Below are 54,623 nucleotides of genomic sequence, written 5' to 3' on the forward strand. Positions count from 1 at the left end.
GTTAAGTCTTCCCTGCGGTTTTGATGGGCAAGGTTTGCCAATTGGTTTACAATTAGTGGGTAATGTGCTGCGCGAAGATCAATTATTTCACGTCGCCCACGCCTACGAACAGGCCACCGATTGGCACAAACGTCAACCATCTTTTACAAATTGATACAATTGCCGGTGGCTATTTCTTAATTGGGGACAATTTACCGAAAAAGCTGTTACTTCGTCAACCCAATTGCTCAAAAATAGGAGCTTACGGAAGAACACAATAAAAAACTTCTGCTAAACTAGGGGCCTCTTTTTGAGTTTAATTGCGTGAAAACTGACAGTATTTTCTATCAACTCTTACAAAGATTTCCCGCTTGTTTCTTTGATTTGTTGAACCTCCCCCCCGAAACCGCCAATTCTTATCAATTCTCCTCGGTGGAAGTTAAACAATTGTCCTTTCGTCTCGATGGAGTCTTTTTGCCTGATACAGCCAATCAGCCTATTTATTTCCTAGAAGTACAATTTCAGAAAGATAATAGGTTTTATTCCCGTTTCTTCAGTGAAATCTTCCTCTATCTCCACCAAACGGACTTAAGCAACAACTGGCAGGGAGTGGTTATTTATCCTCGGCGTTCAGTGGAAAGCGTAGAGACGGCTCGTTATGGGGAGTTAATCAACTCAGGCAGGATTTTACGTTTTTATCTCGAGGAATTAAGGGAAGTGGAATCCCTGGGAATATCGATGTTACAATTAATTATAGCACCAACCACAAGAGCGATCGAGCAGGGAAAACAATTAATTCCACGGATTAGACAAGAATTACCTAAGGTCAAACAACAGCAAGAACTTTTAGAATTGATAGAGACAATCTTGGTTTATAAGTTACCCCAAGTCAGTAGAAAGGAGATAGAAGCGATGTTTAGTTTAAGTGATTTAAAACAAACTAAAGTTTATCAGGAAGCTTTAGAGGAAGGTAGAGAGGAAGGAGAATTAGCGGCAAAATTAGCCTCTATTCCTCGTTTATTGGCATTAGGATTAAACTTTGAACAGATAGCACAAGCTTTAGAATTAGATATCGAACAGGTTAGACAAGCAACTCAAGGGGAATAGGAAAAGTTCAACGTGATCGCACTAAGGTTCGATAGCGTATCATGCTAAACGACTTTTATACTATAGCAGACAGACTAGCTGTGTCATCATTAGACATCTCCTAAAAAGTAGAGACAATTCATGAATTGTCCTACCGAAAATCTCAAAAAAAAATCGCCCCGCCTAGCGGCGGGAGACAAAGGGCAAAAAGGCAAAAGAGCAAAGGGTTAAAGTCCTGGGGAGACACACGCAACCCGAAAACCGAGGTCGTCGTTGTGGAAGCCGGGGCTGCTCCCGTTGCGGTCGGCAGAACGACAGTAATTAGGGTTGTCGTACCAAGAACCGCCGCGCAGACATTTTCGAGACTGAGAACGATTATCATTATCAATCCACGCCGTGCCATCATCCGGCGCTCCAGCATAGCTATCATGCCAATCGTCTTCGCACCACTCCCAAACATTGCCACTCATGTCATACAGTCCCCAAGCATTGGGCTTTTTCTGTCCCACAGGATGAGTTTTGTTACCAGAATTTCCCTCATACCAAGCGTAATTTCCTAACTGATTATCATTATCACCAAAATAATAGCGAGTGGTTGTCCCCGCACGACAGGCATATTCCCATTCCGCTTCTGTGGGTAGGCGATAGGTTTTCCCTGTTATTTGACTCAATTTCTGACAAAAGGCTTGAGCGTTGTGCCAACTAACATTTTCTACTGGATTTTGGGGATTATTTTTAAAGTAAGAGGGATTGTTTCCCATTACCGCTTGATATTGTGCTTGAGTAATGGGATATTTGCCAATGGCAAAACTGTTGACTTTAACTTGGTGTGGAGGCTTTTCATCATCACTTTCAGAAGAACCCATGAGAAATTTACCTGCTGGTAAGCTTACCATCTCTAGTCTTATCCCATTGGCTAGTTTTTCGGTAAATGGAGTAGGTGAAGCAATTGGGGGTATTGGTGACACAGGCATCCTGACTGCTGCTTGTTGAACAGGTTGTAAAGCATTTAAAACCTGTTGTGCCGTCCATCTTTGTTTTCTATCTTTTTGCAAACAACCTTCAATAATTGGTTTAAACTCTTTCGGTAAACTAGGGATTTGTAGCTCACAATTCATCACCTTTGCCATTAATTGGTTAATATCATTATTAAACTTATAGGGAAGTTGCTTAGTCGTCATTTCGATTAACATAATACCCAATGACCACAGATCCCAAGCTGGTGAAATATCCCCCCTAAAGGCTTCGGGAGGCATATAAATAATTGTCCCGCTATTATGTACTGTTTGAGTGTGGCTTTTGTTATTTAAAGTTCTAATTAAGCCAAAATCTGCTAACTTGTATTGTTGATTAACCTTGAGGATATTACCCGGTTTTAAATCTCGATGGACTTTATTTTGTCCATGAAGATAATTTAAGCCTTGGGCGACTTGAACAGTAATATTTTTAATCTCCCCCGCTGACAAACCGCCTTTTTGAATGTGATTTTCTAGGCTACCCTGTGCCAGTTCCATCACTAAATAAAGCATCTCCGTATTGAGAAAACGAAATTCCCCGACGGAATAAGCTTTAATTAAATTAGAATGTTCTAATTTTCTGGCATTTTGTAACTCAATTAATTTATCATCGCTACTTTCGGGAATAACTTTAATTGCCACTTCTTGAACCGATGTATTTCTGACTATTTCACTGGCATGAAATACACCTCCAAAACCCCCCGCACCGATAAACTTATTCAGACGATAAGAGTTTATTTGTTGTCCTTCTAACATCTTCATCATTTGGTCTAGCATGATAATAACTCCTGAATTAGTCAATTTTTCCGTTGTGTAACTATCCTATTAAGTGAGTGGTTTTAACGAAGGCAAAAGGCAAGAGGCAAAAGCTTTATCGAAATGTGTAATTAATTTTGCTGAGGTACTTATTAAATTATAAGACAATTTGGCTGGAAATTCGATCGGTAAAAAATCAACAATTGGTTACTAATACTAAATCTGGCTATTAAATACTGATTATTTATTCCCCTTTTTGCCTCTTGCCGTTCGTCTGTCCTCCTAAGTAGCCTATACTCAAAGGATTTAGTATTAGTATGACATTGGGTGTCGGTCATCTCATTATATTAAAAAAGGTGGGCGATAAACCCACCAGAAAAATAACCCAAAAACCTTAACGATAATTAGGACTTTGGATATCTCTAAGACGCGCTTCGGGGCGTTTAAATCTGTCCATTTGTGCCTCAAAGAATTGACGATTTTTGAGTAAATGTTTGGGATTAGGATCGTCGAGGGGATAGAGTAAAGCCGTGCGTAGAGCTTGAATAACTGCCGAAGTAACATTATACATCGAGCGCTGGAAACTAATCCCCAATTGAATCAAAATATCGTCTTCCCCCCGGCAGTTTTGCTGATAGTAATCAATCAGATATTGGGGTAAAAAATGATACATATCATCCATTAACAACGTCGGCGGAATTCCCGCAGTACCCACGGGGAAAACATCCGCATAAAGAATGCCATAGTGAAAGTCTTTTTGTTCGTCAGGAACCTGTTTTGCTTGGGCATTATAGGACTTTGTACCCCGGAAGGGAGCAGTACGATAAAAGACCGCTTCCACATAGGGTAAAGCCGCTTCATAAAGCCAAGTAAAAGCCTTTGATTTGGGGATAATTTCGTAGCATTGACCATCAATATAAACGTGATGATAAATCGGCCGGCCAGCGATGGCAAAAATACCATTAACGAGGAAATTCATGGCATCAGGAACACCTTTAAACCCTCCTTCATCGTAGATATCAGACATCTCGAAAAATACCGGGGCCATCACTTCCCAGAATAGTCCTAAATTGGAGTAGTAGGACATCATCCGCACCTGTTCCAAAAACATATCGGGGAACAGGTCATAAAGTTTCATCATCACCGGGTTTTTCTTGAAATAGGCCTTAATAGCGCGGTCGGCATTTTGGCGATATTCTTCTGAATCAAGATAGGCATCAAATAAACCCCAACCCATATCGCGGCCATGCCATAACATGGCTTGCATACAAGCTTCAGCAAATTCCATATTAACGCGGTCATGCCAAAGATGATGGATTAATCTGGGCATTTTTCTGGTTTTACCTTTATCCATGAATTCTAACAATTCAGGGTGAGCGGAACCCGTACCGCGCCAGATGCGTAAATCGGCATTATCGCCAGCGTAATGATTTTGTAGGTCTAGGTATTCTTGGGGCAGAAAATATTTAAAAAAGGGCAAAGGATCGAGGAAAACTCGTTCGGCAATATAGAGCAGATCTCGCCAATAAAAATCCATCGGCACGGCATAAGCTTTATAAATGCCGATAATTTGCATCAGGTTTTCGGGAGTATCCGGCAACATGGATCCACCCGCTTCTAAACGATAGATAATGTCGGCGAATTCGTGATTAGAAGGGGGAATTTTGGCTTTGATTAATGTCCCAGTCATAGTTTTAGGTAAAGTAATTAGCAGCGGTTACAATAATTCGGAAACAGCAAGGGATAACTAACTATTACTCAAAAATTTACCCCGATTCAACCAGTTGGTTTTTGAGGACTTTTGCGGAGATTTTTTGAAGACAAAACTAGGTTTTGCTTCTCCCGATAAGCTGGCAACCATCGAGTTAGTGGTGGGTTCAATCCAACGGACTAAATAATTGGGTTGAATGCCTAAAAAGACGATTAATACCATTAGGACAAAAGCGGGGATAGTTTCCGATTTCAGGACTTTGGGATAGTAGGCAAGTTTATTATCCAATTTACCAAAACAGGTGCGATTAAGCAGGATAACAAAGTAAACCGCCGTTAAACCGGAAGCGATGATACAGAGAACCGTCTGCACGGGAAAACGGGAGAAACTACCCTGAAAAACGATAAATTCCGCCACAAATCCCACTAATCCGGGAATCCCGGCGCTGGCCATACCGGCGAGAATTAATAGGGCGCTAACCAAGGGTAAACCGCGAATTGGGTTCATTAAACCGTTTAAAACGTCTAAATCTCTAGTTCCGGCTTTGCGTTCGACGATGCCCACCAGATAGAATAAGAGGGCGAGAATAAGACCGTGGCTAATCATTTGCGCGACGGCACCAAGGACGCTTAAACCCGTGCCGGCGGCGGCTGCTACCAGTATATAGCCCATGTGACCGATCGAACTGTAGGCCACCATGCGTTTAATGTCTTTTTGGGCAATAGCGCTCAAAGCACCGTAAATAACGCTAATAACGCCGACAATTGCCAGTCCGGGGGCGATTAAAGACCAAGTTTCCGGGAATAATTGCAGACCAAAGCGAACTAAGCCATAAGTACCGAGTTTAGCGAGGATACCACCTAATAAAATGGCTGTAGCGGGGGAAGCTTCCGTGTAGGCATCCGGTAGCCAAGTATGGAGAGGTACGAGGGGGATTTTGATGCCAAATCCCACTAACAGCAGAGTTAAGAGCAGTAATTGGGTTTTTTGGGAGAAATCGGCGGTGGAGAGGGAGGAATAGTCAAAAGTACCACCGTTGAGGAAACCTATGCCTAAAAATGCCGCTAGGACTAATAACCCAGAGACAGCAGTGTAGAGAAGAAATTTAATCGAAGCATAGCCACGTTTTTCGCCTCCCCAGATAGCAATCATCAGATAAAAGGGGATTAATTCTAGTTCATAGAAAACGATGAACAGCAGCAGGTTTTTGGCCATTAATGCCCCAGAAACCCCGGCGTTAATCAGGAGGATTAGGATGTAATAAAGTCGGGGACGCTCTATTTTTTCTTCGCTACTATAGATAGCTATTCCTGTCAAGAAACAGCTTAAAATAATTAACGGTAAGGACAAACCATCGACTCCGAGGTTATAACTTAAACCGATTGGTTTTGCCCATTCGCGGTATTCAGAAAATTGAAAGCCATTGCTGGTTAAGTTATATTGGGTCAGCAGATATAAAGACCAAAGGAGGACGGCGGCAACAAAAAAGAGGGTAATTTGACGTAATTTTGCTGGGGCAAATTTATCGGGGAAAAGACCGACGATAATTGCTCCAATTATTGGCAACCAAAGCAGGGTACTGAGCATATTGGTATCGATAGAATTTATAATGACTGGGATGAGAAAAGGATTAGCCAACCAACACGATGACTAATCTAGAATTGACTAAATTAAACTCACTTTGCCGGTATCGAGATCGTAGTAGGCTCCAACAATTTTTAATTGTTTTTTATCTACTAAATCACCCATGACTGGGGACTTGCCTAATTTCTCTACTTGATAGATAACATTGGATTTAATGGCTCGCTCAAGTTTGTTAGAACCGGGTTGTTTTTCGGCCCGATCAACTCCCACCTGTAGGCCATCGATTAAACGACCGATTTGACCGGGGAAACGACCCCCTTCAATGGTGGCTTTTACCGCTCCACAACGAGAATGGCCAAGGACAACAATTACCTTGGCTCCTAACACCAACGTGCCGAATTCGAGGCTACCAATTTCTTCGGAAGTGGCTAAATTTCCCGCTACCCGACAAACAAATAGATCTCCTAATCCTTGATCAAAAACAATTTCTGCCGGCACGCGAGAATCGGCACAGCCCAAAATTGCCGCAAAAGGGGCTTGACTTTCGGCCACTTCTGTGAGTCGAGCTTGATCGCGGTTAGGACTTTTTTTTCTTCGTTCCCAGAAACGTTGATTGCCTTCCATGAGCATAGTTAAGGCCTGGTCTGGGTTCAATCCTTGATTTTGAGCCGTTAGCCATGGCTGGGAATTAACGGCGGTTTGGGCGTTAGTTTTGGACAACTGAGAACCCAAAACAGTGGCGGCTAGACTGGTTCCCAAAAAACCACCACCATAACGGATTAATTGGCGACGAGAGGTGTTGAACATAGGTAGTTGTTTCCATTAATCAGGACAAATCCTATTGTCAGGGCCGGGGATGCTAAAGAAAAGCCTAAGTTATCAAATCTTTAACTGAAAACTAGAGAAATCTGTGATAACAACGGCCAACAGATGATAATACCAATCAAAGCCACCCCCAAAATAATCGACAGAAAGTAAAATTGGGTCTGGCCCGAGACGTTATATTTCAAACTCTGACCACCAAAAACCGTGGCTAATCCCACCAGATTAACGATGCCATCCACCAGAAAGGTATCGATCCAGTTAATAATTTGCGAGATTAGTCCGACGACAAAAACGATGGTAACTTTATACAATTGGGCTGTATAAAGGTCGTTGGCAAAGAAATCTTGAACAGCTTTCGGTTGAAAAACGATCGGTTTGGCGATATTTTCATTCAGGTAAATATAGGCTGCCGGAATTACGCCCCCAGCAGTGGAAAGCACCAAGAGAAAAGCCACTCCCAGATTTAAGTTACTTGGTAATAAATGCCATTGCGCCAATAAAATCGGCAGATGAAGGGCGAAACCCATGGTCACAGTCATGGGGATAACTAGGGGCCAAAGAGCTTCTGGAGAGCGCAGGGTCATCGGTTTGATTTTACCGCCAAAGAAAACGCAAAATTCTCTAGTGACACTAAAAGCAGTTAAAGCATTGACCAACAATAGCACTAATAACAGTAAACCACTGATTTCTGCTAGGCGATCGCCCATGCGGGCTAAGGACCAAAAACCACCAAAGGGAGGCAGTGCAACTAAACTAGCGGCACCGACGAGATAACAAATGCCAGAAACGGGACGACGGGACCATAAACCGCCGTATTGGCTTAAATCTTGGCTGATATTATTCCAAATGATGTTACCCACCACCATGACTAACAGGGACATAGCGATCGCATAAGTAAAGAGTAACACTAAAGCGGTTTCCGTTTGTCCGGTGGCCACAGCGATAAAAATCAGTCCCATGTAGGCACTGACGGAATAGGAAAGGGAGCGCTTGACATCGATCTGTGCGATCGCAATTAACCCCGCACCGATAGCAGTAACAGAGCCAACAATGATCATCACCTGTAAGGTTAAGGGCGATAATTGTAGCACCGGCTCTAATTTCACCAATAACCAAGCGCCAGTGGAAACGACGACGGTATTCCGCAGAATTGTCGCCGGCATCGGTCCTTCCATGGCCTCATCTAGCCATAAATGCAGGGGAAATTGAGCGCATTTACCCATCGGACCGGCAATCAGGGCTAAACAGAGTAAATTAGCCACATTGGGGTTTAAATTGGCTGTGGCCGCCCATTGTGCTAATTCGTCAAAGTTCCAGGTTCCCGCCAGGGGTAAAAGGGCCACCACTCCCATCAACAGGATTAAATCGCCAATCCGTTTGGTTAGAAAAGCATCCCGCGCCCCCGTTACCACCAGAGATTGATTGAACCAGAAACCAATCAGTAGATAAGTGCCGAGGGTGAGAACTTCTAGCACACAATAGCTGAAAAATAGCGAATTACAGATAACTAGGGCGCACATACCCCCTTCAAAGAGAGCCACGAGAGAATAAAACCTTGCCCAACCCCAATCCATTTCTAGATAGGCGATCGCATATACCTGCGCGGCGAGGTTTAAGCCGGTAATTAGCAGTAACGCCCCGATATTAACGACCGAAATCTGCACATCTAAAGATATGCTTAAATTTGCGGCATTTAGCCAATTAAATGCTATGGATTGAGGGGGACGACCCCAAACGGCGAGCAAAGCAAAAAGGCTATGCAAAAAAGCCCAGCAGGTCATGATCAAGTTCAGATAACCGGCCGGTCGCGGGCCGGTTTGCCGGATAATGCCGGGAGACCAGGGTAGAGCCAGAAGTGCGCCCGCAAAGGCATAAAGAGGTACCAACCAGATAGTCTGGCTGAAGGACTCGAACATATAACCACCTCAAGAAGAAAAACGATCCTGAATTAAAGTTTAAGGTTTAATGGCTCACTAATAAATAAGCTGTCACCATTTTTTAAGGGGGCATGAATGGGGATGGTTTGACTAGCTTCCAGCAGGTATTTTAAAAAAGCATCGGCAATCACGGAAAGTTGTTTTCCAGCCAGATAACAAACGTACCAATTGCGCTGAATTGGAAACTGTTCCACGTCGAGGATGGCTAATTCGCCGTTTTCCCCTTCCGAGATGAGAGTATGCTTAGATAGTACCGATAGCCCCAAACCGCCAGAAATAGCCTGTTTAATCGCCTCGTTACTGCCTAATTCCAAGCGCACCTTTACCTTAATATCGTGGAGATTAAATAATTTTTGTACCGCTTGGCGGGTTCCAGATCCCGATTCGCGCATAATAAAAGGTTGATGGTTGAGGCACTCAAGGGGGAGATTTTTCTGTCCCACCAATGGATGATCTCGTCGCGCCACCACCACTAGAGGATTTTCGAGAAAAGACTGAGAACAAAGTTCCACTTCTTCCGGCGGTTGACTGAGAATATAGAGGTCATCCTCGTTGTTTAACATTCGCTCTTGCAGTTTCTGATGATTAGTCACTTGCAGGGCGATGTCAATACCGGGATACTGTTGACAGAATGCCCCCAGTAATCGCGGTACAAAGTATTTAGCGGTAGTAATTACGCCTAAAGTTAGCTTTCCCTGTCTAGTTCCCTTAATATCGGCCACTTTCATTTGAAAGTTGTCCAATTTCTTAAAAATCTCTTGACAGGTGAACAGTAATTCCTGACCCGCTTCGGTTAAAAATAAACGTTTGCCAATTTGCTCGAATAGCGGTAAACCCACGGCTTTTGTGAGTTGTTTGACTTGGGTTGAGACGGTAGGTTGAGTGATAAATAACTCCTCGGCCGCCTTGGTAAAGCTACTGTGTCGAGCGGTAGCCTCGAAAACCCTTAACTGGTGCAGGGTTGCCTGTATCAAGTTCTTATCCTCTTCTCAATAACAACTATTTGTCACCATCAATCCTAACGCCTTTATAGATTCTAGTCAATTAACTTTTTGATAAATATAGACTCTACTAGATATAACCGCAGCTTAAGACCATTTTTCAGCTTTTTCTCCCCACACCCCACACCCCACACCCCACACCCCACACCCCACACCCCACACCCCATCTCCCCAATTCATAATTCATCATTCATCATTCATAATTATCTTGCTACAATCAGAAAACAACCATCTATTAAAATTAAAAGACAATGGTTAGTTATCTTGATATTGACGACGATCTTCTTTTCCCAGATAGTGATGGTCAACCGATGGCAGATAATACCGAACAATATGAGTGGATTGTTAAAATTAAGGAGAATTTAGAAATTATCTTTGCTGATGACCCTAGGGTGTTTATTGCCGGAGATTTACTCTGGTATCCTCTGCGTTCTACTTTGGTTTCACCGGTTGCTCCCGATGTCATGGTAGCTTTTGGCCGTCCCAAAGGACGAAGGGGTTCCTATCGTCAATGGCAGGAGGAAAATATCGCTCCTCAAGTGGTTTTTGAAATTCTATCACCGAAGAATACAAAAGCAGAAATGAGTCGAAAATTAGAGTTTTATGACACATATAATGTAGAAGAATACTATTTATATAACCCGATGCGCTGTCGTTTACAAGGTTGGCAAAGACAGGGAGAAAATTTAAGAGAAATTATCCCCATCAATGACTGGATAAGTCCCCGCTTAGGTATGCGTTTTATCTGGGATAAATCTAGTTTAGAATTGTATCGTCCCGATGGAGAGAAATTTTTAACAACTGTTGAGTTAGAGTCTCAAATGCGTCAAGAAAAGAAACGCGCTGATAAAGAAAAGAAACGCGCTGATAAAGAAAAGAAACGTGCCGATAAAGAAAAAAAACGTGCGGATCGACTAGCGGAACGCTTACAGGCGTTAGGATTAACCTTAGAAGAAGAATAATACCATGCCATTACTTTGGAAAAATGGTATTTAGATCAAGTTTTTTCATAGGTTATTAGTAAACAATAATCAGTGAACTGATAACTGATAAGTAGGTAGGCGTTAAAAATTATCAGATGCCCCCCTTATTAAGGGGGGACTAAGGGGGGATCGGCACCCCCCTTATCAAGGGGGGCAGGGGGGATCGAACCTAAAATCCATTTTTAATTTAATTATAACCAGCTACTTAACTGATAACTGATAACTGATAACTGTTTACTGATAGCTAAAAAAATCTTTAAACTTCTAATAAATTTTCTAGGCGATCGAGAACGATATCGGTGATACACTTAATCCGGTATAAACAGGCTTTAGTATCTGTGGAGTTGAAAGTGCCATTTTCCCAATATTTGTTACTACCGGCACCACCCCCACAAACCCCAAAATAATCGCAGTTTTGCCGACATAAATCGACTCCACCGCGCATATCAGCGTAAATTTGTTTAAATTTCTCGGTTTCACAGATAGATTCCAGAGAATCGGTCAAAACATTACCAAAGATAAAATCGCCGTAGGGTTGAGTTTTAATCGATAGTAATTCCGGATCAAAGGTGGAAAAATTACCTTGATTATCAAAATTGACAATCATAAAAGGTCGATTCATATCGGTATTTTCTAAGCGTTCATCCGTATAAATCAAACTACAGATCGATTCAAATTCTCGCAGCTTAAATTCTCCTTGTTTGGCCGTGACTAACTCCCAAAATCTGGCAATAAACTGGCGATAACGTTGTTCAATACCTAATTTATCTAAGGAAGATTGTGAATGAATACCCTCAGTTTCTTCCATATTAAAAGCCACATCGGTAAGACCATGATCCCAAAAAAAGTTAAAAATTTCGTCGGGATAGTCGAGAGAATCTTCTGTTAAAACAGCGATGATACTCACATCAATTTCATGTTTTTGCAAGAAAGAAATCCCCCGCATTGTAGCAGCATGACTGCCAGTTCCCTTGCGGTTTTGCCGGTGGATATCGTGAATAAAAGCTGGTCCATCAAGACTGACTCCCACATAAACATCATGCTTTTTAAATAATTGACACCAAGCATCGTTAATATAAGTGGCGTTAGTTTGTACTGAATGACGAAAACAGTAACCCTGCTGATTATATTTCTCGCTAACTTCCGCAATTTTAGCAAAGGCACTTTCATAAAAACTGATGGGAACTGCTAAGGGTTCGCCGGCGTGCCAGCAAATGGTAAAATCATTTTGGAGAAAACGACTACTAAAAACCCTCTGAAAAATCGGCTCGATTAAATCTAAGGATAGGGTATTTTTTAAATGGCGATCAGGTAAATAACAGTAATCACAATTGAGATTGCAAAAAGAGGTGGGTTGCACGACTACTAAAGTAATTGGGCCACAATCCGACCAATCTATATTTGTATTTTTTTCCATCATTCTATTTTTAAAATTCTCACTTAAGTTATGATAACTGATTCTGGGAAGTGTATCTTAATTCTACCTATACTATTTCCTATTCCCTCAATAATAAATAATATAATTGACCCGGAGTATTAATTAAACCGGCTCGCTCGCCAGCATTTTTTCCTGTTCCCATAAAAATATCTACCCTCCCAGTACCTTTAATCGCACTGCCAGTATCTTGATCGAGAACATAGCGACTAACTAATTTTTTATTAAGATTTCCCTCGGGAATTTCTGTCTCAATTACTGCTAAAGCACCGGGGGGAAAAATACTTTTATCTGTAGCGATCGATCTTTCCGGTAAAACCGGAACTCCAATACTACCAGTGGGAGGCGCACCGTGGGTTTCTCGAAAGAAAATAAACCGATTATTGCGGGGGATATAATTCTTTAATTGCTCAGGATTACTTCTGAGAAAATCCAAAACCATTGGTAAGGTTAAACCCTCGGCGGGAAAAATACCATCGGCAATCATTTCTTTTCCCAGACTTGTGTAGGGATGCTCGGTATTGCCATCAAAACCAATGCTCATAATTTGACCATTAGGTAAACGTAATTTCGCCGAACCTTGCACATGAACTAAATAAGCTTCTAAGCGATCTTTTAACCAGACTAATTCGTATCCCGCTAGACGGCTATTTTCCCCCAGTAAACCATCTTTTCCCTCTAATTCTACCCTAGCTGGATGGGGTTTTGACCAGCGAGAAAAGTTAGCAGGTCGGCGATAAAGAGGATATTTATATTCGGCGTTTTTTTGCTGGCTTGCTTGATAAATTGGCTCAAAATAACCAGTAAATTTAACATTTCCCTGGCTATCATTACCTAAAGAACGATACCAAATAAATTCTTTTTTAACTGCCTTTTGTAGAGCTGCGGGAGTGGGAGAATTCTGCACTAATTGACGAAAACGTACTAAGGAACGATAGACTCGCTGACGAGTTATTTCAGGAATAGGATAATTTTGATAGGCGCGGATCGCCGCCGAGCTATTCAGATAACGTAAACTATGATCGAGCGCTTGTAGTAGGGTTTTTTTGTCCGTTAGCAGTCGTTCATCGTATCCCGTAGATGTTCCTAATTCTGAGATTTCAAAACGTTCTAGGGGCAAATTTGCGGGGGTGAGGGCAATTAATCCCAAGCTGAGGGGGAGGAGTGTCAAAAGGTGTTTCATGGTGACAGGAGTGGGCAGCTATTGACTCGATTAACCATCAAGAAGGATAAATGAGAAAAGTTGTTTCTTATTTATATCATGAGGATAGTTGTTGCCGATAAATCTTAATTTGTTCCAAGCGAGGGCCGACCTTAGAAATGATGGTAAATTCTAAATTTTGGTAATATAATTGTTCTCCCACCTTCGGTATTTTTTGCCAATGATGGAGGACAAAACCAGCTAGGGTTTGGTATTCATCGGCCAAGGGTAAACTTAAATTTAATGCTTTGTTCACGTCCTCTAAATTCATTTGTGCTTGTACGAGAAAAGTCGATTCATCGAGGAGTTGATATTCCACTGTTCCTGATTGATCACTGGGGGGAAAAGTTCCCAGAATCTCGCCGATTAAATCTTTTAGGGTTAATAAACCGGCTGTTCTGCCAAATTCATCCACAATGATAACCATCTTTAAGGATGATTCCTGCATCACTGTCAGTAATTCATTTAAAGCAGTGGTTTCGGGGAAAAAACGCACAGGTTTTAACCAAGGTTTAATCGGGGTTGTTAAATTTAACTGACCTTCGGCAAGGGGTAAAGCTAAATCTTTAAAATCGATCAAACCACGGATATCATCACCGGAATCTCCTGCCACAGGATAACAAGAATAGCCGCTGTTAACTACTTGGAGCAGTAATTCCTCAAAAGTTGCGGTCGAGGAAATAGCTATTAAACGGTTATGGGGAACCATGATTTCTGCGGCAGTGATTTCGCTAAACTGGAAAACATTATTTAAAATTTTCCTTTCCGCTGCTTCTAATCCCGTTAATTCCCCTTCCATGCTGATAATTAATTGTAATTCCTCGGAAGTTACCCGACTAGAACGCTGTAGATCCACTTCGGGGATACGGGTTAAAACCAATAAAAAACGAGTTGATTGATTAAGAATACCGATAAAAGGCTTAAAAATCCGGGAAATAACGCCAATAGGTGCCGCTAATAATCGCGCCATCGGTTCGGCATAAATTAAAGCTAGGGATTTGGGATAAAGTTCCCCAAAAACTATCTGGAGATAGGCCACGATTAAAAAAGCTAGACAAAGAGAAAAACCATGGGAGAGAAGATTTTGCCAGTTTAAAGAAAAGGGTAAAAAACTTAGTAATTTCTTCACAAAAACGGTCATGGTACTCTCCCCGATCCAACCTAAAGCTAAACTAGAAAGGGTGATACCTAATTGGGTAGTGGAAAGTAAGCGATCGAGACTTCTTTGTAGAGATTGGACCGTCTGCGCTGGCACATCTCCCGCAGCCACTAGCTGACTGATGCGGGTACGACGGACAGACACAAGCGAAAATTCGGCCGCTACGAAAAAAGCATTGAGCGCGATTAGTAAAAAGACTAAAATTAAACGAGTCAATAAATCCTGATTATCCATAGCGAAAAGGCAAAACTCGCCTTTTTTAAAGCCTATCCTTTGGTTTCGTTCTTTGATTGCGGTTTGTTTTTCTGTTGTTGCATATAAACTCTCACTCTTTTCAGCACCTCTTCTTCCTTCACGGGGATAAAAGTTTGATTGCGACCATAACTGGTGCGATCGTTGGTAAACTTTTTAGCAGGGTTGATATCCGGTTGACTGACTCCCTTCAGGGAGGCGAGTCCCAATTGATAGGCTACCCAACCGCTACCGAAGCCGGCGGCTAACATGGCTACCATCAAAAGGAGTCCTAACTGCAAGGAGGTGCTGATTGAAAATTTTTTCATCTTGGTGGGGCTGAATTTTCACGTTCAGAGTAATTACCGATCTATAATGAGTTAATAGTATAACCCAGGGTTGGCCGAGCGGTTGAGGCAACGAACTCATAATTCGTGCTAGGCAGGTTCAACTCCTGCACCCTGGATAGTTTTGATGGCTTCAGGCGATCGGGTTTGACTGCACTAGAGATAAGTTAATCTTGTCTTTGTTGGTGCAGAACACAATCTTTTTAAGCCGCTGCATACTAAGGCGATCATGTCAAGAACTCCAGAGTCTCTTTTTCTAAGGCTCTGTCTTAAAGCGGTATTCAGAGTGTAGGGTGCGTTAGGCGGTTACTAATTTGGTCAAAAAACCAAATCAACAATCCGCCGTAACGCACCAAAATCAGCAAGATACCTACATTAAAAAGAGTTAATTTTCGCCATTTTTTGTGAGGGATTCCCAAGGACTAAAAACTTTGGTTGAGGTGAAATTAAAATCTTTAATATTACGGGTGACAATAACCAAATTATATTGGTAAGCTGTGGCTGCTATTAAGCTATCGATAATCGGTAATTTTCTACCGGTTGCTTCAGATTCACCACAATGTTTTGCCCAAATATCAAGTATATTGTTGCTCAATGGTAAAATTCTGTCAGCAAATCTTTGTTTTATTTGATTTAACCAATGTTCTAGCTTACGATAACGAGATGGTTGAGATTGTTTTATTTTGATGATTCCTTTTTTGAGTTCAGCTAAAGTTAAAACACTAATAAATAAACTCGCTTCACTTTGTTCATCTACCCACTGAATAACCTGTATATTTGGGGTTTTCTTAATATATTCTGAAAGAACACAGGTATCTAATAAATAATTCATCAAAAAATCTCTCTACCTGTATCTTTATCCCGTTCAAACAAAATCTCATCTTCTTCTAATTCTGGTAGTAAAAGAAATTCTGAGAGTTTGCTTTTCATTTTTTCCGTGTCATTTTGTTTCTTTTCTTCACCATCTTCTGTAAGAAGAATAACCCGAACATCTTGATCTTTTTCTAAATATCTAAGATAATCTGATGGAATTTCTACAATTCCTTTATTGATCGTTGTTTGAAATTCATAAGCTTTCATTTTTTCCTCCTTAATTTAATTATTAATTAGATCGCCGACGAGTGTAGGGTGCGTTAGGCGGTTACCAATTCGGATAATAAAACAAAATCAACAATCCGCCGTAACGCACCAATTATATTATCTCTTGTTTCAAGGCTCTGCCTTGAAACACAATATTTAAGGCTCTGCCATATATCTAACCAACAGAAGCTAGGAGATTGATACCAATTCAGCAGTGGTGTCTTCTGAAATAAATTGTCGGAAGTCTAAGACTTCGATAAGAACTAGCATATCGTCATTAGAATAGTGTAAGATAACCTGTCCATCTTCTTCTGCATAACTGATAGGTTTATCCGATAACTCAATTAACAGGGTATCAACATCTTTACTGTATTTAATCTTTTTCATATCTACTTGTCTTTCCAGGGTATAAAGTAATGATCAGGATAAAAGCACTGAATTCTCGACAAATAACTCGTAGAACTAAGTTTTCATTTAATCTCCTTTGAAAGATTATCTTTGGTTCTGGCAATATTTCTATTTTATCAGAATTACAAATCGTATCAATAATAAATTCTGGAGAAATATTTAGCCCGTGATTAGCAAGGATGTCGATTTTAAATTTCCCATGATCGCTAAATCGAATCTCTTTCATAATTCATCATTCATCATTCATCTCAGGTATCGAGTTCCGCAAAATGCGATGTTTACGTAATCAAAACCCCTAAAATTACCCTTGACAAAAGACCTGAGATTGTTATATCCTACAGGTTACAAGTCTTTGCGCGAGAGAAGAGAAAACCCCCACCTCACCCCATTCATCCCAATGAAATAAAAAACTAAAAATCCCCAAATCCTCCTCGCAACCACAATAGGGGAGGTGAGCGGGGGATGCTTCCCGCAAATTAAAAGTTAAGTCAGAATACTCCAACCATTTACCTCTTTTTCTCCAGCCGACGCGATCGCAGAATTTATTCCACACTCGTTCATTATACACTCTCGTGCCACCGAGACTCTCATAGATTTCTTTCTGGACGCTGAAGCCAAATTTGCCGTTACTGTAGTGTAGCCAGAGTTGGTTAATAGTTCGTAAATCTTCGCAGGGGAAATTATCAATATCCTCCTCTATTCTCAACCATCCTTCCGTTTGCCTTCCGGCGACCTGAAGCATAACTTTACTTGTTTCTTGGTCTGCTTCTTTCCACTTTCCTGCTGCTAGGAGTTGCTGTAATCGAGAATAGTTAACACCCCGAGCACTTTTAAGCACAATATTAGCAGCAACTTTAGGCGGTGCTGGTATTTGAATAACAGGAGTTGCTGGTGATTGTATCGAAGTTGCTGGTGATTGTCCGGTCAAATCTTGTAAAATCTCCCTCGCTGACTGATAACGCTTTCTTGTCCCAAATTCGATCATTTTATCAAGAATGCGCCCTAAATCATCCCGAACATTATTATTGACTAAAAACTGTCTCCAGACCCATTCATGGTCACTGGTATCAAATAAATCAAAAGGTGAAACCTGAGTTAACAAATAAATACAAGTGACTCCTAAACTATACAAATCACTAGGATTGTTCGCCTTACCATTAGCTTGTTCTGGTGCGACATATTCCGCTGAACCGATTACCGTACCAGTAACAGAACGGTTAAGAGGTGTAACAACTCTAGATGCGCCAAAATCCACTAAAACCGCTTTCTTGTCTGAGTTACGTCTAATAATATTTTCTGGTTTAATGTCTCGGTGAACTACTCCCTGACTATGGATAAAATCTAAAACTGGCAAAATATCCGTTAATAAAGCTTTAATCTTCGCTTCATTAAATACACTTTGGCTTTTCAATTCTTGCTCTAAGTTTTGTCCTTCAATATATTCTTGTACTAAATATTGACGGTTATCATCATGATTGAGATAGGCGAAAAGTTCAGGAATTTGGGGATGTTTTCCTAATTTTTCTAATTGGATTGCTTCTTTTTCAAATAATTCTGAGGCTTTCTCAATTGTATCAGTTCCCTGAGCCGAGGGAAAAAACTGTTTAATCACACAATAAGGTCGAGAAGGCTTACTGTAATCTATCGCCTTAAAAGTTCGACCAAATCCTCCTTGACCAATTAATTGAATTGCTTGATAACGCTCTTGTAAGAACAATTTAGAGCGGCACTTTTCACAGAATTTATGGCCATCTTGGTTAGCGGCGGAACAATTGGGATTGAGACAAAGACTCATAGTTTTTACTCCTTTAAGTAGTTGGGTTGACGTTAAAAAAGTAACTGTTGGTTATGTTGGGTTTCGTGTTTTAACTGTTGGTTATGTTGGGTTTCGTGCCTTAGCAGTTGGTTGTGTTGGGTTTCGTGTTTTAACTGTTGGTTATGTTGGGTTTCGTGCCTCAACCCAACCTACGGTACTTCTTCCTACTTTACATTTTTACATGAACTAACCCTAAAGCCTAAACTAGGTTGACCTATAACCACAAAAAAACCCGCTGGCGCGGGCTTTTTTCACAAAACCAAAGTTTTAATTAACCTAACAACGCTTTTGCCTTCGCTACCACGTTATCCACGGTAAAACCGAACTTCTCTAGAATCACACCCCCCGGAGCAGAAGCGCCGAAGGTATCAACCCCCAACACATCCCCCTCATCGGTGATGTAGCGATGCCAACCCATGGTTGAACCCGCTTCCACTGCGAGACGTTTTTTCGCTGCTTTAGGAAGTACCGATTCTTTGTATTCTGCCGATTGTTCCTCGAATAGCTCCCAACAGGGCATAGAAACGACGCGAGCTTTAATTCCTGCTTCTTTCAACACCGCAGCCGCTTTATCGCAGAGATACAACTCGCCACCCGTACCGATGAGAATGACATCGGGAGTACCTTCACAATCGGTGATAATATAAGCACCTTTAGCCACACCCTCAAGGGAAGTTCCCGCTAAATTAGGCAGATTTTGACGGGATAATGCTAGTAACGTCGGGCGCTTAGTTTCGCTCACCGCTACTTTATAAGCACCGGAAGTTTCCGTACCATCCCCCGGACGCATGACTAAGAGGTTAGGAATAGCTCGCAGAGAAGCAACGTGTTCCACGGGTTGGTGAGTCGGTCCATCTTCCCCTAGGGCAATGGAATCGTGAGTCATTACCCAGATGACGCGGGTTTCTGACAATGCCGATAAACGGATAGAATTCCGCATATAGTCGGTGAAAATCAGGAAAGTCGCCCCGTAGGGAATCAATCCCGTGTTATGGAGAGCAATACCGTTACAAATCGCCCCCATCGCGTGTTCCCTTACGCCAAAATGGACGTTACGCTCATGATAACTGCCTTTTTGGAAATTACCAAAATGCTCTAATTCCGTGTAGTTAGAGTGGGTTAAATCCGCCGAACCACCGATTAAACCGGGTAAAACCCCCGCAAGCGCATTTAAGCAGATTTCCGAGTGTTTACGACTAGCGAGCGCCTTATCTTCGGGTTTATAAACAGGTAAAGCTTGCTCCCAACCTTCCGGCAGTTGACCAGTGGTTAACTGTTCAAATAAAGCCGCTTCTGCGGGATATTTGTCCTGATATTCGTTAAATAACTTATTCCAGTCCGTTTCTGCCGTTGCTCCCTTGTCCACTGCTTGCCGGAAACGATTTAACACCTCATCGGGAACCACAAACGGCTCGTATTGCCAACCTAACGCTTTCCGGGTTAACTCGATTTCTGTTGCTCCTAAAGCTGCCCCGTGAACATCGGCGGTATTAGACTTATTGGGGGAACCATAACCGATGGTGGTGGTGATTTTAATCATCGAGGGTTTATCGGTGACAGCTTTGGCAGCAGCGATCGCATTGGCAATGGCATCTAAATCGGTGTTACCATTCTCGACGTGCTGAACGTGCCAACCGTAGGCTTCAAAACGCTTGCTCACGTCTTCGGTGAAAGCGATATCGGTGGAACCATCGATCGAGATATGGTTATCATCATAGAGAGCGATTAACTTGCCTAAACCCCAGTGACCGGCTAAAGAACAAGCTTCCCCGGAAATTCCCTCCATATTGCAACCATCACCCAAAATGACATAGGTGTAATGGTCGATAATTTTGGCATCCGGTTTGTTAAAACGGGCCGCTAAATGGGCTTCTGCTAAGGCCAAACCGACACCATTGGCAATCCCTTGACCCAGCGGACCGGTGGTCACTTCCACCCCTTCCGTGACGAAATTTTCGGGGTGGCCGGGGGTTTTCGATTTCCACTGCCGGAATTGTTTAATTTCCTCTAGGGGAACGCTATCGTATCCGGTCAGGTACATCAAAGCGTACTGCAGCATACAACCGTGACCGGCGGAGAGAACAAAACGATCGCGATTGACCCATTGGGGGTTTTTCGGGTTAAAACGCAGGAATTGATCCCAGAGGACAAAGGCCATGGGTGCGGCTCCCATGGGCAGTCCGGGGTGTCCCGATTTAGCTTTTTCCACGGCATCCACCGCTAAAAAACGCACCGCATTAATACAAAGTTCTTCGAGGGATTGGGAGGCGACAACCATAATGTTTTTTAGAATGAACTACAAAAATAAGACCAGGTTAAAGAGGGAGCCACTCACAGATTACTCTTTCAGGGGCATCGACTCAAGCATATTTTCTAAAAGCTAAGGTGACGTTATGGCCACCAAATCCAAAGGAGTTGGAAAGGGCAGCGTTAACTATCTGCTGACGACTTTCGTAGGGGACGTAATCGAGATCACAATCGGGGTCAGGATTGTCCAGGTTGAGAGTCGGGGGAATCCGATCATTAGCGATCGCCATTACCGTGGCCACGGCTTCAATACCACCAGAACCGCCTAAAAGGTGGCCTGTCATCGATTTGGTGGAACTGACGGGGATTTTGTAGGCCGATTCTCCTAAAGCTTTTTTAATCGCCTTGGTTTCCGTGGGATCATTGGCCCCTGTACTGGTGCCGTGGGCGTTGATATAGCTAATTTCCGCCGGAGTCAAACCGGCATCTTTGAGCGCTAATTCGATCGCTCTGGTGGCCCCACGACCATCGGGAACCGGTGCCGTCATGTGATAGGCATCGCAAGTCAGACCATAACCGATCATTTCGGCGTAAATCCGCGCCCCACGGGCTAAGGCCGTTTCTAATTCCTCTATAATCAAGATTCCTGCCCCTTCCCCCATAACAAAACCATCCCGATCCTTGTCAAAGGGACGACTGGCCCGGGTGGGGTCATCGTTGCGGGTGGACAGGGCCTTAGCGGAGGCAAAACCAGCCAATCCTAGGGGGGTAACGGCGGCTTCCGTCCCACCGCAGATCATTCCTTTGGCCAAACCCCTTTGTACTAGACGAAAAGCATCGCCGATGGCATTGGAACCAGCAGCACAAGCGGTCACGGTGCAGTTACTCGGTCCCTTGGCCCCCGTATGGATAGCGGTTAAACCGGCGGCCATATTGGCAATCATCATCGGGATCATGAAAGGACTACACCGGCTCGGACCTTTTGTCAAGTAAATTTCCTGTTGATCCTCCAGCACTTTTATGCCGCCTACGCCCGTACCGATTAGTACACCTATATCATCGGCATTGAGAGCGTCGATAACTAATCGAGAATCTTGCAGTGCTTGTAAACTGGCGGCGACGGCAAATTGAGCGAAACGGTCCATGCGCTTTGCCTCTTTGCGATCCACATAGTCGTGGGGGTCAAAACCCCGCACTTCCCCAGCAATGCGACAAGCGTGACGGGAGGCATCAAAGTGGGTGATTAAACCAATGCCACTTTTGCCGTTGATTAAGCCTGTCCAATAGTCTGCTAGATTATTGCCGAGGGGAGTGATTGCACCCATCCCCGTGATGACAACCCTTTTTAATGGCAATTCTGTCATGTTTGTTCAAAAATAAGGGCAGATTTTGCCCCAGATATTTAATCCTAATTGTCAATTTTCCCGCAATAATTAGGCGGTTGCTCCTACTTTCTCGTTAATATACTCGACAGCTTTGCCCACAGTGTCAATTTGTTCGGCCGCTTCGTCGGGAATTTCAATATCAAATTCTTCCTCTAAAGCCATCACTAACTCGACCACATCAAGGGAATCCGCTTTCAGATCATTGGCAAAGCTTGCTTCAGGGATAACTGTATCCGGATCCTCTACTTCTAATTGTTCCACAACAACTTTTTTAACTCGATCGAAAATGTCTGCACTCATGGATGTCAATTTTTATCCGCTGGTTTACCGGACTCTAGCCTCTAGGGTCTGGGGAAATGGGGCGGTGTTACCATTTCCGACAATAAATTTCGGTTAGCTTTTTCACTGACCATTTTTCATCTTACTGGAAGTTGTTCCCCTCTTGATGAAGTTTTTTCTCGATCATCGGGGAAGTGGGGAAGTGGGGTAGTGGGGAAGTGGGGTGTGGGGTGTAGGGAGAATAAATAAAAATAATCTCCTGAATCCTGACGACCGAATAAAAAGCAAAAATATAACGGATAACTCTGAAATTAAGATAATAATCATGGCTGACCATTACCCCAATTCCAGAATTATCCGTTTTTTTTAGGTTTTCTTGACTACTGTTCGGCGGTGGCCAATCCAGTTTCGGTGCTGCCGCTGCTGCGACGACGGGTGAGAGTATTAAAGAGCATAATTCCGATCGCTTTGATCAGATTACCTTCCAACTCTTGGAACATTTTCATGTTCATGCCAAAAGCGGCGTTAGCTTCGGCGACAATGCGATCAGCCATGGCTTGATCTACCGGTAACTCGTCGAGGGTTTGACGATAGTGGTTTTTGTAGGCTTTTTCGTCGGTAATATCTTTGAAATCATAGAAAGCCGTGCCACCAGTTTCCAGATTCATCGCTTTTTCGGCGATTTTTTTCAAGATTTGCCCCCCGGACAGATCGCCGAGATAACGGGTATAGGAATGAGCGACTAATAATTCGGGTTCTGTTGTGGCGATTTCCCGAATCCGGTTAACGTAGGCCTGACCTGCGGGAGATAAAGCGATCTCGTTGCGCCAATTGGGACCGTAATAAAAATATAAATCCTGTTCCAGCGCATTTTTGCGATTGAGTTCAGGAAAACAGATTTTAGAAACGACCGGATGACTAGGAAGTTTTTCCATCTCCTCCTCCATGGCCGAATAGACGAAGTAGAGGTTAGCCACCAGTTTGCGATAGGAAGTTTTTTCTACCACACCCTTGAGAAAACACTTGACAAAACCGACGTTTTCTGCCATGGTGTGGGATTTTTTCGTGCCTTCCCGCAGTTGAGTTGATAAATTAACGCTCATATTATGATCACCTGTTGGGATGAGTAGAATGGATCGGGTTCGTTACAGATGCTTACTAAAACCGCCTATTTGGGTAGATTAAACTGAATTGATCGGTAATTTTATTAAGAATTTTTACAGTGCCGCCGGGGGAGCTTAGGGGAGAAATTTAGCTCTAGCAGGACTTGACCGCCAGTTAAAACCGGTATCGATCGAGATGGCGCAATTGTAAAGATTAGTGAAAAACTGCTCCCTAGTTGATCTCGGGGAGAGAGAGGGTATAATTTAGCACCAATATCAATTCTTGCTCGACATTCTTCACACTTCTTGGCAATTCTTAACATTCACGAGACTTATATCAGCAAAATTTCACAAATTAAAACCGAATTTAGCAATCATGCTTATAATCAGTACAGGATTCTTTATGTTGTGCTAAACTCAAGCCCTTGAGAGACAAAGCCCTAGTTGCGATGTCAGCGAGAACACATTTAGCAACCCCCTACCCAAACCCTTAGTCATAACACTCTGGTAATGCCCCGAATACTTGTAATCGATGATGATCCTGCAATCGCGGAATTAGTCTCCATCAACTTGGAGATGGCGGGTTATGACGTTAATCCCGCAGAGGACGGGATTAAAGGCCAGGCCTTGGCCGTCCAGTTACAACCCGATTTAATCATGCTGGATTTAATGCTGCCCAAAGTCGATGGTTTTACTGTCTGTCAGCGTTTGCGACGAGATGAACGCACGTCCGACATCCCGATTTTGATGCTCACAGCCTTAGGACAAACCCAAGATAAAGTGGAAGGTTTTAATGCGGGTGCTGATGATTACCTGACCAAACCTTTCGAGGTGGAGGAAATGTTAGCTAGGGTACGCGCTCTCCTCAGACGCACCGATCGCATTCCCCAAGCCGCTAAACACTCAGAAATACTCAGTTTTGGACCTTTAACCCTGGTTCCCGAACGTTTTGAGGCAGTCTGGTTTGAAAGTGTGGTCAAGTTAACCCATCTAGAATTTGAGTTACTCCACTGTCTTCTCCAACGTCACGGTCAAACCGTTTCCCCTAGTGATATTCTCAAGGAGGTCTGGGGATACGATCCCGATGATGATATCGAGACTATTCGCGTTCATATTCGCCATCTGAGAACGAAACTAGAACCCGATCCCCGTCACCCTCGCTATATTAAAACCGTTTACGGTGCGGGTTATTGTCTGGAGTTACCCACCAATGAACAGGTGGTGCTTGATTCATCGGCGGCAACGGTTTAAACAGGGAGCAATTGTCTAGATAGGCAATAGGGACAATTGTTTCCTCGCTCCTCCTCCTCTTCAGATTGAGAAGGTTTGACCGGCGGTTGGGTTTTGATGGCTATGGCTGAGGCCTCTTTTTAGCCCTGACTATAACGAGGGGAAAACACCCCCAGCAAGTCAGGACAATGGCGAGAGTAACTAGGGCTGGCTGAATAAATCTAAAAACCTTGTTGGGTAAGACTTTTAGACCTTTTAGAAATCAAAAAGTACCGGATCCCGGAGTGATCGGGGGGAAAATTCAGGTACTTTTTCCCTGAAAATTAGGTAATTGACCCCCTCAAAATCGGTAAAACCCTACACCCCACACCCCACACCCCACACCCTGCCCCCACAAAAAACTTTTTCAGCAAGCCCTAACTACTGGTTCACGGTAAATCCGTCGCCCCCATCAAAAAGCGATCGCATTCCCTGGCAGCCCCGCGGCCTTCATTAATCGCCCAAACCACCAAACTTTGACCACGACGACAATCCCCCGCTGCAAAGACTTTAGGTAAGCTAGTGGCAAATTGACCGTGTTCGGCCTTGATATTGCTGCGAGCATCCTTTTCTAAGCCTAAATCATCGAGTAAAGGCTGTTCTGGTCCCAAAAATCCCATGGCTAATAGAACTAATTGTGTCGGGATGAATTTTTCGGTTCCTGCTACCGGTTGGGGGATAAACTGCCCTTTTTCGTTGCGTTGCCATTCCACCCGTACCGTGTGAATCCCTGTGACGTTGCCCTCGCTATCCCCCTCGAATTTAGTCGCCGTGGTGGTATAAACCCGGGGGTCATCGCCAAAACGCGCGGCCGCTTCCTCTTGTCCATAGTCCAGACGGTAGATTTTCGGCCATTCGGGCCAGGGATTATCGGCGGCCCGTTCTCGGGGCGGTTGCGGCATGATCTCTAATTGGGTGACGCTACGGCAGTTATGACGCAGAGAAGTCCCCACACAGTCGGTTCCCGTGTCGCCACCGCCGATAATTACCACGTCTTTACCCGCGGCCGAGATAAAATCCTCCCCCGGTTGTCCATCTAATAGTGCTTTTGTATTAGCGGTGAGAAACTCCATGGCGAAGTGAATGCCCTTTAATTGGCGACCTTCGATGTTTAAATCCCGGGGTTTGGTGGCCCCGGTACAGATAACCACGGCATCGTATTCGTTTAATAGGTCTTGGGCGCTGATATCCTTGCCCACTTCCGTGTTACAGACCATTTTTACCCCTTCCTGTTCGAGCATCTGGAGACGACGCAGAACGACTTCTTCCTTATCTAACTTCATGTTGGGGATACCGTACATTAATAGCCCCCCGGGGCGATCGGCCCGTTCATAAACTGTCACCCAGTGACCGGCTTTATTTAACTGGTCGGCGGCCGCTAATCCAGCAGGTCCAGAACCGATCACGGCCACTTTTTTGCCGGTACGGATGGCGGGGGGATTGGCAGTAATCCAACCGGATTCCCAACCTTTGTCAATAATTGAACATTCAATATTTTTGATCGTAACGGGGGGATTATGAATACCGAGAACACAGGAACCCTCACAGGGAGCGGGGCAGACTCTACCGGTAAATTCGGGGAAATTATTGGTTTTATGAAGGCGATCGAGGGCTTCTCGCCACAATCCTCGATAGATTAAATCATTCCATTCGGGAATCAGGTTATTAATCGGGCAACCACTGGCCATGCCACTAATTAGCGTTCCCGTGTGACAAAATGGTGTACCACAATCCATACAACGGGCGGCCTGATTGCGGAGTTTATCTTCTGGCATGGGAAGATGAAACTCATCCCAATTATGAAGGCGATCGAGGGGGGTAAGTTCGGAAGGAAGTTCACGCAGGAATTCGATAAAGCCAGTCGGTTTGCCCATAGTCTTTGTTATCTCTGTCGTTTATTCCCTATCTTCCTTCACAGTTCGATCGATCCTCGCAACTTTACCGATTTCTTTAATAAAATCTAGGAGGGTGGGGCAAAGGAGAGATGCTCTTGGCTAGGATAAGACTAGGGGATTACCGATTGAGCTAGGTAAAAATTCGGGTACATTAACGGTTTTTCCATTGATAGGAGCTAGTTTTTCGAGGACAAAGTCAGGAACTTTGGCTTCTTGGCCTTTTACCTGACAACAATCGCGCAGGGCGATTAAAAAACCTTTGGGTGTGGTGTCTAGGTGTTTTAGCCATTCCCACCATTGACTATCATTATCCCGATAGAGGTCGAGCAGGTGCAAAGCCGCTAAATATTCAGCGATGGGATCGAGAGCGAAACGGAGACGATCTTGGGCAGGTCCGACGATTTGGATAAGATGTAGGCGTTGTTCCAGATATTTTAGGCGAATTTCTGCGGTATTATCGGCCAAAGCCAGCAAAATATCTTCAATTGCGGCGGTGTTCGGCTGATAGGTACTTTTCAAGCATTCCCAAGCCACAATTTTCGCTGTTTTCTGTACTATGCGATCTTCTAATTTATCTTTGTGGACATCCCGATTCAGTTCGTTAATATAATGAAGCATTAAATCAGGGACGTTATCGGGCAACGAGGCGGTCAGAGTTTGGGCTGATTCCACTTTAGAGGCGATCATTTGTTCGGCATAAAGTTTCGCCAAGAAGACGGTGATATTGCCGCGGTCGACGATCTGAGATAGGTGACGACAGGCATCGAAAAATTCAGGATCGGGAAAGAGTTCCCGTTTGCCTCGTTCCCTCAGATAAGCATCCATGAAAGACGATAGGTGATTACCTTCAATCCGCAGGGGTTGAATGGTAGTTTTAACAACATGACCGAGGACTTCCCGAAGGCGAGAGGTAATTAGCAAAGCCTTGGCGGGACAATCGGGCATTTCCGGACGAATGAGATCGCGGGTTTCGGTACTCATTTCCGAGAGATGATCGACAATAACGAGGATACGCTGTTTTCTAAGCAGTTGTTCGAGAAGTTTTGCCGAAATAGGGTCGGTATCTTGTCCTAACTCGTCGTTGAGTTGTCCCAAAATCGCATCGGTAAAGGGACATTTATCGTGATCGGGGTCGGGATCGAGATCGTCTTCGATCAGTACCGGTAACATTCGATGTTTAAGGATTCGCTCGTTTTCGTCCTCGGACATCGCCCATTGGGCAATCTGACAGGCAAGACTGGTTTTGCCTGAACCGCCTTCACCCCAAATCAACAGGTTTTTTTGTGTGGCAAAGGTATTTTGCAGGTGTTTGGGAGTGAGTTGGGCGATGGTCATCCGTTCATTTAAAACTACTGGACTAGGAACGTGAACCAGTCTTTTTTCTACCGTGTCTTTTTGTTGAAAGGCTTCTCGTACCGATTTGATGTGAACCGCCACCCAAGCATCTAAAACTCGTCCATGATATTTGAGGGGAGAGAGTAAACGTAAAAAAGTCACCGTTACAGAACCGATCTCGGAAACGAGCGGATTGCTAATCTTGGAGGCGGTTTCCAATGTCCCTAACAAATCATCATCGAGTTTCAATAACCAGAGTGGTTTTAACCAGAACATTCCACCGTAGGAACTCAGTACAATCACCACGGCCCATGCCCAGGGATTTTTGAGTATATCGTGTAGGATAAACTGTTCTGCTTGGATCATTCTGAGAATCTCTAGCTGTTGCTCGGTTTTTCTAATCTCCTGTTCATAAAGAGACTGCTTCTCTTTCAGGGCTGCCAAGGCTTCATTCAAAGAATCGATCGCTTTCTTAACATCGATTTTGTTGTTCCGGGCCTGATCGGGAAAACTCTGAGCGATCGCCGCTATCGCTTGAGCAGCTTTGGGCTGTTCTTCATCCAAAGCCTTGGTAAGGCTTTCGAGGGTTTTTTGATCGCTGTTGAAATCAAAAGTATCTTTTTGTGCTATTAGCATCCCCAAAGCGGCGGCCGCATCACCTCTAACGATTGAATTGGGATCGTTTTCTAGGATGTCACGCAATTTCCCTAGGGTTTCGCGATCACTGCCTCCTATTTGTCCTAAAGCGGAAGCGACATAGGAGCGTAGGGTATAATTTCGGTCGTCTAAAGCCGTGCGAAGTTCGGGGATAGTCTCTTGAAGAGCTTTACGAATCCCGCTATCTTTGCTATTTTGGGCGATTCTGCCCAAAGCATCGGCGGCTTCTTTGCGGACAACCCAAGAGGGGTCACCTAAAGCTTGATGAAAAAGTTCTACTAAAGCTAGGTCTGGGGTGACAATTTGTCCTAAAGCTTTGGCCGCACTAGCGCGCAGATGACTATTGGTATCTTGTTTCAGGATACCTTCGAGTATCGGAATCGCCCCCGCATTTTTAGGTACATTTTTATCGATATCAAAAATACTCACGAGGGTTTCTATCGCTAATCCCCGCAGTTCATCGTTATTATCTGGGTTTTTTAGCACCTCTACCAGTTCATGGACTACGGGGATCGCCCCAATGCCTCGCAACGCCCAAATGACACTTTTCCGCATTTCGGGGGGTTGAGAGGGATCGAGGAGCAGCTCTTTTAGTGGGGGTATGGCATCTTCTGCCTCTGTGCCGATGCCCCTCAAAACATAAGCGGCATTTTTCCTGACTTCTAAGGGTACGGTCGATTCTTGAACCGTGGCAATTACCGAACAGAAGATCGGGTCCTGTCGTTTTCCTTCCCAATCGCTCAGGGGATATAAGTCTTTACTCCATTGATTAACTATTTGTAACTGTTGTGACAAGGTTTTAGTCTTGATCTGTTCAATTTTAGATTTAACTTCTGGAGAATTTATTTGTTCCAGGGTACAGGTAACAGCCCCAGCACTACCGGAAGAATTTAAGAGGGAAACTAGGCTCAACAACGTGGCACTTATCCCAGTCAACGGTGAATAACGGAGATGTTTATTCATGGTTTTACCTCCCAACTAATATAAAACAAAAAGACTACATCCTTAAGTTTTTAAATAAATAACTACCCTGCTCTACAGCCCATCTAAGCCTCGAACCCATTCTATCGTTATAATTTTTTTAAATCTCTAATACTTAACAATAATTAATAGATATTTGTTAAAATCAACGAAAAGATAAAGGCTCCCTCAAACTTGCTGGCACAACGAGAAGAACTATATCGCTCTTCTAGGACTCTAGGCAGAGAAATGATAGTAGCGAAAGACATAGATTTTAGCCATTAAACTACTTTGTTAGTACAAGGTGTCAAGGCGAGCCGTGATTGGGTTGTCGCTCTTGGAGATGTCTAATCTTCAGTAAATATTTTCTCGTATATTTTTTGGTCTAACCCAACTCGGTATGTCTATATATAAATGTGTTTTGCTTGTATTGCAGCTGTTTCACAAGTCATTTAAAACCCAGATTGGCAAACCCTAGTAATACAAAATCCTGTTTAAAAGGTATAGGGGAGCGGGGGGAAACAATCCATAACTGGGTTTTTACAGTTGGATTCCCAGTTAATCCCACTTCCCACTATCAAAAACGGATTTGCTATGAAACCCCCCTGAACGGTTACTTTTTATCTCTGTCGTTTATTCCCTATCTTCCTTCACAGTTCGATCGATCCTCGCAACTTTACCGATTTCTTTAATCTTATCCGCTTCGGGGATTAACTGGGTCGGCGGCGGCGACTATTTCAAGAGGAAGGAGGCAATTCTAAGGGGATAGCCCCGATTATTCCCTTACGAAAATCATTGAGTAACTGCATGGCTGCCCTTTCTTTATCTTCTTGATATTTGAGATTGGCCAATGTTTCGATAAAATCCTCCCCGGTCATGTCTAGAGTATTCAACCCATAACGAGATTGTAAAAGACCTTCATAGTGTAATTCTATTAATAAATCGACAAAAGCCGCCGCTATCCTTTGGTTATCATAACCAGCATCCCCAATATCCTCACAGATAGCTAATTTCACCGCATCCCTTTGATTATCTAAACGGGAAGGAATCACCCCCGGCGCGTCTAATAGTTCTAAGGTGTCGGAAATTCGTACCCATTGTAATTGTCGCGTTACTCCGGCCCTGCGGGCGCTGGCGACGACTTTTCGCCCTAATAAACGGTTAATCAGGGCAGATTTGCCCACATTGGGAAACCCGATCACCACGGCACGCACTGGACGCGGTAACATTCCTCTCAGTTGACGTTTTTGGTTAATTTCATCGCCAATTTTTTCCGCCGCTTTGATAATTGCTTTGACTCTTTCTCCCTGTTTAGCGTTAGTAAAATAGACGGTTTCTCCTTGACTTTTAAACCATGTTACCCATTGTTGCTGGGCAGATTCGGGAATCATATCGAGACGATTTAAGATTAACAAGCGCGGTTTATTGCCAATCCAATCGTCCACCTGGGGATGATGGGAAGCTAAGGGAATGCGAGCATCGCGCACTTCTAGGACCACATCCACGAGTTTAAGATGTTCCTTGAGTTTTCTTTCCGCTTTGGCAATATGACCGGGATACCATTGAATTAACGACATGGGAGATGGGAGTATAAAATTAAATCTTATCAGAAATAGTCCCTAGATAGCTAAGTAGGTAGGTTTTAAAAATTGTCAGATTCCCCCTTATTAAGCTATCCATTACTCACATCTTTCTTAACATAAAATTTGACAAAAAGAAAAAAGTGTGCCTGATGGCTCAAGGGAGTTCTATGGGGGAACTAATTTGATCAGATAGTTTGCAAGTCTGGCTGATATCATCTAACCTTCGCGGTTCCAAGCAAATAGTTTCAACGCTGAGCTCACGACCGAAGCCTGAGAGAAGCCGAAGGGTCGCCTTTTCTCCCTAAAAAAAACCAAGAGAAGCAATTATTAAGTTTAAACTGGTTCTGTCTTGAACTGCCAAAACTATTGGATGTTCTTTGATTCTTTCTACTGTACTTTTAGCTTGGGCGGCAATTAGATTTGAGGGTTGAAAATAGGGTGAATTCCCAAAGTCGTAGGTGGCACTGGCGGCGGCTAAATTTCCCGATACTTGTGAGACACTTATTTATACTAGGTTGGCTGGCGAAGTTGTCCACGATACTGATTAATCCTTTCTTTCTTCTCGTGTCCCCTAGGTCTGCATACTGTAATTCTTGGGCTGCCCATTTCTCTATTTTTTTGCTCACCTCGACCTTGATATTAAATCCGTTGAGTATAGGCTACATATCAAGACAGGCACTCATGCAAGAGGCAAGAGGCAACAGGAAGAATAAATAATCAGTCTTTAACAACCGGATTTGGCATGATTCCTTCTTTCAAAACTATGTCTATCAATCGTTTCCCTTTTTTAGTTTCTTCTCTTTTTGTTAAGAAAGCTCTGACTAATCGATAGCTTAATAAGGGGGGGTTGACAATTTTTAACACCTACCTACTTATTTTTTGCCTCTTGCCTGACTGGGAGTCGCAAGTCTAAGCTAAGAATAACCGGCCAACCCGTCCCGACCACCGGATAACTGATAGAATGAATGATTCTAACGCTAATTCTCCCGCTCAATCCTCAGAAGAGACAATAGATGAAACCAATTGGGTAGATCTGGGGGAAGAGGGGCAACCTCTAGATAAACCCACTGCCAAACCTATCCAACCATCTCCTCTCAAGTCTATCGCTACCCTGATCACGGTGGAAACGGCTTTTTTGGCCAGTGCTACCAGTTTAATCTGGTTAATTGACTATTATTTTCCCCTCGGACCGTTATTAAGGGTTTTCTTCCCGATTCCTGTCGCTTTAGCCTATTTACGTTGGGGCGCTCGTTGTGCTTGCATGACAGCATTAGTTTCTAGTTTACTTTTGTCGGTGTTAATGGGACCGACTCGCAGTATCGTCTTTTTGATTCCCCACGGCCTGATGGGGTTACAATTGGGGCTATGCTGGCGCCGGGGTGCGCGCTGGGAATTTTCTATCTTGACTGGGGGACTGTTGGGGGCTTTTGGTTTATTCTTTCGTTTTTGGTTGTTTTCAATTCTTTTAGGCGAAAATCTCTGGTTATATGTGATTACCCAAGCGACTAATTTTATTGATTGGATTTTCACCTGGTTAGGGATTCTCGCTAAACCGACGCTGCTGCAAGTGCAATCGTTAGCAGTTGTGGGTATATTTGTCAATAGTTTATTATACTTATTTGCCGTGCATTTAGTGGCGTTATTAGTTCTTGATCGCCTTGGGAATCCGATTTCTCGTCCGCCCAAATGGGTGCAGGTCATACTAGATTATGAGTGATTATTTAGCGCTTTATCGTCAGTAAGCTAAGACGTAGTTAGGGTTTGCGGCAAAAAGTTTTTCGTGGGGACAGGGTGTGGGGTGTGGGGTGTAGGGTTTTACTGGTTTTGAGGTGGCCAATTACCTAATTTTCAGGGAAAAAGTGCCTAAATTTTCCCCCCGATCACTCCCAGGCCCGGAACTTTTTGATTTCAAAAAAGCCTCAAGATATTATCCAACAAGGTTTTTAGATTTATTCAGCAAACCGTAGTTAAACCGCTTATTCTTAGATTAGCCGAATCTCCCCCAATCCCTTTACTGCTGCCTCTTGCCTCGTCTCAACAAGCAATTTAAATTACCAACAGCTTATCTCCAGTCAACTTTTAATTGAGTGTTTAATCAAGGCCGTAATTTGGCCGTGGCCCGATGGTTAGAGGGGAAAGGTTATCGACTATACCGTTATCGTCCCTACCTGCAAGAATTGCTAGAAATCGAGTCAGAAGCGGATTTACGGGGAGTTTTGAACGTTATCGCCTTGTCTGAACAGGAATTAAGGGATTTAAGGAAACCGTCAATCTGGTCATCTCGTCAATAATCCCAACTAGACTAACGGGTTAATTAATTCTTGAGAAAGCCAAAAGGGGATAAAAAGGGAATTTTAGCCTGAAAAGTCAGCTAGATAGCTTTTTAGGTCTATTTTATTGCCTATCATGCCTCTTGACTGCTGAATTATAGCCCCTGACTCCTTTCTTACCCCGAAAAATTTATCTTGGTCAGGGGATCATCGTCTTGTCAGAGAGTGACCGAGTGAGTTATAGTCGTCTATAAGACTCGATTAAAGCATTTCTTAAAAGAATCGTGGTTTTTGGAAAATCGAAAAGTGCGCTATTTTCCCTTCCACAGAAACCTGTTGCCGAGGGGAGTAACTCAAAAACTCCTTTTTTCCTAGATTCTGATAGACAGAACCGGCGGAAACGGATAAAAAATGCTGTTATCGAGCAAGACTCAGGGATTAATTGAAAATCTCGTCTCCTGGCTGTGCTTACCTAATTGTCGGTCAAGCCGGCACTTGCCAAACAGACTTAACAACTGAAACCAAGACTCAGTTCCCACGTCTGAGAGGCAGATGAACATCAAGATGAGGCTTTAACGATGCGGACTCATCTTCTTAGAACTTTCTTAACAAGACCAGATTTCCAGAAGTAGCCTCAAAGCATAGACAAATAGCCCATAGTCCGTCGCTTTTGAAACCGAAAGATTGAGGAAATTGAATGCCAAAACAAATAATCATAGCCGAACAACACCATATAGCGGCTGTTTTTTGGGAAGATCAAATTCAGGAATTAGTTGTAGCCACAGGTAATCAGCAGGTGGGCGACATCTATTTAGGATTAGTAGAAAATGTCATCCCCGGGATAGATGCGGCCTTTGTCAATATTGGCGATGCGGAACGCAATGGCTTTATTCATGTCACCGACCTGGGCCCCTTAAGACTGAAAAAAACCGCCGGTGCTATCACGGAATTACTGGCCCCCCAGCAAAAAGTGCTGGTACAGGTAATGAAGGAACCCACCGGCAACAAGGGACCGCGGCTAACGGGAAATGTCACTCTCCCCGGTCGTTATCTGGTATTGATGCCCAATGGTCGCGGGGTGAATCTCTCCCGTCGCATCCGCAGTGAAGACGAGCGCTCCCGTTTACGAGCTTTAGCGATTTTGGTCAAACCGGCGGGGATGGGTTTGCTGGTACGCACCGAGGCCGAAGGCAAAGCGGAAGAAGCGATTATCGAGGATTTGGAATTTCTGCAAAAACAGTGGGAGAGCATCCAACAGATGGCCGTCAGCAGCCGCGCCCCGGCCCTGCTTAACCGCGATGATGACTTTATTCAAAGGGTTTTGCGGGATATGTACAGTGCCGATGTCAATCGCATTGTTGTTGATAACCCGGTGGCGGTAAAACGAGTTAAACAGCAATTGACGAACTGGGGCGGCGGCAAAGCTCTCGAAGGGGTTTATATCGACTCCCATCGGGAAACCCAGCCAATTCTCGACTATTTCCGGGTTAACGCCGCCATTCGCGAGGCCCTGAAACCCCGGGTTGATTTACCATCCGGCGGCTACATTATCATCGAACCGACGGAAGCTTTAACGGTAATTGATGTTAACTCCGGTTCCTTTACCCGTTCGGCCACGGCCCGAGAAACCGTACTCTGGACTAATAGCGAGGCTGCCACAGAAATCGCCCGACAACTGCGCTTGAGAAATATCGGCGGTGTGGTGGTGGTGGACTTCATCGATATGGATTCCCGTCGCGACCAGTTGAAACTGCTGGAATTGTTTAATAAGGCCCTGAAAAGCGATAAGGCCCGGCCCCAGATTGCCCAATTATCGGAATTGGGGTTAGTGGAATTAACTCGTAAGCGTCAGGGGAAAAACATTTATGAATTATTCGGCAAAACCTGTGACCATTGCGGCGGACTGGGCCATTTAGCCCATCTACCCGGAGAAGGCAACGCCATCGCCCTAGAAACCCCCACCGTTAGCCGCGCGGAAAGAGAAACCTTTGTTGTTACGCCGACTAATACAAAAGTTCTACCCGATAAGAGCGCTCCTAGCGTTGCGGCTGCCGAACCCTATCTAGAAGTTTTCTCCGAATTTGAGGCCGAAGAAAACGCCCAAGGGATGGATCTTTCCTTCCACCCCAACTATCAAGAACAGGTTAATAATTCTCGCCGTCGCCGTCGCCGTCGTCCCTCGGAACTGTTGCTAAAAGAGGAACGAACCGAAAAAGCCTCTACTAACGGTATTAACAACGAAATCGAGCCGGAATCAGAACCACAACGCCTGGAGGAAAAACGAGAACGCCCCGCCCGTCTCTCGAAACGGGGAGAAGATGCCGGCGCCGCCAAAAATATCCCCGTCAGCGAACGGGAGCGGGTTTCCGTGGAAATGACCCAGGTAGAACAGGAAGTTTATTCTTTAATGGGCATTTCTCCCCTGATTCTGGTGGATAAGGAGTTTAAAGACCCGAAATCGGTGATTGTTTCCGTGAAACTGGCAGGGGAAAGGGAGGCGGAAAACCCAGAAACGCCTCCCACTCCTGAAATATCCTTGACTCCTACCCTAGAAGTCGAGGACACAGCCGCCGCCGCCCCAGTAGAGGCGACGGAAACTGGCGAGGAAGCCGAAAATCGTCCCTTAGTGCGCCGTCGTCGTCGTTCCACCACTAGCGAAGTTAGTCAGGAAATCGACCAAGAAGCTAGTGCGCCAGTGACTTTTACGCCCGAACCGATTGCGACCGAAACTCCAGTTTTTCTCGGCGAAGTCATTCCTTTAGAGACCCCGGTGAGCGCCGAGGTGACAGAGGAGCCACAACTAGAGGCTGAAACCGCAGTGCTGGGTCGTCGTCGTCGTCGTTCCTCCGCCACTGTCGATGAGTCATGAGCGCAGAACCCTTAATTGCCGGTGTCGATGAGGTGGGGCGCGGGGCTTTATTTGGCCCCGTGGTGGCGGCGGTAGTGGTCACTGTCCCCTCTTGTTTTGGGCGGCTGTGGGAGTTGGGGGTGAAGGATAGTAAGCAACTTAGCCCCCAAAAACGGCAAAAATTGAGCCGGCAAATACAACGGGATTTTGTTTGTCGCATCGGTTATGCTACGGTGAAAGAGATTGATCGCTTGAATATTTTTCATGCCTCCCTACTGGCAATGAGCAGAGCCATCCAGAAATTACCCCTTTCCCCCGGTCTCTGCTGGATCGATGGCAAGCACATTATTAAAGATTTGTCAATCCCCCAAAAGGCGGTAATTCAGGGAGATCAAAAATCCCCAGTAATTGCGGCGGCTAGTATCGTAGCGAAAGTCTGGCGCGATGACTTAATGACTCGTTGGCACAGACGCTATCCCGATTATGGACTCGCTCGTCACAAGGGTTATGGCACTGCTCAACACCTAGAAGCGATTGGCAACCATGGACTTACTTCTCAGCACCGGCTCTCTTTTAGTCCCTGTCAACAAATCCGCGTCAGTCCCCACCCAAGGACGGAGTGGGGTGGGGATGGCGATTGAGGGGTTTACTCACTGAGAACTGATGCCAGGGCCTGACGGGCAATTTTTGTGACGTAGAGGGTGACGGCAACGGTAGCGATAAAACCAATAAGGCGAATAGTCCATAGTAAAACTGGGTTAGTGGCTGGTGCCGAGGTCCCGATAGTGGCAAGACTGCCCGCTAAAGAGCCAATATAGACATACATTATCGTCCCCGGAATCATGCCCGCGCAACCTATTAGATAATCTTTCAGAGAAACCCCGGTGACACCATAGGCATAATTGAGCAGAGTAAAGGGAAATATGGGAGATAAACGGGTTAAAAGCACTATTTTTAAACCTTCTTTCCCCACAGCTTCATCGATAGCTTGAAATTTATTATTACCTTGAATTTTTTCCGCCACCCAACCCCTAGCCAGATAACGTCCCACCAAAAAAGCGGCAGTAGCGCCGATAGTTGCCCCGATAAAGACGTAAAAAGAGCCTAAAACCACGCCAAAAACCACACCAGCCCCTAAAGTCAGGATTGAACCTGGAAAAAAGGCCACAGTAGCTAGAATATAGATAATTATAAACGCGATCGCTCCCACGGCTCCCAAACTATCCACCCAAGTTAAGGCATGGAAAAGAATAGTTTGAGGGTTAAAACCGGTAGAGGCACTGGATTCGAGGGCAAAAGCGGGGGGAGTAGTCAGGAAAAAAACAAGGCTAAATGTAGTTAATAACAGTAAATGCCTGATAATCACAGTTTTTCCTAAGGGCAAAAACTTGGAAATAATCATAAAAAGTCCCTATAAGGAATGAAAAAAGAGAGATTGAACTATAGAAGCGAATTAAATAGAACTGGGGCTATTCTACCCCGATTATCATTGTTTAGACCAGAAAGGCAATCCTGAAAATTCCCAGAAAATCCCTCTCTCTCCTGGAAGATAAGACAGGCAACAGCCCGGTAATTTTTGCTGTTTACTTGATAAGCTAAGACGCATCTTAACCGCCTATCCTTAGATTAGCTGAATCTCCCCTAATCCCTTTACTTTTGCCTCTTGCAAGAGTGCAAGAGTGCCTCATCTCAATAAGCAATTTAAATGCGCGGGCAGCTTATTACACCTTGCCGTCTCTGGGGAAAAAATGTCACAATTAGAAATAATTAGCATTGGATATAGCAATCAATCTATGAAAATCCTCCCCAAGGTCAAAGCCCCCACCTTCGTGCAAATGGCACAATGGATCATTAATCCCGTAGCTTTTATGGAAAATGCCGCCCGCAAGCATGGCGATATTTTTAGCACAAAAGTGGGTTTAACTGTAGATAATTTTATCTTTGTCAGTAGTCCTGCGGCTCTACAACAGGTTTTAACTAATGACCGGAAACAATTTTCGGCACCAGGGGAAGCAAATCGGATTATTGCCCCGATTATTGGTGATTATTCCGTCGTCATGTTAGACGGGGACATCCATAAAAAACGCCGTCAGCTTTTATTGCCACCTTTTCACGGGGAAAGAATGCGTTTCTACGGCGATTTAATCCGCGATATTACCCTGAGAGTAATGGCAGAATTGCCCCAAAATCAACCTTTTAAAGCCCGTTCAGCGACCACAGCGATTGCTTTACAAGTAATTATGGAGGCAGTTTTTGGAATTAGTCAAGGGGAACGTTATCAAACCCTGAAAAAAATTCTGGCTGAAATGCTCGATATTTTTAACTCTCCGGTGATGGCTTCTTTGTTATTTTTTCCAATTTTGCGGGCTGATTTGGGTGCTTGGAGTCCCTGGGGAAAATACCGGCGTTCCCAAGAAAAAATTGATGATATCATCTATACAGAAATTGCCGAAAGAAAAGCTAATCCTAACCCGAATCGCACCGATATTTTATCACTACTGATGTCGGCCCGGGATGAAGAAGGCAACCCGATGAGCGATAAGGAATTGCGCGATGAATTAATGACCTTATTATTCGCAGGTCATGAAACCACCGCCACCGCTATGTCTTGGGCGCTCTACTGGACTCATCGCTATCCAGAAATTCAAGCAAAAATTCTGCAAGAAATAGCCACTTTAGGAGATAATCCTAACCCCATTGACATAACTCGATTACCCTATCTTTCGGCAGTTTGTTCGGAAACTTTACGCATTCATCCCGTGGGAATGTTAACTTTTCCGCGAGTAGTGGAAAAACCGGTAGAACTAGATGGTTATCCTTTAGAAAAAGGGACAATTCTTATGGGTTGTATTTATCTGACCCACCACCGCGAGCAAACTTTCCCCGATTCCCATACTTTTAAACCAGAACGCTTTTTAGAAAAACAATTCACCCCCTACGAATATATGCCTTTTGGTGGTGGGGCGCGTCGTTGTATCGGGGAAGTTTTAGCTATCTACGAGATGAAAATCGCTATCGCCACAATTTTGGCCAATTATCAGTTAACTCTAGTTAATAATACCCCCGAAAAACCCAGCCGTCGCGGTTTAACCCTTGCTCCCTCGCGAGGAGTTCCCATGGTCTTAAAAGGACGACGGGAACCTCTGGTGACTGCCCCCATGCTCGCCGAAATTTCTTAAAAAAACTGACAAAATATTGTACAATCAGAGTTGTGGTATCCCATATCATAACTCTGCTTTTTTGTCAATAAAATTGGGGATAATTATGGTCTTAATTCGTTTAGCTAAATCTTGGCAAATTTCCGAAAATGAAGTTACTTCCGAAAGTGTTTATTTTAACCGTCGTCGCTTTTTACAGGGGTTAATCGGGGCAGGAATTGCGGGGAGTTCCCTATTATTAACTGCTTGTGGTAAATCCTCCTCCTCGGAAGCTTTAGAAAAAAGTTTGCAATTACCTAAAATTGCAGGGTTCAGCAAGAATCCGAATTTTTTAACGGTAAATCGCCCCATAGTTGCCGAAACTGTAGCGGGGAGATATAACAATTTTTATGAGTTCGGAGGGGGGAAAAATATCTGGTTAAAAGCGCAGAAATTACCGACGAATCCCTGGACGGTAGAAGTGGGAGGATTGGTAAAAAATCCCCAGACCTACGATATAGATACTATTAAAAAAACCTTCCCTCTCGAAGAAAGAATCTATCGTTTTCGTTGTGTGGAAGCTTGGTCAATGGTGTTACCTTGGCTGGGTTTTCCGATGAGTGCTTTAATCGCAGCGGTGGAACCAAAACCAGAAGCTAAATTCGTCCGTTTTACCTCCTTTTATGATCCCGAAATTACCAAGGGGCCAGGATTACATTTAGGAGCCTTACCCTGGCCCTATACAGAAGGTTTAAGAATTGAAGAAATGGCCAACGAATTAGCTTTCTTTGCTGTGGGAATTTTCGGACATGATTTACCGAAACAACACGGCGCACCCTTGCGAATGGTTATTCCTTGGAAATACGGTTTTAAAGGAGCAAAATCGATAGTAAAAGTTGAATTTACCGCCAAACAACCCGCCACCTACTGGAACACAATTGACGCTCACGAATACGATTTTGAGGCTAATGTAAACCCCAGTAAACCCCATCCCCGTTGGTCGCAAGCAACGGAGAAATTTATCGGCAGTAGAAGTGATTTATCTTGGGAAATTATCGAAACTCTGCCCTATAATGGCTACGGTGAATATGTGGCTAGTTTGTATAGTTAATTTTGATGATTATCCTCGTTTTATTCAGTTTAACTAAGTATCTATGGACAATAAAACTCTGTACGAACAAGACTTTTATCTCTGGATTAGAACTACTATTAATCAACTGCAAGCGAGACAGTTTGAGCGGGTAGATTTAGAGAATTTACTAGAGGAATTAGCAAGTATGGGAAGGAGTGAAAAGCGCAAAATCGAAAATCTTTTGATTCAATTACTGGTACATTTGCTGAAACTAACTTACTGGACAGGAGAAAAATCTAGAAATGAGGGTCACTGGAAGGGAGAAATTCTCAACTTTCGCCGACAAATAATCGAAGAAATTAAAGATAGCCCTAGTTTAAAACCCTATATTCTGGAAATCTTTGAGGAATGCTATCAATTTTCTAGAAAAGAGGCTCAAGTTAGAACTCAATTACCCCTCGATACTTTCCCCGTTATTCCCATTGGTTCCCTTGAACAAATTCTCGATGAAGATTGGTTTCCTGCGGGCGATAATCTGGAAATATAGCCATCAGTTAGACTGCTCCATACTGCTGTAACAAAAAACAACTATCCCCCGATAGCGATCGCTAAAGGTCGAATAATTGTAAGTTTTTGTCAAGGGGTGCGGTCAGACAGAGGAATCATCGCTAGAATGAGCCTAATTGTCAGAAATTTAGTTAAACAAGGTTTTTGGCAATATGCTAATCTGGCTAACACGCTTTTGGGCGTGATATAGGGGAAACTTCTGGTGATCACGCCTAAATGGGGTAATATGCCGAAAGTTGACCCATATCGTTACCCCAGAGAGTGTTGTACGGAAAGTTTCTCTATAATTAATAGTTAGGTGAACCTTCCCACTAAAGCTAAACCCCTTGATCTGCCGTATCAGAAAATCAGTGAAACAGCGCAAAGTCATATTAGTGAGATAAATTCGTGGAAAATCCAACTATGAGTATTCAGCAAACTAATTCTCGACAATTCAAATTTAGGCAACCTTTATGCGGTGCTTTTATCATTTTTGGCTTTGTTTCATTTATTCCGTTACTGGGAGCTTTCTTATCAGGGAATGGTTTTAGGTTGACATGCCAAAGAGCAAAGTTATATGAAGGAACGTGCGAAATAGCTATAGGATCATTCTTTAAACGAGAAAGAGTCTCATTTGAATTATCTGCACTGTCCATGTCCAAGACAGAAAAATCAAGTAGCCGAGATAGCGAATCGGGAGAATACTGTCACTTGCCGACTGTAGTAGTGAAGCAAGATGCTTCCCTTAGAGTTTTTACCATGATACCGGGTATTTGTTCTGAGCTTGAAGCAAATAGAGTTGTCCGTGAAATTAATTACTTTATTTCAACTCCCACAGAAGACCAGCTTGATATTCACCGAGGAAGCTGGAAAGAAGTTTTATTGTACTCCCGCCCATTTTTGTTAATGGGGTTGTTAATGTCAGCTTTAGTAGCGCGTGATAGCTTCTCAGTCTGTATATTCGATCTCGATCGTAACTGTTTTACAATCACTCGCAAGAGGTGGTTCCGCACCACAAATATAGAGGAGTTTCCTCTATCTGCAATTGAATCGATCGATCTTGAAACTCAAGATAATGGTATGTCAATAGAAGATAAGGCTATTATAAAACTGAACTCTGGCAAAGAAATTGCATTACCTCATGGTAATTGTAGCAACCAAAAATTAGTTTCTGATCTGCGACAATTTCTAAATTTTGGATAATCTTTATAAAATGCTTACAAAACACCTAATAAGGGCTTGCAGCGGAACAGAGCAATGCGTTAGGGTATGATCCAAAGTGTACTACCTACTGTCCGCTGAAGGGTAATGATTCGGTAGTAGTGGCGTAGCTCTCTTGCTTACCTGGTATGAATTGTGTTAAATATTTATTAATAAAAATAATTGGCTCGAATCAGCTGTAGGGTGCGTTCCCTAATGTGGCTCCCACTGCTCCAGCGATCGATTTTGGGGAACGCACCATGCACATTAATTGAAGCTGTGGTCTAAATTTGATCGCCGATCTTGTAGTCCGGGGCCTGGTGATACTGAATTGCCAGATATTGGAGTTCACTACTGGCTAGATGCAGGAACGAGGCTGAAATACATTTTGAAAGTCTGGGTTGAGGATTAAAGAGCTTGCGAATTAGTAGTCAGGGTGGGCGTTTGCTCACCTTGCTTTTTCATGCGGTAATATGGAATGAGATGGTGAAAGACTGAGACTATAGCTATGACGCTCGCATCAAATAAACAAACCGCTATCATTCGTACAGAGCGAGGACTGACAATCGCAGGAACCCGCATCACCCTCTATGATGTAATGGATTATGTGACTGCTCAATATCCACCTAAGTTCATTCAGGGATTATTTGATCTGACGGAAGAGCAAATTAACACTGCCCTGGCTTATATTGAGGCTCATCGTGCGGATGTGGAAGCTGAGTACCAGCAAGTTCTCAAAGAAGCTGAAGAACTCCGACAATATTATGAAGAGCAAAATCGTGAGCGAGTTGCCCGTATTGCTGCGCAACCACCTAAGCCAGGCTCCGAGGCTGCTTGGGAAAAGCTTCGAGTGGCTAAGGCAAAGCGTGAGTCGAAAGTATGATTTTTTTGATTGATCACAATCTCAAAGGTCATGCCTTGGTTTTCTTGGGTGCGATCGCAACTCAGGGCTGGCTTGATATCGTCCCGATGCAGTTCGTCACCTTTGCAGAGATGGATTTGTCGATCAACAGTGATGACAGGACGGTTTGGCGACTTGCTCAAGAGAATCAGATGATTTTGCTTACCGCTAATCGCAGTATGGAAGGGAAAGATTCCCTAGAGCAGGTCCTGCGTGAAGAAAATACCTCAGAGTCATTGCCTGTGATCACCGTTAGCAATGCTGATCGGCTTTTGAATGATTCCGAATATCGAGGTCGGTGTGTTGAAAGTCTTGTTGAGATTGTGCTTGATATTGATACCTATCGAGGCGCAAGGCGAATATTCATTCCGTGACGCGGCGAATGCTAGGGCCGTTGAAGTCTATCTGTAGGGACACGGCATAACGGGGTCTTTATACTGAATCGGTTTTTAATAGTATGATTAACTGCCAATTCAACTTGAAAAACCCGCTCCCTTCTCCCCACTGCTGTAACAAAAAACAACTATCTCCCGATAGCGATCGCTAAAGGTCGAATAATTATAAATTTTTGTCAAGGGGCGCGGTCAGACAGAGGAATTATCGCTAGAATTGGCCTAAAATTGTCAGAAATTTAGTTAAACAAGGTTTTTGGCAATATGCTAATATGGCTAACACGCTTTTGGGCGTGATACACCGAAAGTTTCTACATATCGTTACTCTGGAGAGTGTTATACAGAAAGTTGACCCATATCGTTACTCTAGAGAGTGTTATACAGAAAGTTTCTGTATAATATGTAGTTAGACAGCAAACAAAGAAGTTCTTAGAGCATCGTAACTTCATGCAGTTTAAAATTGGAGATATTTTGTCAGTCCCACTCTTTGCCCATACTCGTCATTTCTTTGTTTACATTGGTGACGGGAAAACGGTTGGATGGGGACCGTGGGACGGAATGTCGTGGATGGGTGGAAAGGGGCATGTGGAGAAAAAAGAACTATTCAAAGTTGGCTCAGAGTACAAGTGGCTAGGAAGTAATGGGAAATTTCAAGACATTACTCTAGAAAAGCGCACTGGAACAAGTAAGCAATTAATACTCGAACGCATTAACCAGGTGACCACAGGAATTGACTACCATTTAGGACACCGTAACTGCGAACATTTTGCAAATTATGTCACTGGACAAACGTTAAATTCTGAGCAAAGCGTTTTGCATCTGTTTACAGATAAAGATCCATTCACTAGCCAGCCTATGATTTATGATCTCAGCCAATTGCGTGATTCATTACTCAGGTGCAAGTACTGCGGTCCTGTGCGCTTGTCAAAAAAGGATTTTGAGAATTCTGTCTTTGTTAGCCAATTAAGAGATGGTTACTATACGTATCATCTGAGCCATTCTTTAGGAGGACAACATTTATACGTAAGTTCTGTTCCCAAGTCGAAAAATTTTGAGTTAAGTTATGACTCGATTGTTTTAGCGTATTTTGGTGCGTTCTTTGGAAGGGGTGAAATTTTGGGCATTGTTCGGCAGTTGCGTGGATGCTGAATCTAGTAGTATGTATCTGTCTAACAATTCGGGTGCAGCGGATTGAGCGAAGCCGCTTATGTGGGATGCAAAGGTTTTGGCAACCGCTGACCCGAAACGTTAGCTTGACTTCAATCCTGCAAAAATTAAAACCCAAAAAGCCATTTGTAGATATAGTTAAGAAATTTCAATATAGCGGTTCTCGCATCTGTGCGGCACACTTAAACCTTTGCTGATTAAGCTTTTCAGGATCGGGAATGTACCTCTTGTGAATCAGAAACGCTATATATATGTCTCCCCAAGAACTTCAACAGTGCGATGCCGAAGGCACTGCGTAGCAGATCGCCGATCTTGTAGGGTGCGTTCCCTAATGTGGCTCTTACTGCTCCACTAATAGATTTTGGGGAACGCACCATGCACCTTGATTGAAGCTGTGGGTTTAAGTGCGGTGTGGGCTAATCTGGCTAACACGCTTTTGGGCGTGATATAAAGATAGTATGGGTGGCGGTTTATCTGATGACGGAGAATGGATATGTGGAGGATGTTTTTCAGGCATTGCTTACCCCGCTAAAGGTTAAAGTGATCATGAAGCAATAGAATTACTCTAATGAAACTAGATCGTATTACGAGCAATCCAAACCGTATGAATGGGCAACCCTGCATCCGTAATCTTCGCCTTACGGTTCGTCGAGTGATTGAGCTACTGGCAACTTATCCCGATCGAGCAGAATTACATCAAGAGTTTCCCGAACTGGAGGATGAAGATATTCGACAAGCCCTAATTTTTGCCTCTTCTTACTTGGATGATCGCATCATTGAACTTCCTAATCGCTATGAAGCTGTTGCTTGATCAGGGACTACCGCTTTCTGCGGCAACTTTATTATGTGATGCTGGGATCGACACTATTCATGTTGGCCAAATAGGGATGTCTGAAGCTGAAGACTCAGACATTATCCAAAGGGCTAGAGACGAGGGACGGGTTGTTGCTACTCTCGATGCGGATTTCCATACATTGCTGGCACTTGATGGGGCGAATACTCCTTCAGTCATTCGCATTCGGGTTGAAAGATTACGCGCCCAAGCACTTACGAATCTTTTGTTGACAGTAATCGCTGAGTGCGAGGAGGATTTAGAACAAGGATCAGCCATTACGGTTGAGCCAAGCCGTATTCGTATTCGTCGTTTACCATTAGTGTCTGATGTCTAACGGAAACGTTATACTGAATCGGTTTTTAATAGCATGATTAACTCCCAATCCAACTTGAAAAACCCGCTCCCTTCTCCCCACTCTCCTATACCTTTTAAACAGGATTTAGTATAACTATCTAAATTACTGGTTAAGACTGTCTATGAGCAGGGAGCAGAGAGAAAAAACCTGACCACTGACTGAAAGCTGATCACCGACAAAACCTATCCCAAAACGATCGAATCGCGCAGGGATTGAATTTCCTCGGTTTGTAAACGCGCCCCAAAAGTAGAAACCACCCGGGCAGCCGCTAGAGAAGCGAGATTTCCCGCCCCTTTGTAACCCATACCGTGGGTAATACCGTAGAGAAACGCACCTGCGTACATATCCCCCGCGCCGACGGTATCGATCGCTTGTACGGGATGGGAGTCAATTTCCAGGAGATTTTCGCCATCATAGATCAAAGAACCATTGGCACCCCGGGTGATAGCGAATCCTTTGGCAATGGTTTTAAAATAGGCGATCGCTGACTCGATTTCCTCGCTGCCGGAAATAGTCAAAGCTTCCGACTCATTAGCGAAAACGAAATCTAACCCCGTTCCGATCATTTCCAGTAATCCCTCTCGGAAGAAGATCGCCATATTGGGATCCGACAGGGATAAAGCGGTTTTGACTCCAGCAGCCTGAGCAATTTCTCGCCCTTTAATAGCGGCAGCTTTGGCAGTGGGAGAGGTGACGAGATAACCTTCGAGATAGAGATAATCGGCATTAGCGATCGCTGAAGGGACTAATTCCCGTTCGGAAATTTCCCCGGTGATGCCGAGAAAAGTATTCATGGTGCGATCGGCATCGGGAGTCACAAAAACTAGACATTTTCCCGTGATTCCCACCTCTTTTTCGCCGCCGTGTTCATTGGTATGCAAACCACAGGCCCGCAGATCTTGCAGATAAAACTTACCTAATTCGTCATTGCCCACTTTACAAGAATAGAAACCTCTACCCCCCAACTGAGCGATCGCTACTAGGGTATTCGCCGCCGATCCGCCACCGCTGCGTTTACAATCAAGAGCCAATTTTTCCATCAACTGGGTTTGACGATTTTCGTCCACCAGTGTCATCACTCCTTTATCGATGCCTAATTCTTGCAGTAATTCAGGAGAGACTTGAAATTCCATATCGACGAGCGCGTTACCGATCCCATAAACGTTGTATTGTTTGCCCATAATTTAGTCGATCGCCTAAAAATACTTTGTTACTGATATTAGGGAAAGAAGGGGCAAAAAGCTAGGGGCTTTTTTCAGCCAGAGAATACCATAAACAAAAATTATCGGTGTGCTAGTCTCACACACCGGGTAATTTGTGTTAAGTTTTGTTTAACGAAGCCACTTTAAGCCTCATCGTAGGCTTCTAGATCCAAAAGATAAAGATAAGGTTCGGCTAATTCCTGCCTTTGAAAAGCGATCGCTCGCAACAGATGCCAATCCCGCAAAGCCTCGAAGGGGTTACTATACTCATCTTTTTCTAGTCGTTCGGCTAAAGAAGCCATATCAGCGGCGGTATACTTGGCAATATCTTGATCAGTGAAGCTTATAACTGTCATTTGTGTACCTCCCTCGACCTTTGTTCTATTTCTAGCCTAACATATATTTTGAGTTGAAAAAATGCCTTCCCCGCCAAGTTAAGAACTGTAAATGGAAGGGTAATTGTGGTACAATTCCAGCAAAAAAGCTATTTTTGATTGATCTTCTATGAAAACAGCCCTCATTACCGGTGCTTCCACTGGTATCGGTGTCGTCTTTGCTCGTCAACTTGCTCAACGGCAAATGGAGCTAATTTTAGTCGCCAGATCTAGGGATAAACTAGAACAATTAGCAGCGGAATTGGGGGAACAATACGGGGTAAAAGTGACAGTTATCGTTCAAGATCTGACCGTTGCCAGGGCGGGAAAGCTAGTATATGATACGGTGAACCAAAAAGGAATCAACGTCGATTTACTGGTAAATAATGCCGGTTTTGGTGATTATGGTGCTTTTAGCGAGCAGGATTTAGCCCGACAGTTAGAAATGATCCAGTTAAATAATCTGGTATTGGTGGAATTAAGCCACTATTTTCTCCGTCCCATGCTTGCTGGCACTGGGGGGGCAATTATCAATGTTGCTTCCATTGCCGGGTTTCAACCGCTGCCCTATCTTTCCGTCTATGCAGCGACAAAAGCTTTTGTCCTCAGTTTTAGCGAGTCTCTCTGGGCAGAAAATAAAGACAAAGGCGTTAAAATCCTTGCTCTTTGCCCCGGTCCGACGGAATCGAATTTTTTTGAGGTAGCCCGATTTCCCAGTGCCTTTATGGGCAAAAACGGCCGGTTAGATTCGGCGGAAGTGGTGGTACAAGAGGCTTTAACCGCCTTGGCAAACAAGCGCCCCAACGTGGTAGCTGGTAAATTTGCTAATAAAATTATCGTCAATCTGCCCCGTTTTTTACCCAGAAGTTGGATCGTGTCTTTGATAGAAAAGCAATTCAAGCTATAACTAGAATTAAGCTAATTAGAGCAATTGCTGATAGGATTTTAAGGGAATACCTGTCCGGTTTCTCACTTCGATGGCCGAACGATAGACACCGTTTTTTTCTCTTTCGGCGACAATTTTATCGGCCAGGGAAAAGTCAAGACCGAGATTGACTAATTCCGCAACGGAGTAGTAGTTTAAACAACGCCAAGAAACCTCAACTTCTTGGCGAATATCGTAGGCAAAGATAATCAAAGGTTCCAATTTTTTGAGATAATTTTCCGGTAAACCAGCCAGGAAGTGTAATTCTTCTAAATCGGTAAAAATATGTCCTTCATTACGGACAGAAACGATATCATTGGCATAGACAATCGGCAACCCTAATTTATAAACCAGATCGTTGGTGGAACAGCTGTTAATATCAATTTTTTCGAGAGGAGAGGATGACTGTCTAGAATCGATTCTATTTGCCGAAGCTATTGGATGGGAATTAAGCTGTTGACGTATGTATAAACCCAGGCCGATTTGGGCAAACCAAATTACGATAAAAGCCTCTTGTGTAAGGAAAATAAAGGAGATAATTGTCAAAGCAATGCCGACGGATAACCAACTTTGGTTATTAGTTTTTTTGCCAGCATTAGCAATGGCAAGCCCACCGAAAACTGGGACTAAAGACAGCCAGATCCACTCGGAAGATTCGGGAGGGCGAGGAGAGAGATTAGACATATTTTTTTAAAGAGAATCTAAATATTTTCTGCGTTTTTCTTCGTATTCTTCAGCAGTAATAATTCCCTGATCATAAAGTTTTTTAAGCTGGAGTAAAGTAGCGGTTTTTTGCTGACCTGATTCCGGCAGTCCTCGCTCTCTACTGCTGGGGAGATAGTTAGGATTGTATTTAGCATCAAAAGCTTGATCTGACATGATGATTAAACCAATAAATTCAAAAAAAGCAATGATGCCGGGGATAAAAGTCCAGAAGAAAAGTAGATAGAGAACACCGGCCAAATTCTCCCCTAGATAAAACTTATGGATGCCAAGATAACCGAGAAAAAAGGCTAGTAAAGCCGCTATAGTTCTATTTCTCATAATTTTTGAGATTTCCCTAATTTAGCCAAAAGAAAGTATAAAACCACGATGCCTGCCTGTAATTCCAAGAGAGTAATATAACCCTTAACCAGATAATTTAATTCTAGGGAGGAATTAAAGGCAAAAACTAGCACACCCAAGACTAAAAAGGGCAGTAAACGCCAGCCAGACTTGGGTATTTTTACTCCCGTACTGTTAACCTGATTCATGGGCTAATTCTCTAGGTTGGTCTTTTTCGGTGATGGTGGCAAAATCGGTCTTTGTCAAGGGGTGCTTTGATTAACTTTTAGCATCTCAACGAGGATATTATGGGCATCCTTGGCTGATTCTAGGATGCGCTCAAAAGGTATTCTAATTGTTTGACTCTCCCCTAATTTTTCTACGGCTAAATCCATGCCTTGGGGATCGATGGAGAGCATTTGAGCGGTTTCTGCATCGGTAATATTACCGTAAACTTGAGCGTAGAAAAGCACGGCATCACCGTGATCCTTGTTCATGTGTTTACAGATGCGATCGCTAATGGCGGGAGTGATAGTTTCAGACATAATATTTCCGAAAAAGATCGATAATATCGTTAAAATTGCTAGTTTTTTTGGGAGAATTAAAGTGGAGACGGCTAAAAGCCAGTTCTAAATCGAGGCCAATGGGGGGGATATTAGTTAGGGTAGCGTAATTAATCGCTAATTGCCAGATAATTTGGGCGTGGGCATGGCAGACATCAATAATAAGTTTAATATTATTTTCTTGACAAAAAGTTTTAACTGTGCATTGATCTAATTGTCCCACTTAAGGTCAATCGGGGTAGAGAGTAAGATCCGGGGCTACCCGCGCATTTAAATTGCCTGTTGAGATGAGACAAGAGGTAATAGTAAAGGGATTGGGAGAGATTCAGCTAATCTAAGGATAGGCGATTAAAATGCCTCTTAGCTTAAAACCCCACACCCTGCCCCCAGAAAAAACTTTTTCAGCACACCCTATATATTTTATCGTTCACAACCGACAACAGAAGCGGTGTAGGTATTACCGATGTGCTGAATACCATTGACAAAAAGATTGACTAAAAAAGGTTGATCATTTGCCCGTACTGTGGCAGTAATTGTTAAGGGTTTATCGGGTTCGATTCGTACTCCATTAGTATTAAAAAATTCCTCGTTAGTTTGATCGCTATACTTGAGAAACAGCCGGATATCAAAGGAGGCAGCCCGGGGGACAGAAACCGTAACGATAAACCTCTGAAAACGTCTCCCCCCCGGCACTGCCCAATCGGTATTCCAATTATTACGAGTTATCGTGACACCGAAAGGCCCCGGAATAGTGGGTTGCGAGACGGTTTTGGTAATTTCACTACCCTCACCCCCTAATAAAGAAAGTGGCCGACAATTTTGCGCCGCTGCCGGTAGATGTGAGCTTAATAATACCGCCGATAGACTCAATAACCCAGTGATAGAGGTTAATTTCATTATTGATTCCGTCTCCAATTAATAGAACCTATCCAAAAATTATAGATGATCATGACGGTAAAAAAAACGGCGATTTAGCTTAATTGAGGCCAATTACTGAAAAAATGCCGACCATCAACCTGAATTTTCAAAAACGGGTTTAAAATTGATTCATAATTTCCATATAAATATGTTCTAACTGTATCGTCTGACGGGAGATAGAATCAATATTAATGCCGTCGAATGCCCGAATAATCTCGCTTAATTCTAGATGTTCATGTAACCAAAAAGCTAAATCTTTTCCGTAAAATTTGGGAGTAAATCCTAATTGTTTACCTCGATTTATTGCTGCTTCTTGATCCTGGGTATCCATGATAATAATTTCCTTAGCAGGAATATGCTGACGCAGCTGATTTAAATTACCTTCGGCAATAATACGACCTTGTTTTAAAATGCCGATACGTTGACAGAGACGCTGTGCTTCATCGAGGAGATGGGTAGTTAATAAAATTGTCATTCCCTGTCGCCGTAATTCTCCAATTAAATCCCAAATTTCATAACGAGATTCGATGTCTAAACCAGTAGTTGGTTCATCGAGAATTAATAATTTTGGCTGATGAACAATAGCCACGGCAATATTCATCCGGCGCTGCATTCCACCGCTTAAAGTTTCCACCGGACTACGGGCGCGATCAAGCAAATTTACTGCGGATAAACTGGTTTTAATCCGATGACGACGCTGGTGGCGATCGAGTCCATAAATCTGAGCAAAAAAGTTGAGATTTTCCTCACAAGTAAGGGATTTGTACAATAAATTTTCTTGCGGGGCAACCCCAATTAATTCTTTAGTAACTCGGGAAATTGGCAAATAATTAAAGGTAATTTCTCCCGATGAGGGTTTTAATAAATTACAAATTAAGTTAATAGTGGTGGTTTTTCCCGCACCATTGGGACCGAGTAAACCGTAAATTTCCCCCGCTTCAATATGAAAGTTTAATTGATCTAATACTAAGCGTCTTCCGTAATTTTTTTTGACATTATTAATAGTCAGCATTTTTAATAAAGTAACAAGGATAGTCAGGAGTCAGGAGACAGGGGACAGGATTAGGGAGTGGAAGATATGGGAAGACAAATTAATCAATACTCTTGCCTTTTCTAACTGATAACTGATAACTGATTTACAGTCGGCGTTCAAGGTTTAACATTTGTCGATAGGTAAGCCAACCACCTGCTACCATAGCTAGAGCAAAAAGACAAAGAAAGCGAAAATGAGAGCTAATATCTTGCAGATTTTCGCCCTTTGCCCAAACAGCAATTAAAGCTTCATTCATGTGGTAGATCGGGTTATATTTAGCCAGAGATAGAATATTATCGGGGAATAAAGCAGTCGGGAGAAAAACGCCGCCTAAAATTAATAAAGGAACCCCAAAAGTTCCCACCAAAGCATTAACATCTTCCGTTCTTTTCGCCAGTTGAGTACCGAGGATAAATCCTAAACCCACATAGGCGGTGATACTAAGGAAAATAATTAATAATTCTAGAGGAATTGAGCCTTTAAAAGTGGCTCCATACTGTTTAGCAATAGAATAAACTAAAACTGTCTGACAGGCGGCAATCGCACAATGGGCGAGAAAAATGCCGATAAAATAGGAAACACCGCTTAAAGGCGATAAAAATAACCGTTTAATCGTTTGTTGTTCCCTTTCTGCCACTACCGTCGCCACGGTTCCCCCCAAACAACTAAAGAAAAGTGCCGCCCCGACGAGGGTGGGAGGAGTAGCCAGAGCCATCGCCTCGGCAAGCTCAATTTTGCCTTTTTCTGCCATAATATAGCCATTTAAGAGCAGGACAAGGATCGGGAAAATGCCCCAGAGGATTAAGCTACGCCCGCGCCGGATTAATTCCACTAAAATTCGTTGAGCGATCGCTAAAATTTCCTGCCAATATTTCATAGAATGTTAGTGTAATTGTTTCTCCCTGTAGAGAAATGAGTTTTTCTACTTTGTGACTTAGGCTTATTGTAAGTGTTCCAGAGCTTGATCGGCACGCAATCTTACCACTATTTCCGCTTCTGTCTCCCGAATCTGTGCTAAAAGTTCCCGAATAGCCTCGCGAAATGCCGCCGCCGCAGTTCCTAACCCCTCCAATCCGACAATCGCCGCATATCTAACCACCCACTCTGGGTCTCCTTGCGAAAGTTTCTCCAGTGCCGCAAAAACAGCCTTCTGAGCCTCAGAAACCCGACTTTTCTCCAAATCAGACCAAATTATATTTCCTAAGCCTCTAGCCGCCCCTCGCCGCACGCTAAAGGAAAAATCACTCACCGCCGCATCAAGCAATAAGTCCAATCCTCGCACATCGCCAATTCCCGCTAGGGCGCGGGTTGCCCAAGCTCTCGCCCCATAATTATAACCGTCTAGGTTGGCCAGTAAGTAGGGAACCGCCGCTTTGCCGATGGCGATTAAACCGTCCACTGCTGCCACGGAGGCACCAGGGTTATTATATCTCAGGACATCGGTGAGGGTGGGTATTGCCGCTTCACTTTTGGCGGCGGCTAAGTTTTCCACGGCGGTTAGTAACTCATTGGCTGAGTCGGCTTTTTCGACGGCAATAATTAAAGTCTCAACGGTAGGAAGCATTGGTTATCAGTGGAGGGGATGAGGAGTTGGGGTGTGGGAATTATGAATTATAAATTATAAATTATAAATTATAAAGTGGGAAGAATAAATAAAAATAATCTCCTGACTCCTAACACCGCCAACAAACTTTTAAAGATAATTTTATCGCCAAACTTTTTTCTGTAAAATCTGACTAATTTCTTGGGGAAAAGGACAATCATTGGGAAAGTTAAAGGATTGATAATCGGGGTTATCTCGCAAGCTTTTTAAAGCCGTGGCATAGCAATCTAAAAATACTTGCTCCCAGTAGGGTTTTAAACTAGGAGAATCGCTCAAAAGTTCTTCTAGTTCCCGTTGACTGCGCCTAATAGTTTCTTGCCAACCTCGATAATCTTCAACGTAATCAGTATAGCAAAGTTTGAGGCAGTGTGTTGACTTCTGCCCAAACTTTCTATCGTTCCAGATCAGCAGCAGCGAGTAACCTTCGCCATTGTACCAAAGACTCCATACCGTCCGCTACACTGGGGGTGTTATGCTGTTTACTAAGGTACTAGGGAACCTAAAATCCCATTTTGGGATTATTCTAAAATAGGTTTATCTTGGAAATGCTAACTCCTGTGCTCATTAAAGCACGATGAAATCTATTTTTAGCCCAGAGTACCATGTCTTTCGTCGATGCCTGATCGCCGCTCGTAAGGATGCGAATTTAACTCAAGCAGCCCTCGCTAAAGCCATCAAAAAGCCGCAATCTTTCGTTGCCAAATACGAAAATGGTGAAAGAAGATTAGATGTGGTTGAGTTCCTTCTGGTTAGTCGTGTAATCGGTGTAGATCCTTGCGAAATTTTAAAGCAAGTTGAGCAAGCTTGTCAGTCCACATCTTGTGGGGAAGGGCTGACAGGGGGACAAGCAAGCTGAAAAGCTTATGTAGCATGGAATACAGACACAGACTCCCAAAAAAGATAAGTCATATTTACTATATATGACCTAAATAACGAAAATGATAAGTGAACTATACCAGAAAGTCTTAGA

Annotated in this window: 51 protein-coding genes, 1 tRNA gene and 3 pseudogenes; 20 read left to right on the forward strand and 35 right to left on the reverse strand. The window is 43.6% G+C overall.

From position 1 onward, the window contains the following. Both IM473_RS05195 and IM473_RS05200 read left to right on the forward strand, forming a co-directional pair. Positions 1-154, forward strand: a pseudogene (locus tag IM473_RS05195) (amidase family protein); the annotation flags it as partial. 149 nt (positions 155-303) lie between these two features. After that, positions 304-1,086: an Rpn family recombination-promoting nuclease/putative transposase gene (locus IM473_RS05200; RefSeq protein WP_287658079.1), complete on the forward strand. Its 783-nt coding sequence runs from the start codon at positions 304-306 to the stop codon at positions 1,084-1,086. A gap of 206 nt (positions 1,087-1,292) precedes the next feature. On the opposite strand, the gene IM473_RS05205 is transcribed toward IM473_RS05200, so the two are convergent. From IM473_RS05205 to IM473_RS05230, 6 genes are all read right to left on the reverse strand, one after another. Continuing rightward, on the reverse strand, positions 1,293-2,858 hold the full coding sequence (locus tag IM473_RS05205) for an SUMF1/EgtB/PvdO family nonheme iron enzyme (protein ID WP_287658080.1): 1,566 nt from the start codon (positions 2,856-2,858) through the stop codon (positions 1,293-1,295). A gap of 373 nt (positions 2,859-3,231) precedes the next feature. Continuing rightward, on the reverse strand, positions 3,232-4,527 hold the full coding sequence (locus tag IM473_RS05210) for a CO2 hydration protein (RefSeq protein WP_004268382.1): 1,296 nt from the start codon (positions 4,525-4,527) through the stop codon (positions 3,232-3,234). Positions 4,528-4,584: 57 nt separating this feature from the next. Beyond that, positions 4,585-6,135, reverse strand: coding sequence for an NADH-quinone oxidoreductase subunit M (locus IM473_RS05215; RefSeq protein WP_004268383.1), 1,551 nt, complete (start codon positions 6,133-6,135; stop codon positions 4,585-4,587). A 78-nt stretch (positions 6,136-6,213) separates the two neighbouring features. Continuing rightward, complete coding sequence (locus IM473_RS05220) at positions 6,214-6,939, reverse strand: carbonic anhydrase (protein WP_159251894.1); 726 nt, start codon at positions 6,937-6,939, stop codon at positions 6,214-6,216. A gap of 80 nt (positions 6,940-7,019) precedes the next feature. Continuing rightward, positions 7,020-8,873 carry an NAD(P)H-quinone oxidoreductase subunit F gene (locus IM473_RS05225; RefSeq protein WP_287658081.1) on the reverse strand — a complete coding sequence of 618 codons (1,854 nt, stop codon included), beginning with the start codon at positions 8,871-8,873 and terminating at the stop codon, positions 7,020-7,022. Positions 8,874-8,905: 32 nt separating this feature from the next. Next, on the reverse strand, positions 8,906-9,868 hold the full coding sequence (locus tag IM473_RS05230) for a LysR family transcriptional regulator (RefSeq protein WP_287658082.1): 963 nt from the start codon (positions 9,866-9,868) through the stop codon (positions 8,906-8,908). A 278-nt stretch (positions 9,869-10,146) separates the two neighbouring features. Between IM473_RS05230 and IM473_RS05235 the strand changes: the two genes are divergently transcribed. Continuing rightward, positions 10,147-10,857: a Uma2 family endonuclease gene (locus IM473_RS05235; RefSeq protein WP_287658083.1), complete on the forward strand. Its 711-nt coding sequence runs from the start codon at positions 10,147-10,149 to the stop codon at positions 10,855-10,857. 277 nt (positions 10,858-11,134) lie between these two features. Here IM473_RS05235 and grrM read toward each other — a convergent pair whose 3' ends face one another. The 4 genes from grrM to IM473_RS05255 all read right to left on the reverse strand — a co-directional run bounded on the left by grrM (position 11,135) and on the right by IM473_RS05255 (position 15,233). Continuing rightward, positions 11,135-12,295, reverse strand: coding sequence for a cyclophane-forming radical SAM/SPASM peptide maturase GrrM/OscB (gene grrM / locus IM473_RS05240; RefSeq protein ID WP_004268394.1), 1,161 nt, complete (start codon positions 12,293-12,295; stop codon positions 11,135-11,137). Positions 12,296-12,374: 79 nt separating this feature from the next. Further along, positions 12,375-13,496, reverse strand: coding sequence for a murein transglycosylase A (gene mltA, locus IM473_RS05245; protein ID WP_287658084.1), 1,122 nt, complete (start codon positions 13,494-13,496; stop codon positions 12,375-12,377). Positions 13,497-13,572: 76 nt separating this feature from the next. Further along, positions 13,573-14,907 (reverse strand): hemolysin family protein, encoded by a 1,335-nt coding sequence (locus IM473_RS05250; protein WP_287658085.1) that lies wholly within the window; start codon positions 14,905-14,907, stop codon positions 13,573-13,575. A gap of 32 nt (positions 14,908-14,939) precedes the next feature. Beyond that, positions 14,940-15,233: a hypothetical protein gene (locus tag IM473_RS05255; RefSeq protein ID WP_287658086.1), complete on the reverse strand. Its 294-nt coding sequence runs from the start codon at positions 15,231-15,233 to the stop codon at positions 14,940-14,942. 64 nt (positions 15,234-15,297) lie between these two features. On the opposite strand from IM473_RS05255, the gene IM473_RS05260 reads away from it, so the two are divergent. Next, positions 15,298-15,370 (forward strand) — tRNA-Ile (locus tag IM473_RS05260). A gap of 266 nt (positions 15,371-15,636) precedes the next feature. Here the strand turns inward: IM473_RS05260 and IM473_RS05265 are convergent. The 8 genes from IM473_RS05265 to IM473_RS05300 all read right to left on the reverse strand — a co-directional run bounded on the left by IM473_RS05265 (position 15,637) and on the right by IM473_RS05300 (position 23,569). Then, a complete protein-coding gene (locus IM473_RS05265; protein WP_287658087.1) occupies positions 15,637-16,083 on the reverse strand; it encodes a type II toxin-antitoxin system VapC family toxin in 447 nt (148 codons plus the stop codon). After that, positions 16,083-16,331: a hypothetical protein gene (locus IM473_RS05270; protein ID WP_287658088.1), complete on the reverse strand. Its 249-nt coding sequence runs from the start codon at positions 16,329-16,331 to the stop codon at positions 16,083-16,085. The genes IM473_RS05265 and IM473_RS05270 overlap by 1 nt, the downstream gene beginning before the upstream one ends. A gap of 189 nt (positions 16,332-16,520) precedes the next feature. Continuing rightward, the gene (locus IM473_RS05275; RefSeq protein ID WP_287658089.1) at positions 16,521-16,718 is read right to left on the reverse strand and encodes a DUF2283 domain-containing protein; all 198 of its coding nucleotides are present in this window, start codon (positions 16,716-16,718) and stop codon (positions 16,521-16,523) included. Positions 16,719-17,067: 349 nt separating this feature from the next. Next, positions 17,068-18,534 carry a GUN4 domain-containing protein gene (locus tag IM473_RS05280; RefSeq protein WP_287658090.1) on the reverse strand — a complete coding sequence of 489 codons (1,467 nt, stop codon included), beginning with the start codon at positions 18,532-18,534 and terminating at the stop codon, positions 17,068-17,070. A 292-nt stretch (positions 18,535-18,826) separates the two neighbouring features. After that, entirely contained in the window at positions 18,827-20,833 is a 2,007-nt protein-coding gene (tkt, locus tag IM473_RS05285; RefSeq protein ID WP_287658091.1) for a transketolase, read from the reverse strand. A gap of 82 nt (positions 20,834-20,915) precedes the next feature. After that, positions 20,916-22,166: a beta-ketoacyl-ACP synthase II gene (gene fabF / locus IM473_RS05290; protein ID WP_287658092.1), complete on the reverse strand. Its 1,251-nt coding sequence runs from the start codon at positions 22,164-22,166 to the stop codon at positions 20,916-20,918. A 69-nt stretch (positions 22,167-22,235) separates the two neighbouring features. Continuing rightward, positions 22,236-22,487 carry an acyl carrier protein gene (locus IM473_RS05295; RefSeq protein WP_287231851.1) on the reverse strand — a complete coding sequence of 84 codons (252 nt, stop codon included), beginning with the start codon at positions 22,485-22,487 and terminating at the stop codon, positions 22,236-22,238. Between the two features lie 359 nt (positions 22,488-22,846). After that, positions 22,847-23,569 (reverse strand): biliverdin-producing heme oxygenase, encoded by a 723-nt coding sequence (locus IM473_RS05300; RefSeq protein WP_287658093.1) that lies wholly within the window; start codon positions 23,567-23,569, stop codon positions 22,847-22,849. A 510-nt stretch (positions 23,570-24,079) separates the two neighbouring features. Between IM473_RS05300 and rpaA the strand changes: the two genes are divergently transcribed. Further along, complete coding sequence (rpaA, locus tag IM473_RS05305; protein WP_002798623.1) at positions 24,080-24,820, forward strand: two component system response regulator RpaA; 741 nt, start codon at positions 24,080-24,082, stop codon at positions 24,818-24,820. 407 nt (positions 24,821-25,227) lie between these two features. Here rpaA and IM473_RS05310 read toward each other — a convergent pair whose 3' ends face one another. The 4 genes and pseudogenes from IM473_RS05310 to IM473_RS05325 all read right to left on the reverse strand — a co-directional run. Further along, positions 25,228-26,712 (reverse strand): glutamate synthase subunit beta, encoded by a 1,485-nt coding sequence (locus IM473_RS05310; RefSeq protein ID WP_287658094.1) that lies wholly within the window; start codon positions 26,710-26,712, stop codon positions 25,228-25,230. Positions 26,713-26,832: 120 nt separating this feature from the next. After that, positions 26,833-29,688, reverse strand: coding sequence for a HEAT repeat domain-containing protein (locus IM473_RS05315; RefSeq protein ID WP_287658095.1), 2,856 nt, complete (start codon positions 29,686-29,688; stop codon positions 26,833-26,835). A 734-nt stretch (positions 29,689-30,422) separates the two neighbouring features. Beyond that, positions 30,423-31,262, reverse strand: coding sequence for a ribosome biogenesis GTPase YlqF (gene ylqF, locus IM473_RS05320; RefSeq protein WP_287658096.1), 840 nt, complete (start codon positions 31,260-31,262; stop codon positions 30,423-30,425). Positions 31,263-31,599: 337 nt separating this feature from the next. Further along, positions 31,600-31,882: pseudogene (locus IM473_RS05325) on the reverse strand (transposase DNA-binding-containing protein); the annotation flags it as partial. 347 nt (positions 31,883-32,229) lie between these two features. Here IM473_RS05325 and IM473_RS05330 point away from each other — a divergent pair. From IM473_RS05330 to rnhB, 4 genes are all read left to right on the forward strand, one after another. Beyond that, on the forward strand, positions 32,230-32,985 hold the full coding sequence (locus tag IM473_RS05330) for a DUF2232 domain-containing protein (protein ID WP_287658097.1): 756 nt from the start codon (positions 32,230-32,232) through the stop codon (positions 32,983-32,985). A gap of 370 nt (positions 32,986-33,355) precedes the next feature. Beyond that, positions 33,356-33,559, forward strand: coding sequence for a hypothetical protein (locus IM473_RS05335; RefSeq protein ID WP_287658098.1), 204 nt, complete (start codon positions 33,356-33,358; stop codon positions 33,557-33,559). A 676-nt stretch (positions 33,560-34,235) separates the two neighbouring features. Then, the gene (rne, locus tag IM473_RS05340; protein WP_287658099.1) at positions 34,236-36,407 is read left to right on the forward strand and encodes a ribonuclease E; all 2,172 of its coding nucleotides are present in this window, start codon (positions 34,236-34,238) and stop codon (positions 36,405-36,407) included. Then, positions 36,404-37,027 (forward strand): ribonuclease HII, encoded by a 624-nt coding sequence (gene rnhB, locus IM473_RS05345; RefSeq protein WP_287658100.1) that lies wholly within the window; start codon positions 36,404-36,406, stop codon positions 37,025-37,027. Before rne ends, rnhB begins: the two co-directional genes overlap by 4 nt. A 5-nt stretch (positions 37,028-37,032) precedes the next feature. Here rnhB and IM473_RS05350 read toward each other — a convergent pair whose 3' ends face one another. Then, the gene (locus tag IM473_RS05350) at positions 37,033-37,788 is read right to left on the reverse strand and encodes a TVP38/TMEM64 family protein (protein ID WP_287658101.1); all 756 of its coding nucleotides are present in this window, start codon (positions 37,786-37,788) and stop codon (positions 37,033-37,035) included. A gap of 391 nt (positions 37,789-38,179) precedes the next feature. Here IM473_RS05350 and IM473_RS05355 point away from each other — a divergent pair, with 391 nt between their 5' ends. The 9 genes from IM473_RS05355 (at position 38,180) to IM473_RS05395 (ending at position 45,970) form a co-directional block, all read left to right on the forward strand. Continuing rightward, the gene (locus IM473_RS05355) at positions 38,180-39,565 is read left to right on the forward strand and encodes a cytochrome P450 (protein WP_287658120.1); all 1,386 of its coding nucleotides are present in this window, start codon (positions 38,180-38,182) and stop codon (positions 39,563-39,565) included. An 85-nt stretch (positions 39,566-39,650) separates the two neighbouring features. Further along, positions 39,651-40,634 carry a protein-methionine-sulfoxide reductase catalytic subunit MsrP gene (gene msrP, locus IM473_RS05360; RefSeq protein WP_287658102.1) on the forward strand — a complete coding sequence of 328 codons (984 nt, stop codon included), beginning with the start codon at positions 39,651-39,653 and terminating at the stop codon, positions 40,632-40,634. A gap of 43 nt (positions 40,635-40,677) precedes the next feature. After that, positions 40,678-41,142: a DUF29 domain-containing protein gene (locus IM473_RS05365; RefSeq protein WP_287658103.1), complete on the forward strand. Its 465-nt coding sequence runs from the start codon at positions 40,678-40,680 to the stop codon at positions 41,140-41,142. 422 nt (positions 41,143-41,564) lie between these two features. Further along, positions 41,565-42,344: a hypothetical protein gene (locus IM473_RS05370; protein WP_287658104.1), complete on the forward strand. Its 780-nt coding sequence runs from the start codon at positions 41,565-41,567 to the stop codon at positions 42,342-42,344. A 505-nt stretch (positions 42,345-42,849) separates the two neighbouring features. Beyond that, positions 42,850-43,224 carry a DUF433 domain-containing protein gene (locus IM473_RS05375; RefSeq protein ID WP_287658105.1) on the forward strand — a complete coding sequence of 125 codons (375 nt, stop codon included), beginning with the start codon at positions 42,850-42,852 and terminating at the stop codon, positions 43,222-43,224. Continuing rightward, entirely contained in the window at positions 43,221-43,616 is a 396-nt protein-coding gene (locus IM473_RS05380; protein WP_287658106.1) for a DUF5615 family PIN-like protein, read from the forward strand. Before IM473_RS05375 ends, IM473_RS05380 begins: the two co-directional genes overlap by 4 nt. A 465-nt stretch (positions 43,617-44,081) precedes the next feature. Beyond that, complete coding sequence (locus IM473_RS05385) at positions 44,082-44,783, forward strand: lecithin retinol acyltransferase family protein (protein ID WP_287658107.1); 702 nt, start codon at positions 44,082-44,084, stop codon at positions 44,781-44,783. Between the two features lie 586 nt (positions 44,784-45,369). Beyond that, positions 45,370-45,612 carry a DUF433 domain-containing protein gene (locus tag IM473_RS05390; RefSeq protein ID WP_002761871.1) on the forward strand — a complete coding sequence of 81 codons (243 nt, stop codon included), beginning with the start codon at positions 45,370-45,372 and terminating at the stop codon, positions 45,610-45,612. Further along, positions 45,596-45,970 carry a DUF5615 family PIN-like protein gene (locus tag IM473_RS05395; protein WP_287658108.1) on the forward strand — a complete coding sequence of 125 codons (375 nt, stop codon included), beginning with the start codon at positions 45,596-45,598 and terminating at the stop codon, positions 45,968-45,970. The genes IM473_RS05390 and IM473_RS05395 overlap by 17 nt, the downstream gene beginning before the upstream one ends. Positions 45,971-46,173: 203 nt before the next feature. Here the strand turns inward: IM473_RS05395 and IM473_RS05400 are convergent, their stop codons facing one another. Both IM473_RS05400 and isiD read right to left on the reverse strand, forming a co-directional pair. Beyond that, a complete protein-coding gene (locus tag IM473_RS05400) occupies positions 46,174-47,172 on the reverse strand; it encodes an adenosine kinase (RefSeq protein ID WP_287658109.1) in 999 nt (332 codons plus the stop codon). A gap of 164 nt (positions 47,173-47,336) precedes the next feature. After that, positions 47,337-47,549, reverse strand: a complete 213-nt coding sequence (isiD, locus tag IM473_RS05405) for a protein IsiD (RefSeq protein WP_104395925.1) — start codon at positions 47,547-47,549, stop codon at positions 47,337-47,339. A 148-nt stretch (positions 47,550-47,697) separates the two neighbouring features. Between isiD and IM473_RS05410 the strand changes: the two genes are divergently transcribed. After that, positions 47,698-48,474 carry an SDR family NAD(P)-dependent oxidoreductase gene (locus IM473_RS05410; RefSeq protein WP_287658110.1) on the forward strand — a complete coding sequence of 259 codons (777 nt, stop codon included), beginning with the start codon at positions 47,698-47,700 and terminating at the stop codon, positions 48,472-48,474. A 15-nt stretch (positions 48,475-48,489) separates the two neighbouring features. Here IM473_RS05410 and IM473_RS05415 read toward each other — a convergent pair whose 3' ends face one another. From IM473_RS05415 to IM473_RS05460, 10 genes and pseudogenes are all read right to left on the reverse strand, one after another. Then, positions 48,490-49,176, reverse strand: a complete 687-nt coding sequence (locus tag IM473_RS05415; protein WP_287658111.1) for a helix-hairpin-helix domain-containing protein — start codon at positions 49,174-49,176, stop codon at positions 48,490-48,492. A 6-nt stretch (positions 49,177-49,182) separates the two neighbouring features. Further along, positions 49,183-49,536 (reverse strand): NINE protein, encoded by a 354-nt coding sequence (locus IM473_RS05420; RefSeq protein ID WP_002798892.1) that lies wholly within the window; start codon positions 49,534-49,536, stop codon positions 49,183-49,185. Continuing rightward, the gene (locus tag IM473_RS05425; RefSeq protein WP_287658112.1) at positions 49,533-49,745 is read right to left on the reverse strand and encodes a hypothetical protein; all 213 of its coding nucleotides are present in this window, start codon (positions 49,743-49,745) and stop codon (positions 49,533-49,535) included. The genes IM473_RS05420 and IM473_RS05425 overlap by 4 nt, the downstream gene beginning before the upstream one ends. Positions 49,746-49,799: 54 nt before the next feature. Then, on the reverse strand, positions 49,800-50,081 hold the full coding sequence (locus IM473_RS05430; RefSeq protein WP_287658113.1) for a DUF2470 domain-containing protein: 282 nt from the start codon (positions 50,079-50,081) through the stop codon (positions 49,800-49,802). Then, positions 50,074-50,322: a hypothetical protein gene (locus IM473_RS05435; protein WP_287658114.1), complete on the reverse strand. Its 249-nt coding sequence runs from the start codon at positions 50,320-50,322 to the stop codon at positions 50,074-50,076. The genes IM473_RS05430 and IM473_RS05435 overlap by 8 nt, the downstream gene beginning before the upstream one ends. Before the next feature lie 197 nt (positions 50,323-50,519). After that, the gene (locus tag IM473_RS05440) at positions 50,520-50,996 is read right to left on the reverse strand and encodes a hypothetical protein (RefSeq protein ID WP_287658115.1); all 477 of its coding nucleotides are present in this window, start codon (positions 50,994-50,996) and stop codon (positions 50,520-50,522) included. A gap of 139 nt (positions 50,997-51,135) precedes the next feature. After that, positions 51,136-52,029 (reverse strand): ABC transporter ATP-binding protein, encoded by an 894-nt coding sequence (locus IM473_RS05445; RefSeq protein ID WP_287658116.1) that lies wholly within the window; start codon positions 52,027-52,029, stop codon positions 51,136-51,138. Positions 52,030-52,153: 124 nt separating this feature from the next. After that, the gene (locus IM473_RS05450; protein ID WP_002761938.1) at positions 52,154-52,927 is read right to left on the reverse strand and encodes an ABC transporter permease; all 774 of its coding nucleotides are present in this window, start codon (positions 52,925-52,927) and stop codon (positions 52,154-52,156) included. A gap of 63 nt (positions 52,928-52,990) precedes the next feature. Next, on the reverse strand, positions 52,991-53,614 hold the full coding sequence (cpcF, locus tag IM473_RS05455) for a C-phycocyanin alpha-cysteine-84 phycocyanobilin lyase subunit CpcF (RefSeq protein ID WP_287658117.1): 624 nt from the start codon (positions 53,612-53,614) through the stop codon (positions 52,991-52,993). Positions 53,615-53,755: 141 nt separating this feature from the next. Then, a pseudogene (locus IM473_RS05460) lies at positions 53,756-54,019 on the reverse strand (DUF29 family protein); the annotation flags it as partial. A gap of 208 nt (positions 54,020-54,227) precedes the next feature. Here IM473_RS05460 and IM473_RS05465 point away from each other — a divergent pair. Next, entirely contained in the window at positions 54,228-54,509 is a 282-nt protein-coding gene (locus IM473_RS05465) for a helix-turn-helix domain-containing protein (RefSeq protein WP_287658118.1), read from the forward strand. Positions 54,510-54,623 lie beyond the last annotated feature (114 nt).

Source organism: Microcystis sp. M015S2, assembly GCF_020245945.1.
GTDB lineage: Bacteria > Cyanobacteriota > Cyanobacteriia > Cyanobacteriales > Microcystaceae > Microcystis.

Bases quoted from the DNA above. Each gene is read 5' to 3' on its own strand.
- IM473_RS05315 (WP_287658095.1), bottom strand. From the start codon at position 29,688: ATGAATAAACATCTCCGTTATTCACCGTTGACTGGGATAAGTGCCACG.
- IM473_RS05420 (WP_002798892.1), bottom strand. From the start codon at position 49,536: ATGAGAAATAGAACTATAGCGGCTTTACTAGCCTTTTTTCTCGGTTAT.
- IM473_RS05410 (WP_287658110.1), top strand. From the start codon at position 47,698: ATGAAAACAGCCCTCATTACCGGTGCTTCCACTGGTATCGGTGTCGTC.
- rnhB (WP_287658100.1), top strand. From the start codon at position 36,404: ATGAGCGCAGAACCCTTAATTGCCGGTGTCGATGAGGTGGGGCGCGGG.
- IM473_RS05310 (WP_287658094.1), bottom strand. From the start codon at position 26,712: ATGGGCAAACCGACTGGCTTTATCGAATTCCTGCGTGAACTTCCTTCC.
- tkt (WP_287658091.1), bottom strand. From the start codon at position 20,833: ATGGTTGTCGCCTCCCAATCCCTCGAAGAACTTTGTATTAATGCGGTG.
- IM473_RS05225 (WP_287658081.1), bottom strand. From the start codon at position 8,873: ATGTTCGAGTCCTTCAGCCAGACTATCTGGTTGGTACCTCTTTATGCC.
- IM473_RS05380 (WP_287658106.1), top strand. From the start codon at position 43,221: ATGATTTTTTTGATTGATCACAATCTCAAAGGTCATGCCTTGGTTTTC.
- IM473_RS05385 (WP_287658107.1), top strand. From the start codon at position 44,082: ATGCAGTTTAAAATTGGAGATATTTTGTCAGTCCCACTCTTTGCCCAT.
- IM473_RS05265 (WP_287658087.1), bottom strand. From the start codon at position 16,083: ATGAATTATTTATTAGATACCTGTGTTCTTTCAGAATATATTAAGAAA.
- IM473_RS05390 (WP_002761871.1), top strand. From the start codon at position 45,370: ATGAAACTAGATCGTATTACGAGCAATCCAAACCGTATGAATGGGCAA.
- IM473_RS05445 (WP_287658116.1), bottom strand. From the start codon at position 52,029: ATGCTGACTATTAATAATGTCAAAAAAAATTACGGAAGACGCTTAGTA.
- IM473_RS05375 (WP_287658105.1), top strand. From the start codon at position 42,850: ATGACGCTCGCATCAAATAAACAAACCGCTATCATTCGTACAGAGCGA.
- cpcF (WP_287658117.1), bottom strand. From the start codon at position 53,614: ATGCTTCCTACCGTTGAGACTTTAATTATTGCCGTCGAAAAAGCCGAC.
- IM473_RS05415 (WP_287658111.1), bottom strand. From the start codon at position 49,176: ATGTCTAATCTCTCTCCTCGCCCTCCCGAATCTTCCGAGTGGATCTGG.
- IM473_RS05220 (WP_159251894.1), bottom strand. From the start codon at position 6,939: ATGTTCAACACCTCTCGTCGCCAATTAATCCGTTATGGTGGTGGTTTT.
- IM473_RS05355 (WP_287658120.1), top strand. From the start codon at position 38,180: ATGAAAATCCTCCCCAAGGTCAAAGCCCCCACCTTCGTGCAAATGGCA.
- IM473_RS05330 (WP_287658097.1), top strand. From the start codon at position 32,230: ATGAATGATTCTAACGCTAATTCTCCCGCTCAATCCTCAGAAGAGACA.
- IM473_RS05365 (WP_287658103.1), top strand. From the start codon at position 40,678: ATGGACAATAAAACTCTGTACGAACAAGACTTTTATCTCTGGATTAGA.
- IM473_RS05205 (WP_287658080.1), bottom strand. From the start codon at position 2,858: ATGCTAGACCAAATGATGAAGATGTTAGAAGGACAACAAATAAACTCT.
- IM473_RS05280 (WP_287658090.1), bottom strand. From the start codon at position 18,534: ATGAGTCTTTGTCTCAATCCCAATTGTTCCGCCGCTAACCAAGATGGC.
- IM473_RS05395 (WP_287658108.1), top strand. From the start codon at position 45,596: ATGAAGCTGTTGCTTGATCAGGGACTACCGCTTTCTGCGGCAACTTTA.
- grrM (WP_004268394.1), bottom strand. From the start codon at position 12,295: ATGGAAAAAAATACAAATATAGATTGGTCGGATTGTGGCCCAATTACT.
- rpaA (WP_002798623.1), top strand. From the start codon at position 24,080: ATGCCCCGAATACTTGTAATCGATGATGATCCTGCAATCGCGGAATTA.
- IM473_RS05300 (WP_287658093.1), bottom strand. From the start codon at position 23,569: ATGAGCGTTAATTTATCAACTCAACTGCGGGAAGGCACGAAAAAATCC.
- IM473_RS05425 (WP_287658112.1), bottom strand. From the start codon at position 49,745: ATGAATCAGGTTAACAGTACGGGAGTAAAAATACCCAAGTCTGGCTGG.
- IM473_RS05215 (WP_004268383.1), bottom strand. From the start codon at position 6,135: ATGCTCAGTACCCTGCTTTGGTTGCCAATAATTGGAGCAATTATCGTC.
- IM473_RS05430 (WP_287658113.1), bottom strand. From the start codon at position 50,081: ATGTCTGAAACTATCACTCCCGCCATTAGCGATCGCATCTGTAAACAC.
- IM473_RS05400 (WP_287658109.1), bottom strand. From the start codon at position 47,172: ATGGGCAAACAATACAACGTTTATGGGATCGGTAACGCGCTCGTCGAT.
- rne (WP_287658099.1), top strand. From the start codon at position 34,236: ATGCCAAAACAAATAATCATAGCCGAACAACACCATATAGCGGCTGTT.
- IM473_RS05250 (WP_287658085.1), bottom strand. From the start codon at position 14,907: ATGGATAATCAGGATTTATTGACTCGTTTAATTTTAGTCTTTTTACTA.
- IM473_RS05450 (WP_002761938.1), bottom strand. From the start codon at position 52,927: ATGAAATATTGGCAGGAAATTTTAGCGATCGCTCAACGAATTTTAGTG.
- IM473_RS05235 (WP_287658083.1), top strand. From the start codon at position 10,147: ATGGTTAGTTATCTTGATATTGACGACGATCTTCTTTTCCCAGATAGT.
- mltA (WP_287658084.1), bottom strand. From the start codon at position 13,496: ATGAAACACCTTTTGACACTCCTCCCCCTCAGCTTGGGATTAATTGCC.
- IM473_RS05255 (WP_287658086.1), bottom strand. From the start codon at position 15,233: ATGAAAAAATTTTCAATCAGCACCTCCTTGCAGTTAGGACTCCTTTTG.
- IM473_RS05350 (WP_287658101.1), bottom strand. From the start codon at position 37,788: ATGATTATTTCCAAGTTTTTGCCCTTAGGAAAAACTGTGATTATCAGG.
- fabF (WP_287658092.1), bottom strand. From the start codon at position 22,166: ATGACAGAATTGCCATTAAAAAGGGTTGTCATCACGGGGATGGGTGCA.
- msrP (WP_287658102.1), top strand. From the start codon at position 39,651: ATGGTCTTAATTCGTTTAGCTAAATCTTGGCAAATTTCCGAAAATGAA.
- isiD (WP_104395925.1), bottom strand. From the start codon at position 47,549: ATGACAGTTATAAGCTTCACTGATCAAGATATTGCCAAGTATACCGCC.
- IM473_RS05295 (WP_287231851.1), bottom strand. From the start codon at position 22,487: ATGAGTGCAGACATTTTCGATCGAGTTAAAAAAGTTGTTGTGGAACAA.
- IM473_RS05275 (WP_287658089.1), bottom strand. From the start codon at position 16,718: ATGAAAAAGATTAAATACAGTAAAGATGTTGATACCCTGTTAATTGAG.
- IM473_RS05370 (WP_287658104.1), top strand. From the start codon at position 41,565: ATGAGTATTCAGCAAACTAATTCTCGACAATTCAAATTTAGGCAACCT.
- ylqF (WP_287658096.1), bottom strand. From the start codon at position 31,262: ATGTCGTTAATTCAATGGTATCCCGGTCATATTGCCAAAGCGGAAAGA.
- IM473_RS05210 (WP_004268382.1), bottom strand. From the start codon at position 4,527: ATGACTGGGACATTAATCAAAGCCAAAATTCCCCCTTCTAATCACGAA.
- IM473_RS05270 (WP_287658088.1), bottom strand. From the start codon at position 16,331: ATGAAAGCTTATGAATTTCAAACAACGATCAATAAAGGAATTGTAGAA.
- IM473_RS05440 (WP_287658115.1), bottom strand. From the start codon at position 50,996: ATGAAATTAACCTCTATCACTGGGTTATTGAGTCTATCGGCGGTATTA.
- IM473_RS05465 (WP_287658118.1), top strand. From the start codon at position 54,228: ATGAAATCTATTTTTAGCCCAGAGTACCATGTCTTTCGTCGATGCCTG.